Source organism: Vibrio sp. SCSIO 43153 (assembly GCF_023716625.1).
Taxonomy (GTDB): Bacteria; Pseudomonadota; Gammaproteobacteria; order Enterobacterales; family Vibrionaceae; genus Vibrio; species Vibrio rotiferianus.
The window spans coordinates 3,112,531-3,170,201 of record NZ_CP071855.1 but is presented as its reverse complement, the minus strand read 5'-3'; the positions used below and the strand labels follow the sequence as shown (position 1 = coordinate 3,170,201).

Here is a 57,671-nt window from a genome sequence, read left to right as displayed (position 1 = left end):
CAACGTTAATCGGGGCAGGGTAAGTCGACCCCTAAGGCGAGGCCGAAAGGCGTAGTCGATGGGAAACGGGTTAATATTCCCGTACTTCTTACAATTGCGATGGGGGGACGGAGAAGGCTAGGTGGGCCTGGCGACGGTTGTCCAGGTTCAAGTGCGTAGGCTGAAGAGTTAGGTAAATCCGGCTCTTCTTAAGGCTGAGACACGACGTCGAGCTACTACGGTAGTGAAGTCATTGATGCCATGCTTCCAGGAAAAGCCTCTAAGCTTCAGATTGTAAGGAATCGTACCCCAAACCGACACAGGTGGTCGGGTAGAGAATACCAAGGCGCTTGAGAGAACTCGGGTGAAGGAACTAGGCAAAATGGTACCGTAACTTCGGGAGAAGGTACGCTCTCGACGGTGAAGTCCCTTGCGGATGGAGCTATTGAGAGTCGCAGATACCAGGTGGCTGCAACTGTTTATTAAAAACACAGCACTGTGCAAAATCGTAAGATGACGTATACGGTGTGACGCCTGCCCGGTGCCGGAAGGTTAATTGATGGGGTTAGACTTCGGTCGAAGCTCTTGATCGAAGCCCCGGTAAACGGCGGCCGTAACTATAACGGTCCTAAGGTAGCGAAATTCCTTGTCGGGTAAGTTCCGACCTGCACGAATGGCGTAATGATGGCCACGCTGTCTCCACCCGAGACTCAGTGAAATTGAAATCGCTGTGAAGATGCAGTGTACCCGCGGCTAGACGGAAAGACCCCGTGAACCTTTACTACAGCTTGGCACTGAACATTGACCCTACATGTGTAGGATAGGTGGGAGGCTTTGAAACCAGCACGCCAGTGTTGGTGGAGCCGTCCTTGAAATACCACCCTTGTAGTGTTGATGTTCTAACGTCGACCCCTTATCGGGGTTACGGACAGTGCCTGGTGGGTAGTTTGACTGGGGCGGTCTCCTCCCAAAGCGTAACGGAGGAGCACGAAGGTGGGCTAATCACGGTTGGACATCGTGAGGTTAGTGCAATGGCATAAGCCCGCTTGACTGCGAGAATGACAATTCGAGCAGGTGCGAAAGCAGGTCATAGTGATCCGGTGGTTCTGAATGGAAGGGCCATCGCTCAACGGATAAAAGGTACTCCGGGGATAACAGGCTGATACCGCCCAAGAGTTCATATCGACGGCGGTGTTTGGCACCTCGATGTCGGCTCATCACATCCTGGGGCTGAAGTCGGTCCCAAGGGTATGGCTGTTCGCCATTTAAAGTGGTACGCGAGCTGGGTTTAGAACGTCGTGAGACAGTTCGGTCCCTATCTGCCGTGGGCGTTGGAAGATTGAAGGGGGCTGCTCCTAGTACGAGAGGACCGGAGTGGACGAACCTCTGGTGTTCGGGTTGTGTCGCCAGACGCATTGCCCGGTAGCTAAGTTCGGAATCGATAACCGCTGAAAGCATCTAAGCGGGAAGCGAGCCCTGAGATGAGTCTTCCCTGATACTTTAAGTATCCTAAAGGGTTGTTCGAGACTAGAACGTTGATAGGCAGGGTGTGTAAGCGTTGTGAGGCGTTGAGCTAACCTGTACTAATTGCCCGTGAGGCTTAACCATACAACACCCAAGGGGTTTTGATGGACTCAATGTAAGAACATTGAATGTGTTAAGAACTGAAAACAGCTTTCCGAATTAAAGAATTTGCTTGGCGACCATAGCGATTTGGACCCACCTGATTTCCATTCCGAACTCAGAAGTGAAACGAATTAGCGCCGATGGTAGTGTGGGGCTTCCCCATGTGAGAGTAGGACATCGCCAGGCTTTATTTCGCACTTGCTTATTTAATAAGCAAGTCACCATAAAGTTCTAAATTATTTTAGAGTTTTATGTTGACTTTCAAAGTGGGAAGCGTATTATACGCACCTCGCTGAGACACTAACGTGTTGAAAGCCAAGCTCTTTAACAATATAGACCTATCAATCTGTGTGGGCACTCGTTGATGATAATCCAATTAGAAACTTCGGTTTCAAATTAGGTTTCAATGATACGAAGTGACCATTGAATCGAAAGATTCAGCACAGTCAATTCAAACATTACTTATGTAATGTTCAGTATTCATTGAGCCGACAAAATCTTAAATTGAAGAGTTTGATCATGGCTCAGATTGAACGCTGGCGGCAGGCCTAACACATGCAAGTCGAGCGGAAACGAGTTATCTGAACCTTCGGGGACGATAACGGCGTCGAGCGGCGGACGGGTGAGTAATGCCTAGGAAATTGCCCTGATGTGGGGGATAACCATTGGAAACGATGGCTAATACCGCATAATGCCTACGGGCCAAAGAGGGGGACCTTCGGGCCTCTCGCGTCAGGATATGCCTAGGTGGGATTAGCTAGTTGGTGAGGTAATGGCTCACCAAGGCGACGATCCCTAGCTGGTCTGAGAGGATGATCAGCCACACTGGAACTGAGACACGGTCCAGACTCCTACGGGAGGCAGCAGTGGGGAATATTGCACAATGGGCGCAAGCCTGATGCAGCCATGCCGCGTGTGTGAAGAAGGCCTTCGGGTTGTAAAGCACTTTCAGTCGTGAGGAAGGTAGTGTAGTTAATAGCTGCATTATTTGACGTTAGCGACAGAAGAAGCACCGGCTAACTCCGTGCCAGCAGCCGCGGTAATACGGAGGGTGCGAGCGTTAATCGGAATTACTGGGCGTAAAGCGCATGCAGGTGGTTTGTTAAGTCAGATGTGAAAGCCCGGGGCTCAACCTCGGAATTGCATTTGAAACTGGCAGACTAGAGTACTGTAGAGGGGGGTAGAATTTCAGGTGTAGCGGTGAAATGCGTAGAGATCTGAAGGAATACCGGTGGCGAAGGCGGCCCCCTGGACAGATACTGACACTCAGATGCGAAAGCGTGGGGAGCAAACAGGATTAGATACCCTGGTAGTCCACGCCGTAAACGATGTCTACTTGGAGGTTGTGGCCTTGAGCCGTGGCTTTCGGAGCTAACGCGTTAAGTAGACCGCCTGGGGAGTACGGTCGCAAGATTAAAACTCAAATGAATTGACGGGGGCCCGCACAAGCGGTGGAGCATGTGGTTTAATTCGATGCAACGCGAAGAACCTTACCTACTCTTGACATCCAGAGAACTTTCCAGAGATGGATTGGTGCCTTCGGGAACTCTGAGACAGGTGCTGCATGGCTGTCGTCAGCTCGTGTTGTGAAATGTTGGGTTAAGTCCCGCAACGAGCGCAACCCTTATCCTTGTTTGCCAGCGAGTAATGTCGGGAACTCCAGGGAGACTGCCGGTGATAAACCGGAGGAAGGTGGGGACGACGTCAAGTCATCATGGCCCTTACGAGTAGGGCTACACACGTGCTACAATGGCGCATACAGAGGGCAGCCAACTTGCGAGAGTGAGCGAATCCCAAAAAGTGCGTCGTAGTCCGGATCGGAGTCTGCAACTCGACTCCGTGAAGTCGGAATCGCTAGTAATCGTGGATCAGAATGCCACGGTGAATACGTTCCCGGGCCTTGTACACACCGCCCGTCACACCATGGGAGTGGGCTGCAAAAGAAGTAGGTAGTTTAACCTTCGGGAGGACGCTTACCACTTTGTGGTTCATGACTGGGGTGAAGTCGTAACAAGGTAGCGCTAGGGGAACCTGGCGCTGGATCACCTCCTTATACGATGATTACTCACGATGAGTGTCCACACAGATTGATACGGTTTATAAAGTAAAAGAGACGATACTGGGTCTGTAGCTCAGGTGGTTAGAGCGTTCGCCTGATAAGCGAGAGGTCGGTGGTTCGAGTCCACTCAGACCCACCAATTTCCTTTGAAGTTGGTATGCAGTATCGACACCTTGATGGGGCTATAGCTCAGCTGGGAGAGCGCCTGCCTTGCACGCAGGAGGTCTGCGGTTCGATCCCGCATAGCTCCACCATCTTTAAGTGTTCTTGCAAAAGAATCTTTAAAAATGGTTTTCATTAGAAAATCTGCTCTTTAACAATTTGGAAAGCTGACAAATCAACAATTTATTGTTGATTGTAAAGTTCTCAATGTTTGTCTTTATGACAAACACCAATACAACACATTCAAGTGTTCTTGGAATTTGAGTCCGGCAAAATCGAGTCTGCATCATGTATAAAAATTGCAGACAACTTTGGTGACTTGTTCATCAACTCGAAACTCCTTCGGGTTGTATGGTTAAGTGACTAAGCGTACACGGTGGATGCCTTGGCAGTCAGAGGCGATGAAGGACGTATTAACTTGCGATAAGCCCAGATTAGGTAGTAAAAACCATTTGAGTCTGGGATTTCCGAATGGGGAAACCCACTTACATAAGTAAGTATCGCTGCGTGAATACATAGCGCAGCGAGGCGAACCGGGGGAACTGAAACATCTAAGTACCCCGAGGAAAAGAAATCAACCGAGATTCCGAAAGTAGCGGCGAGCGAAATTGGACTAGCCCTTAAGCTTTATATGCGTTAGACGAACGGTCTGGAAAGTCCGGCGATACAGGGTGATAGCCCCGTAGTTGACAACGCACATTCAGTGAAATCGAGTAGGGCGGGACACGTGATATCCTGTCTGAATATGGGGGGACCATCCTCCAAGGCTAAATACTACTGACTGACCGATAGTGAACCAGTACCGTGAGGGAAAGGCGAAAAGAACCCCTGTGAGGGGAGTGAAATAGAACCTGAAACCGTGTACGTACAAGCAGTAGGAGCACCTTCGTGGTGTGACTGCGTACCTTTTGTATAATGGGTCAGCGACTTATATTCAGTGGCAAGGTTAACCATCTAGGGGAGCCGTAGGGAAACCGAGTCTTAACTGGGCGTTCAGTCTCTGGATATAGACCCGAAACCAGGTGATCTAGCCATGGGCAGGTTGAAGGTTGAGTAACATCAACTGGAGGACCGAACCGACTAATGTTGAAAAATTAGCGGATGACTTGTGGCTAGGGGTGAAAGGCCAATCAAACCTGGAGATAGCTGGTTCTCCCCGAAAGCTATTTAGGTAGCGCCTCGGACGAATACTACTGGGGGTAGAGCACTGTTAAGGCTAGGGGGTCATCCCGACTTACCAACCCTTTGCAAACTCCGAATACCAGTAAGTACTATCCGGGAGACACACGGCGGGTGCTAACGTCCGTCGTGGAGAGGGAAACAACCCAGACCGCCAGCTAAGGTCCCAAATTATAGCTAAGTGGGAAACGATGTGGGAAGGCTTAGACAGCTAGGATGTTGGCTTAGAAGCAGCCATCATTTAAAGAAAGCGTAATAGCTCACTAGTCGAGTCGGCCTGCGCGGAAGATGTAACGGGGCTAAGCTATAAACCGAAGCTGCGGCAATGAAGTTTACTTCATTGGGTAGGGGAGCGTTCTGTAAGCCGTTGAAGGTGTGTTGTAAAGCATGCTGGAGGTATCAGAAGTGCGAATGCTGACATGAGTAACGATAAAGGGGGTGAAAAACCTCCTCGCCGGAAGACCAAGGGTTCCTGTCCAACGTTAATCGGGGCAGGGTAAGTCGACCCCTAAGGCGAGGCCGAAAGGCGTAGTCGATGGGAAACGGGTTAATATTCCCGTACTTCTTACAATTGCGATGGGGGGACGGAGAAGGCTAGGTGGGCCTGGCGACGGTTGTCCAGGTTCAAGTGCGTAGGCTGAAGAGTTAGGTAAATCCGGCTCTTCTTAAGGCTGAGACACGACGTCGAGCTACTACGGTAGTGAAGTCATTGATGCCATGCTTCCAGGAAAAGCCTCTAAGCTTCAGATTGTAAGGAATCGTACCCCAAACCGACACAGGTGGTCGGGTAGAGAATACCAAGGCGCTTGAGAGAACTCGGGTGAAGGAACTAGGCAAAATGGTACCGTAACTTCGGGAGAAGGTACGCTCTCGACGGTGAAGTCCCTTGCGGATGGAGCTATTGAGAGTCGCAGATACCAGGTGGCTGCAACTGTTTATTAAAAACACAGCACTGTGCAAAATCGTAAGATGACGTATACGGTGTGACGCCTGCCCGGTGCCGGAAGGTTAATTGATGGGGTTAGACTTCGGTCGAAGCTCTTGATCGAAGCCCCGGTAAACGGCGGCCGTAACTATAACGGTCCTAAGGTAGCGAAATTCCTTGTCGGGTAAGTTCCGACCTGCACGAATGGCGTAATGATGGCCACGCTGTCTCCACCCGAGACTCAGTGAAATTGAAATCGCTGTGAAGATGCAGTGTACCCGCGGCTAGACGGAAAGACCCCGTGAACCTTTACTACAGCTTGGCACTGAACATTGACCCTACATGTGTAGGATAGGTGGGAGGCTTTGAAACCAGCACGCCAGTGTTGGTGGAGCCGTCCTTGAAATACCACCCTTGTAGTGTTGATGTTCTAACGTCGACCCCTTATCGGGGTTACGGACAGTGCCTGGTGGGTAGTTTGACTGGGGCGGTCTCCTCCCAAAGCGTAACGGAGGAGCACGAAGGTGGGCTAATCACGGTTGGACATCGTGAGGTTAGTGCAATGGCATAAGCCCGCTTGACTGCGAGAATGACAATTCGAGCAGGTGCGAAAGCAGGTCATAGTGATCCGGTGGTTCTGAATGGAAGGGCCATCGCTCAACGGATAAAAGGTACTCCGGGGATAACAGGCTGATACCGCCCAAGAGTTCATATCGACGGCGGTGTTTGGCACCTCGATGTCGGCTCATCACATCCTGGGGCTGAAGTCGGTCCCAAGGGTATGGCTGTTCGCCATTTAAAGTGGTACGCGAGCTGGGTTTAGAACGTCGTGAGACAGTTCGGTCCCTATCTGCCGTGGGCGTTGGAAGATTGAAGGGGGCTGCTCCTAGTACGAGAGGACCGGAGTGGACGAACCTCTGGTGTTCGGGTTGTGTCGCCAGACGCATTGCCCGGTAGCTAAGTTCGGAATCGATAACCGCTGAAAGCATCTAAGCGGGAAGCGAGCCCTGAGATGAGTCTTCCCTGATACTTTAAGTATCCTAAAGGGTTGTTCGAGACTAGAACGTTGATAGGCAGGGTGTGTAAGCGTTGTGAGGCGTTGAGCTAACCTGTACTAATTGCCCGTGAGGCTTAACCATACAACACCCAAGGGGTTTTGATGGACTCAATGTAAGAACATTGAATGTGTTAAGAACTGAAAACAGCTTTCCGAATTAAAGAATTTGCTTGGCGACCATAGCGATTTGGACCCACCTGATTTCCATTCCGAACTCAGAAGTGAAACGAATTAGCGCCGATGGTAGTGTGGGGCTTCCCCATGTGAGAGTAGGACATCGCCAGGCTTTAAATTTGAAGAAGCCCACTCGAAAGAGTGGGCTTTTTTGCATTTGGCACAAAGTAAATTTCTCCAGCAACGAATAGCTTGTTAAAGTCGCACCTAATTCCCGTTCACCATTCTTTCTTTCCAGCTAAGAAATTAGCTACGATGCAGTGCTAACGCACTACCTCTTCGCGTAACCTACAGTTTGCCATTATTCGGCTACCTCAAAGCCTTTATTGTTTTACGCGTATAAAACGCGTTAGACAGCGACCTAGGTATGCATTGAGAGAAGCTAGAAATGGTGTTGATTAGTTTGAAGTAAGGCAGGGAGAGCTAAGAAACTTTTTGGATTCTTAAGTTAGTAGAGTGCTGTAACTTTACATCAGGGATGCTGCCGTGATAAAGAGTCACTTGATTGCGTCCAGAGTGCTTTGAGTAATACATGGCTTTATCTGCGTTAATCATAAGCTCTTTAGCGCTAGATACTTGCTCATCATATTCTGCAACACCAATACTAACTGTAGTACTGATCTCAATGCCATCGACTTTACATGGCGCATTTTGAATCGCGTCTCTCATCCTTTCTGCGACATCATAGGCTTGTATAGCACTGGTATTGGCTAAGATAACGGCAAACTCTTCTCCTCCTAGGCGACCGATAAAATCAGTGCCACGAATAGATCGTTGGCAGATCTTTGCTACGTGATGGATCACGTGATCTCCGGAGAAGTGACCTACTTGATCATTAATCTCTTTAAAATGGTCAATATCGATCATTATGCATGAAAAGGTCTGAGATAGCCCTGCATGCGAGCTCAGAGCCTTGTCTAGGTTGGTTAAGAATGCTCGACGATTCATTACACCAGTTAGCTCATCGGTCTCTGAGAGCGTTTTAAGGCGCTTTTCAAGCAGGTGTGTTTTAGTCACATCACGAACGGACCACATTACCCAATTTTCGTCACTATGAATGCTTTCAACAGGTTTGATGATCGCTTCAAACCAGGTTTCTTCTGGGTTCTCTAATGCCTCTAGCTCTTCTATCGGCATTAGTAGGTGGTCTTGTAAGGAGATGCTGTATTTGACGACTTTTGGTTGGTTAGTACGGACGACTTCATCAATATAGCCAACGAGCTCTGCAGCTTTGCTAGCAGACAAGACCTCACTTAGTGTGAGGTTGGTATAGCTTGAGGCATTGAAGGTTTTGGAATGATACGTGCCGCCAAAACTCTCGATATAGCGACCTTGTTCATTGAGGATAAAGACATGATCAGGGAGAGTATTTAGAATAGCATAAAGCCACTCTTCCCTTTCTTTATAAATCATGAAGTTAATTCCTTTATCCAACGTAAGCTCTTGATTATATCTGTTTAAATTGAGTTCACAATCAATACTGATCACACTTCAATGTATCAGCATTGGTTAAGACTGGTTCATAACGTGACTAAGAGCTGGTCGGATAGGTAATAAAAAAGGCTTAGCCATTGCTGACTAAGCCTTTTTTACAAAATTACTGTATGGACTAGTATTAGTTCATGCCGTATTTTTTAAGTTTCTTGCGAAGAGTACCGCGGTTGATACCCATCATAGTTGCTGCGCGAGTTTGGTTACCGCGAGTGTACTGCATGATGGTATCTAGTAGTGGCTGTTCAACTTCAGCTAGAACTAATTCGTATAGTTCTGTTACTTCCTGGCCGTTTAGTTGAGCTAGGTAGTTTTTAAGAGACGCTTTAACAGAGTCACGTAAAGGCTTTTGAGTAATCTGGTCTTGTGACGTTACTGTAGTTACTGTTAATGCTTCTGAAGTCAGATTTTGTTCGAACATATTCGGTCTAGCTCTTCTCTTAATTATGATGCAACGTTATCAAAATAACCTTCTAACGCTTCAAGTTGCAGCTCAGCTGCATCGATAGCGTTAAAGGTACGGCGAAACTCACTCGCTTGTTCATGCTCTTTTAGGTACCAACCAACGTGCTTACGCGCGATACGTGGGCCTAAGAACTCTCCATAGAAATCATGCAGAGCGTTCACATGACCAAGCATAATGGTTTTCACTTCCTCACTTGGAAGCTCATCCATCGTGGTGCCGTTTTCCAAATAGTGATGGATTTCCTGGAAAATCCAAGGACGACCTTGGGCAGGGCGTCCAATCATTAAAGCGTCAGCACCGGTGTACTCCAGTACAAACTTCGCTTTCTCCGGGCTATCGATATCACCGTTTGCGATAACCGGAATGGATATAGCTTGTTTAACTGCTTTAATGCTGTCGTATTCGGCCTCACCTTTGTACATACAGGCTTTCGTTCTGCCATGCAGAGCGAGAGCTTGGATGCCGCAGTCTTCGGCTAATTTAGCGATTTGGACACAGTTTTTGTTTTCTGTATCCCAGCCAGTGCGGGTTTTTAACGTTACAGGAACGTTTACCGCGTTCACTACCGCAGTCAAAATCTCTTTGATGATGTCTGGGTATTGTAGCAGTGCTGAACCCGCCAGCTTCTTATTCACTTTTTTTGCTGGGCAGCCCATGTTGATGTCGATGATTTGTGCACCATTTTCAACACTGAATTGAGCCGCATCGGCCATAAGCTGTGGATCGGAACCGGCAATCTGTACTGAGCGAATGCCCGATTCGCCTTCATGTACCATGCGCTGTTTCGACTTTGACGTTCCCCATAGTTTCGGGTTTGCAGACATCATTTCACTGACGGCCATTCCCGCACCATAGCGAAGACACAACTCGCGAAACGGTCTATCCGTTACACCAGCCATAGGGGCTACGATTAGATTGTTCTTAAGTTGATAGTTTCCGATTTTCAAAACGTCATCACAGTTCTGTACCAGCAAGGGCGCGCATTTTACGCATTTTTTCACTGCGTGAAAAGACTAATATTTGAGCATTTACAAATTGTTTTGTTAATTTGTATGAAATTCAGACAATTAGCCCTGAAAACCTTGTCTAGCCTTGCTTACGACCAGAGATACGACACCACTCACTTTGCTCTGCGATTGGGTCAATGTGAAGCTCGTCACGGTAATGGTTCGCTACATCTTCTGCTTGAGTATCTAAAACACCCGACATTGCAAGGTCGCCATTTGGCTTCACTAGGCTTTTAATGATTGGTGCTAGTTCACGAAGTGGACCTGCAAGAATGTTTGCAACCACAACGTCTGCAATTAGACCTTCAGGCTGGTTTTGAGGTAGGAACACTTCAAGTTGATCGGCTACGCCATTACGTTCAGCGTTGTCGCGAGATGCTTGCAGTGCTTGAGGATCAATGTCGATCCCGATAACTTTTTCTGCGCCTAGTTTGATCGCTGCGATCGCTAGGATGCCTGAACCACAGCCGAAGTCGATTACTGTCTTACCTGATAGATCGAGACCCTCTAGCCACTCAAGGCAAAGTGCTGTCGTTGGGTGAGTACCTGTACCGAATGCAAGGCCCGGATCGAGCATTACGTTTACTGCGTCTGGCTCTGGAATTTCACGCCAGCTTGGGCAAATCCATAGACGTTCGCCGAACTTCATTGGGTGGAAGTTTTCCATCCACTCGCGTTCCCAGTCTTTGTCTTCTAGCTGTTCTACTTTGTAAGCAAAATCGTCCGCTAGCATGTTGCTTGCTTTGATTTGAGTGATGATGAAGTTTGTATCAGCTTCTGCATCGTACAGTGCCAGAATGTCAGTATCGCCCCATAAGCGAGTCTCGCCAGGTAGAGGTTCGAATACAGGCGTATCCTGCGCGTCTAGGAATGTTACAGACAGCGCACCAGTCTCTTCCATTAGCATGTCGCCGATTTGCTCAGCGTTTTCATTGGTCGCATTGAGTTTGATTTGAATCCAAGGCATTTGTTTTTGCTCTTAAAGTGAATGAAGTGGCGCAGAGTTTACCAGAACTCTACGATTTGTTTGAGTATAGACTTTATACAAAACAAAAATGCCCACAGATGTGGGCATTTATTATGAGGTTAGCGAAGGCTTATTGTAGGCCTAGCTTCTTCTCTAGGTAGTGAATGTTTGCACCACCGTGCTGGAAGTTCTCATCATTCATGATTGACTCTTGTAGAGTAACGTTAGTCTTGATGCCTTCAATGATCATCTCGCCTAGTGCGTTCTTCATACGTGCAATCGCTACATCACGGTTCTCACCGTAAGTGATCAGTTTACCAATCATTGAATCGTAATGAGGTGGTACTGTGTAGCCTGTGTAAATGTGAGATTCCCAACGAACACCCATACCGCCTGGCGCGTGGAAGCGTTCAATCTTACCCGGTGAAGGTAGGAAACGCTCTGGGTCTTCTGCGTTGATACGACACTCAATCGCATGGCCGCGGATCTTGATGTCATCCTGAGTGAATGACAATGGCTGACCTGCTGCTACGCGTAGCTGTTCTTTAATTAGGTCAACGCCGGTAACCATTTCTGTTACTGGGTGCTCAACCTGAATACGAGTGTTCATTTCGATGAAGTAGAATTCACCGTTCTCGTATAGGAATTCGAACGTACCTGCGCCACGGTAACCGATTTCTAGACATGCACGAGTACAACGTTCACCGATGTACTTACGCATCTCTTCTGTGATACCTGGTGCTGGTGCTTCTTCAACAACCTTCTGGTGACGACGCTGCATAGAACAGTCACGTTCACCTAGGTGGATAGCACCGCCTTGGCCATCAGCAATCACTTGTACTTCAACGTGACGAGGGTTTTCTAGGAATTTCTCCATGTAAACCATGTCGTTGTTGAACGCCGATTTTGCTTCTGCACGCGTCATAGCGATAGCTTGAACAAGTTCCGCTTCAGAACGTACAACGCGCATACCACGACCACCGCCGCCACCAGAGGCTTTGATGATTACTGGGTAGCCGATACGCTTAGCGTGAGCTTTGTTTTTGTCTTCGTCGTTATCTAGTGGACCGTCAGAACCTGGTACACAAGGAACGCCTGCTTTTTTCATTGCGTTGATTGCTGACACTTTGTCACCCATCATGCGGATGGTGTCTGCTTTAGGACCAACGAAGATGAAACCGCTGCGCTCTACTTGCTCAGCAAAGTCTGCGTTCTCAGATAGGAAGCCGTAACCTGGGTGAATCGCAATAGCACCAGTCACTTCTGCCGCAGAAATGATGCGAGGGATGTTCAGGTAACTGTCGATACCACGAGCAGGACCGATACATACTGTTTCGTCTGCAAGTAGTACGTGCTTAAGATCGCGGTCAGCTGTTGAGTGAACTGCCACAGTCTTAATACCTAATTCTTTACAAGCGCGAAGGATACGAAGTGCGATTTCACCTCGGTTCGCGATGACTACTTTATCTAGCATAAGGCAAGCCCCGCTTATTCGATTACAACTAGTGGTTGGTCGAATTCAACTGGTTGGCCGTCTTCAACTAGGATTGCAGTTACAACACCTGATTTGTCCGCTTCGATTTGGTTCATCATTTTCATTGCTTCAACGATACATAGAGTTTCGCCAGCATTTACGCTCTGACCAACTTCAACGAATGATTTCGCGTCTGGACTTGGAGAACGGTAGAAAGTACCAACCATTGGAGAAAGAACTTGGTGACCTGCAGGAACTGCTGCTGGTGCTTCTGCGGCCATTGCTGGTGCGTCTGCTACTGGAGCCGCTGCCACTGGCGCAGGTGCTGCTACTGGAGCTGCTGCGTAATGAACTGGTGCTGGAGCCGCTGCAGGACCACTACGGCTGATGCGTACTGACTCTTCACCTTCAGAGATTTCTAGCTCAGCAATGCCAGATTCTTCAACTAACTCGATTAGCTTCTTGATTTTACGAATATCCATCTTTTCTTTCTCTTTTATCTTGTGATTAAGACAACCCAAAGGGCTGCAGAGTGTTTGGTTTACTTTGCCTGCAATTTCGCGATTGCTGCAGACAGAGCGAATTCATAACCTTGTGCACCTAAGCCACAAATCACCCCTTCTGCTTTATCAGACAGATAAGAATGATGGCGGAACGGCTCGCGAGCGTGAACGTTCGATAGGTGCACTTCGATAAATGGGATGGCTACGCCAAGTAATGCATCACGCAGCGCCACACTGGTATGAGTGAAAGCGGCTGGGTTAATGATGATGAAGTCCACGTTGCCATAAGCTGCATGGATAGCTTCAATCAGTTCGTACTCACGATTAGATTGCAGGTGTTCAAGTTCCACCCCAGAGTTGTGAGCTTGTTCAGTCAATGCGTCAACAATCTGTGCTAGGGTGTTGCTACCGTAATGCGTCGGTTCACGCAGACCTAATAGGTTAAGATTTGGTCCGTTTAGAACTAGAATCCGTGACTTTGCAGACATTATGTTGCTATCTTCCTTTATCGTGAGTGGAACGTTTATATTCCCAAATATACGATAATTCAGCACGATTTTTTTGTTAAAACCGAGCAAATTTTAAAAAATCGACCAAGATTATAGCTAATTCACAGCAATTAGCAGCAATTTACTGGTCTAATCTCCTAATGTCCCCTGTCGTTTCTGTAACCAAGTTAACAAAAACAACATAATTGCCATGTGGTTATTGTGGTTTATTTTGCGTCCACGCACAAAAAAGCCACCATATGCAATGGTGGCTTTTAGGGCTAGCGTTTAAAACAGAGGTGGGGTGTTATGCCAGTTCTGCTTTCTCTGCAATTAGCTTGTCTACAACACTTGGATCGGCCAATGTCGAAGTATCACCTAGGTTGCTGGTATCACCCGTTGCAATCTTACGTAGGATGCGGCGCATGATCTTACCGGAGCGAGTTTTTGGTAGAGAGTCTGTCCAGTGCAGTACGTCTGGCGTTGCGATTGGGCCAATCTCTTTACGTACCCAGTCTTTCACCTCTTTGTGCAGTTCGGCTGATGGGAATTCACCGTCATTAAGCGTGACGTATGCGTAAATTGCCTGACCTTTGATGTCATGAGGAATACCGACAATCGCTGCTTCTGCAATCTTATCGTGTGCAACCAGTGCTGATTCAATTTCTGCGGTACCCATACGGTGACCTGATACGTTCAATACGTCATCTACACGACCTGTGATCCAGTAATAGCCGTCTTCGTCACGACGAGCACCATCACTGGTGAAGTACATGCCTTTGAAGGTAGAGAAGTAGGTTTGCTCAAAGCGCTCGTGGTCACCGTAAACAGTACGCATCTGACCTGGCCATGAATCAAGGATCACTAAGTTACCTTCTGCTGCGGTCTCTTCAATGATGTTACCCATGTTGTCCACTAGCGCAGGTTGTACGCCGAAGAATGGGCGAGTTGCTGAGCCTGGTTTCAGGTCTGTTGCACCTGGTAGTGGCGCAATCAAGATACCGCCTGTCTCTGTTTGCCACCAAGTATCAACGATAGGTGAGTTTTCATTACCGATAGTCTTGTAGTACCACTCCCATGCTTCAGGGTTGATAGGTTCACCTACTGAGCCCATTACGCGCAAGCTTGAACGAGATGTTCCGGCTACCGCTTCGTTACCTTTTGCCATTAGTGCACGAATCGCTGTTGGTGCAGTGTAGAGAATGTTTACTTGATGCTTATCAACCACTTCACTCATGCGAGCCGTGCTTGGGTAGTTTGGTACACCTTCGAACAGAATGGTTTTCGCACCGTTCGCCAGTGGACCGTAAATTAAGTAAGTGTGACCTGTAATCCAACCCACATCTGCCGTACACCAGAACGTTTCACCTTCTTGGTAATCGAACACGTATTTGAAGGTCATGGTTGCGTACACTAGGTAACCACCTGTAGTGTGCAGCACGCCTTTTGGCTTACCTGTTGAGCCTGAAGTGTAAAGAATGAATAGAGGGTCTTCCGCTTTCATCTCTTCTGGTGGACATACGTCAGAAACAACAGCCGTTGCTTCGTGCCACCAAACGTCACGGTGCTCGTGCCAATCAATGTCGCCGCCCGTACGTTTTAGAACGACAACTTTGTCGATGGTTTTTACTTCTGGGTTTGTCAGTGCTTCATCAACGTTTTTCTTCAGTGGTACTGCGCGACCACCACGAACGCCTTCGTCAGCGGTGATAACGATTTTAGCATCTGAGTCGATGATACGACCGGACAGGGCTTCTGGCGAGAAGCCACCAAATACCACGGTATGAACCGCACCAATACGGGTACATGCCAGCATTGCGATAGCCGCTTCTGGCACCATTGGCATGTAAAGACAAACCACGTCGCCTTTGTGTACGCCTTGCTCTTTTAGTGCGTTAGAGAACTTACACACTTCTTTGTGCAGTTCATTGAATGTGAGGGTTTTGTCGTCGGCAGGATCATCGCCTTCCCAGATGATCGCGACTTCATCGCCACGCTCGGCAAGGTGACGGTCAATACAGTTTGCAGATACGTTCAGCGTACCGTCTTCGAACCAACGAATGTCGACGTGACCAGTATCGAAAGAGGTGTTTTTAACTTGAGTGAATGGCTTAATCCAATCGACAACTTTACCGTGTTCGCTCCAGAAGCCTTCAGGGTCGCTTACCGACTGCTGATACATGGCTAGGTAAGTGTCATTATCCGCATGCGTATGGTTTTTAATGTTTTCTTTTACCGGATAAACGTGGGCTTCGCTCATGGCTTCTCTCCTTGTGCCTTTAATTCTCGACCTTCGTCTTTTGTAGGGCTGTGTTCGCTCTTGGTTTATGTGTCATCAAGAACGTTGCTGTGCATATAACTGTCAGTCACAGCGCGTATTTCCACAATTAGACTTTAGGATGAGAGTGAGTAATGCGCTGCGATATTGCTGAAATAAAAGCGATTGTGGGAGGTGGATCGAAAGCTGAGTCTTAAACCTATTGGGTATACGGTACGCTCAGGTTAGGTAAATCGCCTTTGGTCAGGCGTACATACACTAAAGCGGCGGATTTTGCGTCTTGCAGGGCATCGTGTTTGTCTTGAATCGGCAGTTCAAGGTGCTTACAAATTGCATCAAGACTTAAGTCGAAGTAGGCGTTAGGCAAATGACGTTCGAGCTTATCGTGATAAATCTGGCTAACCTCGATTAATGGGTTGGGCAGTGGAAAACCTAAATGCCTCAGACAGGCGAGGTCGAGGATCTTTTTGTCATAGCGAATGTGGTAGCCGACTAAAGGACGATTGCCGATAAAGTCGAGCAGCTTGATGAGTGCTTCTTTTTCGCTGATGCCATCCACCAAATCTTGGTGGCGGATATGGTGAATTTTCACTGAACCTGAATCGAGTGATTGCGGGGCGCGTAGTCGAACTTCGAACGGTTTACTGGTGATGATGCGATTATCGATGATTTTGGTCGCAGCGATGGTGACCAGCTCGGCACGATTTGGATCCAAGCTGGTGGTTTCGCAATCGAGAGAGACAAATTCGCCTTTTTGCGGCGAACAGAACAGTGGCTGATAAGGTGAGTCTTTCAGCTTGTAATGCCAGTATTTCCTTTGTAGCCAATTCATCCCTGTTACCTCTCGTCTTATTTGCCTAAAAGACTCTAATCACGGATTTGATAATGGAAGCCTAAGAACTGCTTAAACTTCTTCACTACGTGTAAGCTGTGGCGCAGCAGGTCTCGTTCTGTCCTGTCTAACTGTTTGATATCGATATTGTTCAGTGCTTCCTGCTTACTCAATTGCTGGTTCAAACGGATCTTGAAGAACAGCTTCAGCGCTTCGTTGAGGTTGTCTGCGGTTTCTGGTTCTAAGATGCGTTTGTTTCTCAGTGCTTCGATACGCTCGAAGGTGTTCTTCTCTTCAATCGCGTATTCCAATGCCAGAGTGCGAATGCCATGCACGATTGGAAAGATGCCGCCGCGCTTTATATCCAGCCCATCTTTAGCACTTTTTACGTTACCAAACAGAGTAAGAGGCACGGAAAATTGCAGAGCAGGGCGAGTGAAATCGGACAGAATCAACATGCGATCTTCCATGCTGTCTCTGAGGTGCTCGGCGATAGGCGTGAGCAGCTCTCGATTGCCTGCGACCGCATGAGCGTCGCTGAAGATGGCTAAGTCCATGATTTGTTCAGGCTGCGCTTTAGCAATCCAACCATCGATAGTTTTGACCCACTCTTGCTGTGTTCGAACCCACTTCGGATTGTTAACCATGACTTTGCCAGGGCAGAGTGGGTAGCCCAGTTGCTGCAAGGTGTGGGTGAGGGTTTGCATCACTTCGGAGCAATGTTCCCATTCCAACCCATCTTGGATGATCAGCGCATTGTCTTGATCGGTTTTGAGGATTTGTTCTCCACGACCTTCCGAGCCAAGCACAATCAAACAGCAGTGATCGTGCAGTGCTGGTGGCACCACAAGCTCAAACGCTTTTTCGATGATTTGTTCGTTTACGGCGGATATCAGCTCCATGATGAAGCGAGTGCGGATGCCATTGGTCAGCAAGCTATCCACCAACTGACGCTGTCGATTGGAAGCAAGGGCTAACTCTTCCACGCTACTGGCTCGTGCAATACTGAGTGTCAGTACGTGTGAGTGAGTGGAAAACGCACTGAGGATCTGCGTCATATCCAACATACCGACCGCTTGATTGCCTTCGCACACCATGAGACGTTTCATGCGATTTCGTGTCATGGTGATCATGGCGTTAAACAAGAAGTCACCATCATCTACGTGATAAACAGGGAAGGTCGCAATCTCACTCACTGGCGTATCGAGTGGGTGGCCGTCAAGCATCACGGCATGAAGCATATTGGTTCGAGTCACTATCGCGTAGGGATGCGCCGATGGATATTGCTCTAAGCGCGGGTCCTCTTGGCTAAGCTGAACCAAAGCAGCATCGATGCCATTGTCCTTGAGTGTTTTGGTGACCTGATTAATTGGCATATCAGGTGCCAATAGCATTGGTGGATGATAGATGCTGCTATCGACTTTAGTCAGAATGAACTCCGCAAGGTTTTGCTGCTGCTGAGCCGCTTCAATGAGGGCTTGGCGTTTGGATAAGTTGTTATCGAAGTAGGCGGCGAACTGTCCGTTCTCGTTATACAGCTCAAGAAACACGTCTTTGGGCAGCAAGTACGAGAGGGTATCTTCTAGTGCTACATACTGATGGCGGACGCTTCCTTCGAACAACGAACGCACATCAAACATGTCGTCGTTAGCGTAGTGAGCAAACACTTCGTCTTGATCTTTTGAGCGCTCTTCTACCGCGCCTTTAATCAGTACGTGCAGATGAGGGTTGTCTTGCCCACAAGCTAAGATGACATCTCTCGTTCGGTAATACGCCACATCTAGAGATGAGCGCAGTCGATTTTGCTGTGCGTCGGTCAGGCGATCGAACGGTGGAGATTGCATATTAAATTTGTCAGGCATGAGAGCACCTAAATTTGGTGGGAACACATTCTAAGTCTGACAAATTTCCCTGCCGAAGCCAGACGACTTTGGTCTAAATCGTCACAATCTAATTTTGCATTTCGAGAGCCTGTACCATAGAGGAAACGGTAAGTTGCCGATTCTTCCCTTTTTCTATTACGCATTGCGATCCATAATTCCGCGTCCCAAACGTTTACGTGGTGGAAGTCTTTAGTTTTGTCGTTTTTAGGATATCTGTGATGTTGAAACCCTCTCCGTATGGCTGGATTTCCCAGTACTTTCTCGGATTCTTTTTTGCGTATGGCGTGTATCTGCCATTTTGGTCATTGTGGTTTAAAGAGCAGGGCGTTTCTCCGACAGACATCGGTCTATTAGTCGGGTTGGGCTTAGCGACACGTTGTGTGGCGAATATGGTCATTACGCCACGTTTACATAAGGTTGAACACATCATGCCAGCGCTACGCTGGTTAAGTTTTGCTGCCCTTATTTTTGTTGGCTTCCACTTTTTCACCGGCGGCAACTTCTGGTTAATGGCACTCGCCACTGTCTTGTTTAACTTGTGTTGTGGTCCTGTGGTGCCTTTATCTGATGCCATGGCAAACTACTATGCGCGTTTGAAGATGCTCGATTACGGTCGTACCCGCTTGTGGGGCTCTATTGCTTTTATTGCTGGCTCAACGGTGGTTGGGTATTTAGTGGCAGAATTTGGCTCTGATATGATTCTCTATACGGCAATGGCCGGGGTATTCATCTCGCTATTGTTTGTTATGCGTAATACCAACCCAATGCCTGTGACCCGCGGTGACCAGCATGCTGAACGTCCGAAGCTATCAGCACTACTTACTGATAAACCTGTGGTCAAGTTTCTTGTGCTGGTGGCGTTAATACAAGGTAGTCATGCGGCGTACTATGGTTTTAGTGCCATTCACTGGAAAGCTGCAGGTCATTCTGAAGATGTGATTGGTTACTTGTGGAGCTTAGGTGTGGCAGCTGAAGTTGCCGTGTTTGCTCTGAGTAAGCGTCTATTCGCTGGCTGGTCTTTGCGCACTCTGTTTGTGATTGCTGCCGGTGGTGTGATGCTGCGTTGGGGCATGACAGCCACGACGACTTCTATATTCGCATTAGTGGTCGTGCAAATGCTTCACGGCGTGACGTTTGCGATGGCACACATTGCCGCAATTCAATACATCCAGAACTCAGCAGAGAACAAGATGGTGGCATTGCAGGCGTTGTACAATGCGATTCCACTTGGTGCGTTTATCGCACTAATGACGGTGAGCAGTGGTTGGGGTTACGAGCACTGGGGGGCGAGTATCTTCTGGTTGATGGCTGCGATGGGTTTTGTTGCGTTGTTCATCAAAGTTGAGCCTCAAAATGATGAAAGTAATGTGGTAGACCTATCAGCCAATGCACCTGAAGCACAGAATTAAGCTTCTGTGACAGAGATTAAAAACTAACCTTTGTCTCTGTTGTGAAAGCAGTGTTAAATGAAACCTCTCCCTTATGGAGAGGTTTTTTTATTCTCTTGCTTTAAAAACGGCAAGAAAGGCAAGAAAGGATATCGAATGCAAGGATGGCTAGTGATTCCCGTTTCTTTGGCGTATTTGGGAATCCTGTTTTTAATCGCTTGGTATGGTGACAAACAAAAGAGATGGTTAGCGCGTTGGCGACCATGGATCTACAGTTTGTCGATTGCGGTCTACTGTACGTCGTGGACCTTCTACGGCACGGTTGGACAGGCGAGCAATAATCCTTGGTCCTTCTTACCCATCTACATTGCGCCGATAATCGTGTTTACCATCGGCTGGCGCGTTCTCGCTCGGCTTATACTGATTGCCAAGCGTGAGCACATCACCTCAATTGCTGACTTCATTGCTGCCCGCTATGGTAAATCGCAAGGTTTGGCGGTGGCTGTTACCTTAATTGCCGTGGCGGGTATTCTGCCGTATATCGCTTTGCAGCTGCGTGGCATCACCATGGGATTAGAAATCATTGCGCCAGATTTGGCTTCTGATCTCAGTTATCAAAACTACAGTGTGTCTTGGTTTGTGGTGGGGGCGATGGCGATCTTCACCATGCTGTTTGGTACGCGCCATATCGATAACACCGAACACCACCGCGGCATGATGATGGCGATTGCGTTTGAATCTGTGCTCAAGCTGGTGGCGTTCTTGGTGGTGGGCGTGTTTATTGTTTGGCTCGCGATGGATACCGAGAGCTTCCATCTCGCTGATATCGCATCTGAAACCTATGAGTCGCCAAATATTCCGACTTTGTTGATTCATACCATTCTGACCATGTTGGCGATTGTCTGTTTGCCACGTCAGTTTCATACCATGGTGGTTGAGAATGAACGCGCGCAAGACCTACATGTTGCCCGTTGGCTATTCCCACTGTATCTGATTCTGATGGGCATCTTTGTTTTGCCGATCGCGTGGGTAGGACAAAGCCTGTTGAGTGGCAGTCCTGCTGATACCTACGTGATAAGTGTGCCGATGGCGGTGGGTGCAAATGACATTGCGTTGCTGGCTTTCTTGGGTGGTACTTCGGCGGCAAGTGGTATGGTTATCGTCTCGACCATTGCCTTAGCAATCATGGTATCGAACGATTTGGTGATGCCGCTGATTCTGCGCCGGATGAAGTTATCAAAACGCAATCATCACCACTTTTCTACGTTGCTGTTACGTATACGTCGTGGGCTTATTCTGCTTCTTTTGATTGGCGCATGGGGCTTTTATCAGGCTTTAGATAGTATTCACTCACTCTCCGCAATAGGGTTTCTCTCGTTTGCAGCGATTACCCAGTTTGCTCCATCTTTGATTGGCGGCATGTACTGGCGTCAGGGCAACAAAAAGGGCGTGTATGTTGGTTTGCTGGTGGGTTTCACAATTTGGTTGATTACTTTAATGAGCCAAACCGACATGCTAGCGGGCGATGCAACCAATAACTTACTAATTTGGCTTATCACACCACCTGATTTATTGGCAGGCTTTGGCATTGCCGTTTCTGATTGGGGCATGATCCTCAGCGTGGTGGCGAATACCGCATGTTTTGTCGCCGTATCGCTAGCCACGCGGCCAAGCATAAGTGAACGCTTACAATCGGCATCATTCGTTGGCACACCTTTGCCTGAGAGTGAAAATATCAGCTTGTACCAAAGCCGCGTCACGGTTAGTGAGCTAGAGATGCTAGCCTCTCGATTTGTCGGACGCACGCGAGTGAAATCTGCCTTCCAAACCTATTGGAGTCAGCAACGAGAAGAGCTACTTCCTAACCAACAAGCCCCCTCTACCTTGATTCGACATACTGAGCGCGTACTTGCCGGTGTGTTTGGTGCCTCTTCTGCTAAGTTAGTACTTACTTCTGCGTTGCAGGGCAGAAACATGCAACTTGAGGAGGTGGCGACTATTGTTGATGAAGCCTCTGAGCTGTACGATTTTAGCCGTGGTTTGCTGCAAGGGGCGATTGAACATATTGGACAAGGTATCGCGGTTGTCGACAAACAATTGAGGTTGGTGGCGTGGAACCAGCGTTACCTTGAGTTGTTTGTCTTCCCGCCGGGGTTGATTCAGGTCGGGCGTCCGATTGCTGAAGTCATTCGTCATAATGCTGAGCAGGGTCTGTGTGGTCCGGGTGACCCCGAAGATCACGTTCGTCGCCGTGTTTATCACCTTGAACAAGGCACGCGACATACCTCTTCCCGTGTGCGTCCAGATGGTCGTGTAATTGAAGTGCAAGGTAACCCAATGCCCGGTGGCGGTTTCGTTATGAGCTTTACCGATATCACCGTTTTCCGCGATGCGGAGCAAGCTCTGAAAGACGCTAATGAGACACTAGAAGAGCGCGTTCGTGCTCGTACTCGTGAGTTGGAACAATTGAACAAACAGCTGGTGGCAGCGACGCAACGTTCTGAGCATGAGTCACAGTCTAAGTCGCGCTTCTTAGCGGCGGTGAGCCATGACTTGATGCAGCCGCTGAACGCCGCACGTCTGTTTGCTTCTTCGTTGTCGGAAGTTGCCAAAGACAGTGAAACCCAAAAGCTGTCGACCCACATTGAGAGTGCATTAGGTGCAGCAGAAGATTTGATTGGTGATTTGCTGGATATTTCGCGTTTGGAATCGGGCAAGCTAGACGTCAATGTGCATGGCTTTGCGGTTAATGATGTATTGGCAAACTTGAATGCGGAATTCAGTGCGCTGGCGAAACAACAAGGTATTGAGTTCACCATGATCCCATCGTCTTTGATGGTGAAATCCGACCCGAAATTGCTGCGCCGTGTTGTGCAGAACTTCCTTACCAATGCGTTCCGTTATAGCCCGAATGGCAAAGTGGCGCTCGGTGTACGCCGCGTACAAGGGCGAATGCGTATCGATGTATGGGATAACGGTATGGGGATCGAAGAGGAGAAGCAACAAGAGATCTTCGAAGAGTTTAATCGCGGTACTCAAGTTCGTTCTGATCAAGGTTTGGGGCTAGGCTTAGCCATCTCGAAAGGTATTGCTCAAGTGCTGGGGCATGAAATCTCGATGCGTTCTTGGTTTGGTAAAGGCAGTGTGTTCTCGATTACCTTAGATAAAGCAGAGAAGTTACATATTCCGGCGGTTAAAGCGGTGAAGAGTGCACAATCCGATTTAAGCCATATTCGTGTCCTATGTGTTGATAACGAGCCGGATATTCTGGTCGGAATGGAAAATTTACTCTCACGCTGGGGGTGTGATATTCGCATTGCGACTGACATCGTTGAGAGTCTGAAAGCTATCGAAGACGATTGGCTGCCAGATGTAATTTTCTCCGATTATCGTTTAGACAATGGTCGAACAGGATTAGAAGTGTTGCAGCAATGCCGCTTGCGTCTGGGTAACCGTTTTGAAGGGGTGATCATCAGTGCCGATCGAACCGATGACATGATGGAAGGCATTAAAGCCAATGGGTTTAGTTTTATCGCCAAACCTGTAAAACCTTTGAAACTACGTTCGGTGCTCAATCGAGTCGCCTAGAAAAAAAGACCTCCGATTGGAGGTCTTTTGCTTTAAGGGGGTGATCGGTCGGTGGCTTATTCTGCAACGCCGCCTTGAGTCAGTTTGGCTGGATCGAGCAATCTTTCTAATGTGGTACGATCTAAGTCCGTTTCTTCTTCCGCGACATCAATGATAGCGCGACCTTGTTTGTAGGCTTTCTTCGCTACTTCGGCTGCTTTTAGGTAGCCAATCACAGGGTTAAGTGCGGTGACCAGAATCGGGTTCTTCGCCAGTGCCACATCAAGGTTGTCTTGGCGCACTTCAAACGTCGCGATGGCTTTGTCTGCCAAAGCTACGGCGCTGTTCGACAGCAGTTCAATGCTTTCTAGTACATTGTGAGCAATCACTGGCAGCATCACGTTTAGCTGGAAGTTACCCGATTGACCGGCAACGGTAATGGTCGCGTCGTTACCAATCACTTGGGCAGACGCCATAGCAGCTGCTTCTGGAATCACTGGGTTCACTTTGCCTGGCATGATGGAAGAGCCCGGTTGCAAACCTTGCAGTTCGATTTCACCTAGGCCTGCGAGTGGACCTGAGTTCATCCAGCGAAGATCGTTTGAGATCTTCATGATCGCAACTGCTGCTGTTTTGAGCTGTCCCGATAGGGCAACGATCGCATCCTGACTGCTGAGATTGAAAAAGAAGTTTTTGCTTGAAGCAAACTCGATGCGCGTTGATTGCGCTAAGTTATCAGCAAAAAGATCGGCGAAGCGCGGATCGGCGTTGATCCCTGTGCCCACCGCTGTTCCACCTTGGGCTAACGCTTTCACTGCTGGCAGTGTTTGCTCAATGGCTTGCTTAGCATGCTCAATTTGGAACTGCCAGCCGCCAAGCTCTTGGGCGAAGGTAATTGGCATCGCATCCATGAGGTGCGTGCGACCTGTTTTCACCACATCTTTTAGTGCTTGCTGCTTAGTCTCTAGTGTTTCACTTAAGTGAGACAATGCAGGCAGTAGCTGTTTTTCAATCGCAATTGCAGAGCTGACTTGAATCGCTGTAGGCACTACGTCGTTACTGCTTTGACCCATGTTGACGTGATCATTTGGATTGACCGTTCCGCCTAGGTGCTCAGACGCTAATGTTGCAATCACTTCGTTGGCATTCATGTTTGAGCTGGTGCCCGAGCCGGTTTGGAATACATCGATAGGGAATTGGTCGAGGTGTTTACCATCAATGATTGCTTGCGCAGCATCGGCGATGGCATTGGCAATATCACCTTCTAGCAAGCCAAGTTGAGCATTGGTGAGCGCAGCGGTTTGTTTGATGTGCGCTAGTGCTTGGATAAAGCCAGTCGGCATAGTGTGCTTGCTAAAAGCAAAGTTATCGACAGCGCGTTGAGTTTGGGCTTGATACAAAGCGTTGGCTGGGACTTTGACTTCGCCCATGCTGTCTGCTTCGATACGGAATTCCGTGGTCATGGTAGGTTCCTTTTGTTTAATCGAGTGGCGTCTGTATCAGACGTAATTGTTGTTGTAATGAGAGAAATTTCACATCGCCATCCTCAAATTGGTAGTAGTAACGTTTGAGACAAAGTAGCGGAGTGTGAATGGAATCGAGGCAAACTCGGCGGAAGATGCGGCTACGAGCAGGGTTTTGAATGGCATCAAGTAGATGGAAGTAAACCTGACGCAAATACAGTTCGCACAGCAACAGGTTTTCGTGCTCTGCATCGTGATCGTAGATGGACGACAGCACCATGCCCCAATGGATGTAATCATGAATCACATCAGGTTCGAAGCCGCTTGGCGCATACACATGAAGGAATCGGTCTTGCGCTTTAAAAAAGGCGTTGTAGATGGCTTGGCTGCTGTCCATAGTTACCTCGATACTTAAGATAATGATAATTATTATCAATTAATTGTCGATTAGCAACCACAGCTTTTTTAAGGAAATAACACAACAAAAAAAGCCGATACTCGGACTCAGTATCGGCTGAAGTGGGAGAGCTCAATCCCTACAATTAAGCTCGGTATTCTTTCGCGAGATAAGGTCGGCTCAAATGCGTCTTCAAGCCTTATGGAGCAGGTAAGTTATTTGTCCGTAAACAAAGTCTCGTATTTCACAAATGCTGTTTGCGTTTCACCGTAGTAGAGTGTGCCTTCAGATTGAATCGCAACACGTAACCAACTCTCGGCTGATGCAGGCTTAGGCAAAGTGATGGTCCAGTTTTGTCCGGCTTGATCCGCTGGTGTCATGTCAATTGGCTGTGCGTTTTGCTCTTGGCTATCCACGACTGAAAGCTTCACCCCTTCCAGTGGATAAGCCGCATGTAAAGACAACTCTAGGCTATCTTGCGTCAGCTTTTCTGAGCGAAACTTCACTTTAAAGTCACCATTCTCCATATCACACAAGCCACTGGTATAACGGCAATTCGACTTACTGGCCAGTTTGTAGCTTTCCCCTTCTTTAGCGGCATGAGGCTTTTCACTCAGAGCCATGTCTGTACCGAAATAAGCGATCAAAGAAAGAATTGGGGCGATCAACAGAGCGATAATAAAGTGCTTGTTTTTGAACATGTTGGCTTCCTTGCTACAACTTCATAAGGTTAAATTAACCTAATCTAGCGAATAAAAAAGCCCCAAGCGGGGCTTTTGTGGTTTGCGTTATATTTTAGTGGTCTACCGCACCGCCAGCGCCTGCTGGTACACGTACGTGCTCGACTAGGTCTTTTACTTCTTGTGGTGTTTCTGCCGTTACTTTCGATACAGCGAATGCCACGATGAAGTTGAACACAGCGCCAATTGCACCAAATGCGTTTGGTTCGATGCCTAGGAACCAGTTCTGACCCCAGCTTTGTAGGTAAGTCCAGTCAGCAACAAATAGGATGCCTTTGTGCTGGAATACGTAGAATAGCGTGATACTGATACCTGCAATCATACCTGCGATTGCGCCTTCTTTGTTGATGCTCTTACTGAAGATACCCATCATCAACGCAGGGAAGATGGAGGATGCCGCCAGACCGAAGGCGAGCGCTACCGTACCGGCTGCAAACCCTGGCGGATTCAAGCCTAAGTAACCGGCGACTGCGATGGCGACTGCCATGGAGATTCGGCTCGCGAGCAGCTCTTTCTTCTCGGATATGTTCGGATTTATCACACCTTTGATTAAGTCATGAGATATTGCGGATGAAATCGCCAGTAGTAGACCTGCAGCCGTCGATAGTGCTGCCGCCAGACCACCTGCTGCGACAAGTGCGATAACCCAGTTAGGTAGCTTAGCAATCTCTGGGTTTGCTAGTACCATGATGTCACGGTCAACTTTCAGCTCATTGGTTGCTGGGTTTGATGTGTACTCAATCAGACCGTCGCCGTTCTTATCATCAAAGCCTAGTAGACCTGTTTTCTCCCAGTTCTTGAACCAGCCAGGACGCTCATCATAAGCAAGGTGCTGACCCGGAGCTGGGTTAACGGTATCCATTAGGTTTAGACGCGCCATAGCAGATACTGCAGGTGCTGTTGTGTAAAGGATAGCGATGAAAACTAGCGCCCAACCTGCTGATGTACGTGCATCACGAACCTTAGGAACGGTAAAGAAACGGATGATTACGTGTGGCAGACCCGCAGTACCGATCATCAATGACATGGTGTACACGAACATGTTTAGCGTGTCGCCACGAACTTGGGTGGTGTATTCACTGAAGCCGAGCTCGGTGACTACTTGGTCGAGCCTATCGAGTAGATAGACATCGGTGCCTTGGATGGTACTACCTAAGCCGATCTGTGGTAGTGGGTTACCTGTTAGTTGCAGAGAGATAAAGATTGCAGGAATAGTGTAAGCAAGAATGAGTACGCAATATTGAGCAATCTGCGTGTAGGTAATGCCTTTCATGCCACCCATAACGGCGTACATGAATACGATACACATACCGATCAGTAGACCTGTTGAGTAATCCACTTCTAGGAAACGACCAAACGCCACGCCCACGCCTTTCATCTGACCGATAACGTAAGTCACCGATGCGATGATAAGACACACAACCGCTACGATACGTGCTGCGTTAGAGTAGAAGCGCTCGCCCACGAACTCCGGCACGGTAAACTTACCGAACTTACGTAGGTAAGGAGCAAGCAGAAGTGCAAGCAGTACGTAACCGCCTGTCCAGCCCATCAGGAATACAGAGCCGCCGTAACCCATGAAGGCAATCAAGCCTGCCATTGAGATGAACGATGCCGCTGACATCCAGTCTGCAGCGGTTGCCATGCCGTTAGCGATAGGGTTTACACCGCCGCCTGCTACATAGAATTCTTTGGTTGAGCCCGCACGCGCCCAAATCGCAATACCGATGTAGAGGACGAACGTTGCGCCAACCACTAGATAGGTAATAGTTTTCAAATCCATCTGAGTTACTCCTTACTCATCTACGCCGAATTCACGGTCGATTTGGCGCATTTTCCACGCGTAGTAGAAAATAATACCCAGGAAGGCATAGATGGAGCCTTGTTGAGCAAACCAGAACCCGAGTTTGTATCCACCTAATTGAAATTGATTAAGTACGTCGACAAATAAAATGCCGCAGCCGAAAGACACTACGAACCAGATGACCATCAGGGTAATCATTAGCTTCACGTTCTTGTCCCAGTAGGCTTTGGCTCTTTCTTCGCTTTCAAATGCCATTGCCGTCTCCTTACGATTGGTATTGTTGTTAAAAAAATGTTTCAACATGTACATTAGCAAGGCACTGGCAAGAACTCTTTTCAACTTTAGTCGGGACGCTAAAAAGCAAAAACGCCCGTTTTTAGGGCGTTTGAGAGGTGGTGGGAATAAAAATGTGATGTTAATTTGATGTTAAATTAGCCAAAGGTCTAAGAGTTTTATCAATTAACATAGAAATCTTTTATACCAAGCAGCAAATTATTCAGTGCAACAGCAGCAAGGATAAGCCCCATTACGCGGCTGATGATGGCTGCGCCTACGTTACCAATCACTTTTTGAATCGTGTTTGCACCCAGTAACAAGAATAGGGTAACCAGAAGTACCGCAATCATGACGCCTGCGGTCATTGCTTGGTCGATGAAAGAGTAGCGGTTGTTATCGGTGAGCATCACGATGGCCATCATGGCACCCGGCGACGCAATCGAAGGGATCGCAAGAGGGTAAACGGCTAGGTCAGCGAGATCGGAGTGGCTGACTTCTTCGCCCAGTTTTTGTTCTTGTTCTGGCTTGCTCTCACCAAAAATCATCGACAATGCAAACAGCAATAACACTAAGCCACCAGCGGCTTGGAACGCGGGTAATGGGATTTGCATTGCTTCCAGCAACAACTGACCGGCAATAAGAAAGAACAGCAACACACCCATTGAAATGGCAATGGCTTTCAACGCGACAAGACGACGCTGTTTTGCCGTGAGGTGCTGAGTTTGCGATAGATAAACGGGTACTGAACCAATCGGGTCGATGACGGCCCAGAGTACGACGAATTGAGTGACGAGAATACTTAGCAAAGTATGACCTCCCAGAGTTAGCGGTTTAACAGAGGGATGAAAAGGCTGCGTGACAGCCTGTTTATTTTAACGTCTGTTGTTCTTTTTGCGTCATATAAATGTGAATTAGATATATTTACTAACACATTACTGCTCGGGTTCCATTTGCTGCAGTAGGATGACGGCTTGAGTGCGGTTCTTCACGCCCAGCTTGCGGAAAATTGCCGTCATGTGCGCTTTGATGGTGGCCTCTGAGACATTGAGCTCGTAAGCGATTTGTTTGTTGAGTAAGCCATCGGAAAGCATGCCCAACACTTTGTATTGCTGAGGGGTAAGAGCGGCAATTTTTTCTGCCAAGTCATTACAAGCTGCGTTATTGGTGATCAAGCCTTCCGGGAAGTATGGGTCACCATTGAGAACCTGGTTGAGGGCGTTGACCAGCTCACGCATGTCGCTGGATTTCGGAATAAAGCCGAATGCACCATGGCTTTTCACTTGCGTGACCACGCTTGGCTCTTCACTTGCAGAAACGACCACCACCGGAATATCTGGGTACTCGGCTCGAAGGTGAATCAACCCCGACATGCCATTCGCGCCTGGCATCTTTAGGTCCAATAACACCAAATCTGGCTCTTCTTCTTTTTCCAGCAACGCGAGTAGAGCATCTAGCGTATCCGCTTCAAGAAGGTTGGCCCCACTCACGGCCATGTGTACCGATTGGAACAAGGCATTGCGGAATAGGGGGTGATCATCTGCGATGATTATGGTGTAGGTCGAATCCATGACGTTAAACACTTTTGACTATTTCGTTAATGGAATTATTGTCCACCTTTAAGAATGTGGACAATGTTTATCCGCTAAAAGTCTGAACCAAATCGACTTTTATTAGAAAAATTGCATATAAACGCAAGTTTCTCGAATTTATTAAGACAATAAAAAACGCCAGTGAAAAATCACTGGCGTTTGAAAGATTCATCATCAGAATCGGTTGATATGCTCTAAGAAAGGCTTGGCTTGCATAAAGCCGGTTAAACGAGCGTTTGAAACATGCTCGCCATTGGCATTCCAGAACTCAATCGTTGGTAAACCAAGTACATTCATATGTTTAAGCAGTTCGATGTCTTGCACTTGGTTCTTGGTCACATCTGCTTGTAGTAGTACGAAGTCTTGCAGCTTAGCTTCGACACTTGGGTCATGGAAGGTGTATTTCTCAAACTCTTTACATGCCACACACCAGTCTGCGTAGAAGTCGAGCATCACTGGTTTGCCTGCTTGTTTAGCTTGAGCAAGTGCTGCCTCAAGCTCTGCCACGTTAGTAATGCGAGTAAAGTTCACCGTTGCTTGTTGAGTTTGTGTCGTGGTGTTGCCTCCAAACCAGTAATTCAGCACAGGCTGAGCAGAAGCAAACAGACCTAGTACTGCGATGATGCCCACTGCACTTTGCTTCCAGCCGCCAAACTCTAAGCTGTTTTTGATGTGGTATAGCCAACCAAAAGCCGCAATGCCCAGAGCTGACCACAGCGCAGTTGCCCACACTTCTGGCATGATGCGCTCAAGTAGGAAGATAGGAGCTGCCAGCAGAACAAAGCCGAATAGGGTCTTAACGCGATCCATCCAACCACCTGCTTTCGGTAGCAGTTTATTGCCGAATACAGCAACAAGAATCAGTGGAATGCCCATACCCATCGCCAGTGCGTAAAGTGCGATACCACCGGTGAGTAAGTCACCACTTTGTGCCACGTAAAGTAGTGCGCCGGACAGAGGTGCCGTGGTACATGGTGAACACACCAAACCTGAAATCGCGCCCATGGCGAACACGCCTGCGCTGCTACCACCTTGTTGTTTGTTGCTGAGGTTGTTTAACCATGTCTGCACACTGCTTGGCAACTGCAGGTTATATACACCAAACATAGATAGTGCCAGCGCCACGAATAACACACTCAAACCAATCAACACATAAGGGTGTTGCATCGCTGCTTGGAACTGCATGCCCGCAGACGCCACCACAAGACCGAGTAGGGTGTAAGTCAGCGCCATGCCTTGCACATAAACAAACGACAAGCCTAGTGCGCGGCGTTGGCTCAGTTTGCCACTACCAAGCACGATACTGGTCAGGATTGGGTACATCGGCAGTATACATGGCGTAAATGCTAAGCCCACACCAAGTGCTAAGAACAATAGTGGCGTCCACCAGTTATCTGCTAGGTTGGCTGCAAGGCTATCTTGCTGTGTTATTGGTGCCGATGATGGAGTATCTGCCGTGGATGATTTCGCCGCTGGTGGCGTTACTATTGCTGCTTGTTCTGCTTTTGGTGCTGTCGTCGACGTGGTTGAACCTGAGCTCGATGAAGTAAACGCACTGATAGGAATCACGCGAGTTTCTGGTGGGTAACAGAAGCCTGCTTTGGCACAGCCTTGGTATTGCACCACGACGCGAGCGCCGTCTTGCCAGTTATGCATTGGCACGTTAACAAACAGTGGTTGAGTGTAGATATGCACGTCACCAAAGAACTCATCTTTATGCGGTGTGCCTTCCTCCATTTGTAAGTCGCCTAACGCGACGTTTTCGCCCGCAACTGACAAGCGTTCTTGATACAGGTAGTAGCCATCACGTACCTGCCAATCGAGCATCAGTTTGCCGTCTTGTTGGTAGTAGTTGAACGGGAAAGCCTGATCGATAGGCACAAAAGAATCGTTGCTGCTGCCAAAAGTGTTGTTTTGGTCGTTACCAAACTGGTCGTTACCAAATAAGGCCATGGATGGCGCAGAAAAAGTAATAAGCCCTAAGAGTAAGACGGAGAGTAATGCACGCATAAAAGGTTCAATTCATCTTAGATAATTGCCGTTAGTGTAACTCAATCAGACCTGCTGGCTAGCCAATAAGTTTCATGGAAGTGAAGATTTGTTAAGCAAAAACGTGAGTCTCAGGCAATAAAAAAGGGAGCCGAAGCTCCCCGAGTAAGACTCTGTTTCTACTAGATCAGTAGACCACCGAATGCGAAGCCAAGTGCTACCGCTGAAGCGATAGTTGCTACACCTGGTACGAAGAACGGGTGGTTGAATACGTACTTACCGATGCGAGTCGAGCCCGTGTCGTCCATCTCAACCGCAGCAAGTAGCGTTGGGTAAGTTGGTAGTACGAATAGCGCACTTACTGCTGCGAAAGACGCAACCGCGGTAAGTGGTGCTACACCGATTGCTAGTGCTGCTGGCATCAGCGCAACAGTCGTTGCACCTTGCGAGTAAAGCAGCATTGAAGCGAAGAATAGAACAAGTGCTAGCATCCATGGGTAGTCAGACAGTAGTGCACCTGCGACTTCCTTGATGCCATCAACGTGCGCGTTAACGAATGTAGAACCTAGCCATGCCACACCAAGAACACACACACACGCTGTCATACCAGAGCGGAATGTTGCCGCTGCTGGGATTTTACTAGCGTCGATTTTACAGCTCATTACGATAGCAGCTGCGGCCGCTAGCATTACTGTCATGATTGCTTCGTTACGACCAAGCGCTGGGTTCTCGATAAGACCGACAGAGCCAGAAATTGCCGCTGCGTAACACACTACGAATGCGATCGCGCCAAGGAAGATGAACGTTGCTTTCTTCGCTGTTGGTAGGATCTCACGTTTAGATTCTGTGCTTAGCTTGATTAGGCCGTTCTCTAGACGATGTTGGTATTCAGGATCGTCTTTTAGTTCACAGCCCATGAAGTTCGCAACAAATGCACCGATCATACAAGCGATGAAGGTTGTTGGGATACATACCGCTAGTAGCGTTAGGTAGTCTACGCCGAACGGGTGAAGCATTGCCGCGAAAGCTACCACTGCCGCTGAGATTGGCGATGCTGTGATAGCGATTTGCGATGCCACTACCGCGATAGACAGTGGACGAGAAGGACGAACGCCTTGACCTTTCGCTACTTCTGCAATTACAGGTAGGGTAGAGAATGCCGTATGACCAGTACCCGCCATCAGTGTCATTAGGAATGTCACGATAGGCGCGTAGAAAGTGATACGTTCGGGATGCTTACGTAAAAAGTCTTCTGCAACCTGTACCATCCAGTCCAAACCACCTGCGACTTGCATTGCTGCGATAGCGGTGATTACAGACATGATGATCAGGATTACGTCGACAGGTATGTAAGCTTGGCTTGTTGGAACGCCCAGGATGAGAGACAACGCAATTACCCCGGCACCACCAGCAAAACCAATGCCGATACCACCAATTCTTGCCCCCAAATAAATGAAGAGCAGAACCACGAATAGTTCGACCATTACCATATTGATACCTCTTTTAGTTTTTTATTGATTCTGATTTTTTGAACACTCAGGAACAGGAGTAAATGTTCAGAGAATCAGAACCTGTTCGGCTTACGGTAATAAAAAGCTTAATAAAAGTGTGGTTAACCGTATAAAAGCCTAAAAAAGGGCCCCGTTTGGGACCCCTTAAACATGCGATTACTCGTAGCGTTTCGCTTTATAAGTCGGATGCATGAAGTTTTCAACTGATAAGATGTCATCTAGCTCTTCAGCAGTTAATAAACCGCGTTCTAGAACCACATCACGTACACTCTTACCTGTTTCTGCACAGATCTTACCAACAATATCGCCCTCGTGGTGACCGATGTATGGGTTTAGGTAAGTTACGATACCGATAGAGTTGTAAACGTAGTTTTCACAAACTTCTTTGTTCACAGTAATGCCATCGATACATTTATCACGTAGGTTCACACACGCGTTGTGTAGTAGAGAGATAGACTCAAACACGCTTTGCGCGATAACCGGTTCCATTACGTTAAGTTGTAGCTGACCGCCTTCTGCTGCGAAAGAAACCGTGTTGTCGTTACCTAGAACTTTGAAGCAAACTTGGTTCACTACTTCTGGGATAACTGGGTTTACTTTAGCTGGCATAATTGAAGAGCCTGCTTGCATTTCTGGTAGGTTCAGCTCGTTTAGACCTGCACGTGGACCAGAAGAAAGTAGACGAAGGTCGTTACAGATCTTCGATAGCTTCACTGCTAGGCGTTTTAGCGCACCGTGCGTCATTACGTAAGCACCACAGTCAGAGGTTGCTTCGATTAGGTCTTCTGCGGCAACCACTTCAACACCTGTTACTTCTGCTAGGTGTTTTACTGCTAGCGCTTGGTAACCAGTTGGCGCGTTTAGGCCAGTACCGATTGCAGTAGCACCTAGGTTGATTTCTAGTAGTAGCTTAGATGTGTAGTCTAGGGCACGAATCTCTTCGTTTAACGTAACCGCCCAAGCGTGGAACTCTTGACCCACAGTCATAGGAACCGCGTCTTGAAGCTGAGTACGGCCCATCTTCAACACGTCTTTGAATTCTTGTGCTTTAAGCTCGAATGCACCTTTTAGGTATTCGATCGCTTCCATCAACTGATGAACACTGTTGTAAACCGCGATACGGAAACCCGTTGGGTATGCACAGTTCGTTGATTGGCTCTTGTTTACGTGATCGTTCGGGTTGATGAACTCATATTGGCCTTTTTCCTTGCCCATCAGTTCAAGTGCAACGTTCGCGATAACTTCGTTGGTGTTCATGTTCACTGAGGTGCCCGCACCGCCTTGGAATACGTCTGAAGGGAACTGATCCATGCACTTACCTGTTTCAAGGATCAAATCACACGCTTCTAGGATGTAGTTAGCAACGTCTTTTGGAATCGCACCTAGCTCTTTGTTTGCTAATGCAGCAGCTTTCTTCGTCATTACCATACCGCGTACAAACTCCGGTACGTCAGAGATGGTAGTGCTTGAAATATTGAAGTTTTCGATAGCGCGAAGAGTGTGGATGCCGTAGTAAGCATCAGCTGGAACATGACGTTGACCTAATAGATCTTCTTCGATACGAGTGGCTTGGTTTGCTGTTTTTGGAGCATCAGATAGAGTAGCCATAACAGGATCCTTAGATGATAATTCTGATAATAAAGTTATTTATTAGCCATTTCTGCAATCTAGAATCCATTCATCAGAATTTTTGGCTGGAAAATCCGTCCTGACTTATGTGGCACATAATACTGTACCTAGCGCATAAAAATAGTAACTAGATCACCTTTTTCGCTTTTGATGCGTCAATATTTTGCAAAGTATGAACGAGTTATTAATAACCCTTAATGGGTAGTCTAATTTGCTGGACAAAGTTGGATTTTAAGAGTTCGAAATTAGCCCTTTTCAGATGCACTTTTTTGTATATGGCACCTTATTGTTCGAGGAGGTGACACCGTGCATTCTCTTTAGTATTAACACGCTTTTTTACAACGATTCGTTTGAGCTTAGCAGCATTTTCCCTTTACACTGCAAATAACAAAGGAGGGCATGTGTTTCCTATCTTATTATTGGCGTTTATTTTCGTCCCGATCATTGAAATCGGCCTATTTATTCAGGTGGGAGGCTTTTTAGGTCTCTGGCCTACGATTGCTTTGGTATTGATCACGGCATTTGTCGGCGCGTCTTTGGTGCGTAGCCAAGGCATCCAGACGTTGATGTCAGTGCAAGGTCGCTTAGAGCAAGGTGAGCTGCCAGCTCAGCAGATTTTTGAAGGTGTGATGCTGGCCGTCGCTGGTGTGCTGCTATTAACACCGGGCTTCATGACAGATGCATTAGGTATGTTAGTGTTGTTGCCAGCACCACGAGCAGCGATTGCAAAATACTTAATGAGTAAGATGGTGGTAAAGACCATGAACGGTGGCGGCTTCCACGCCAATTACTCAAACCAAGGTCCATTCGAGCAAGACCCGTACCGTCGTGACCCATATGATTCTCAATCGGATAACGGCAACACCTTCGAAGGTGAGTACGAGCGTAAAGACGACGATGATCGTAACAAGCTCAACTGATTCACTCAGTAAGAAAAACAAAAGGGCGCATGCAGCGCCCTTTTTAGTATCTGTAGTTTGGTGCGTTTACATTGCGCCTTCAAAACCCATTTGACGCCATGCCTCAAACGCAATGATAGCAACGGCGTTAGATAGGTTTAGGCTGCGTGCGTCCGGCATCATTGGAATGCGGATACGCTGCTCCATTGGCAAACTTTCAATCACTTCTGCTGGTAAGCCACGCGTTTCTGGGCCAAACATCAGCACGTCACCTTCTTGGTACTTCGCATCCACGTGATGACCAGTGGTTTTTGTCGTGCATGCAAACAGGCGGTAGTTGCCTTGTTTCTCTTTCTCTAAGTACGCCAAGAATGCTTGATAATCTTTATGACGCGTCACGCGAGCCAAATCATGGTAATCCAAACCTGCGCGGCGGACTTTCTTCTCTTCAAGATCAAAACCTAGTGGCTCAATCAGGTGGAGATTCGCACCACAGTTAGCACACAGGCGAATGATGTTGCCGGTGTTCGGCGCGATTTCTGGTTCGTATAGAGCGATATCAAACATGGTATTGAATTAGATTGGTAAAAACAGGCGAGCAGTATATACCCAAGTCACCATGAGAAGCGAGATTCAGCACAATGACAGGGTATAGAAGAGGGCATTTCGGTGAACCTTGTCGCCCGCTCGTGAAATAGAGTTAACCTAATGCGTGAGCATAGTTCTCTTCTACCGCGCGCCAGTTCACTACATTCCACCATGCGTCGATGTATTCAGGGCGACGGTTTTGGTAGCTGATGTAGTAAGCGTGCTCCCATACATCCAGTGCTAGGATAGGCTCTCCTTGTTGTGCGGCAACGTCCATCAATGGGTTGTCTTGGTTGCTGGTGGAGGTAATGTGAATCTCCCCATCCTTTACGATTAGCCAAGCGAAGCCAGAGCCAAAAGTATTGATAGCTGCTTGTGCGAACTCGTCTTTGAATGTCTCGAAGTTGCCAAACTTGTCGTTGATGGCTTGTGCTAGGTCACCTTGAGGTTCACCGCCACCATCTGGTGACATGCAGTTCCAGTAAATGATGTGGTTGTAATAGCCGCCACCGTTGTTGCGAATTGCTGGGCTGTGTTGAGAAATGCAAGCGAAGATGTCATCGAGGCTTTGGGTCTCGAGAGCGCTACCCTTTGTGGCAGCCATGAATTTATCGTAATAAGTTTTATGATGTTTGCTGTAGTGAACTTCCATGGTTTTCGCATCGATGTACGGCTCTAACGCATCGTATTCGTACGGAAGCTCTGGGAAAATGTGCGACATTGTAAATCCTCCTTTATGGAGGATTTACTTTAATGTTAATGAAAATCATTATCAACTTTGATCTTTGTGGGGTTATTTGCCCGCACTGATCAATGGCAGGGTAATGGTGACACGTAAACCACCGAGCGGACTACGACTCGCGACAATCACGCCACTGTGCTGGCGGATAGCACTTTCGGTAATGGTTAAGCCTAAGCCAGTGCCTCCCGAATGGCGATCGCGCGCGGTCGATACCCGATAGAACGGGCGGAAAATTGCTTCCAGTTCTTCGTCTGGTACGCCTTCACCATTGTCATCGACCACAATGCTGAGAGTGTCGAATGAATCCTGAATGTCTATCTTCACTTCGTCTTTACCGTAGTAAATCGCATTGCGGATGATGTTCTCTACTGCGCTCATCAACAATTTAGGGTTCCCCGAGATACTGCGATCAGGCAAGGCAGAGTAGCTGAGGCTTTTACCCATCTGTTCGGCTTCGAACTGCGCGTCTTTGATGATCTCTTCCCATAAGCTGGCAATTGGCTGAGTCTCACGCGTCATGTGACTGTTCACTTGCATACGTGATAGCTCAAGCAGTTCGGCAATCATCTGTTCTAAGCGCTGGGCTTCGGTATCAATACGAGTCAGCTCTGGGCTTTCACCTTGTTTACGCGTCGCCAACGCACTTGCCATACGCAGGCGAGTGAGTGGAGAGCGCAGCTCGTGAGAAATATCCGAGAGCAAACGCTGCTGACCAGAAATCATTTGATTCACCGCCTCAACCATTTGGTTAAAGCTGGTACCTGCTTGGCGAAACTCGGTGGTGCCTTTTTCCAGATTTGGGTCGATGACAAATTCACCTTTAGCAACGCGTTGTGCCGCGGTTTCCAATCGTCGAGCTGGTTGGCTCAATGCCCACGCTAACCATAGCAATAACGGTGTACTCGCCAACATGACGGCGAGGAGTAATTGCAATGGGTGATCGAACAGGCGCAGCATGATTGGTGGTGGCTCGTTCCACTTAAAACCGACGTACATCAGTAGGTCAGAATTGGCGATTTTGATCGGCACAGGGCCCGCAATCATGTAACGGCCGTAGAGTTTTTGTTTCGGTTGTGATTGATCTTCAATGCTGGTGACAAAGTTTTGCAGTGCGCGCAGCTTAAAGTCTTTGTGACTCGAGGTGCTTAGTACATTGCCCTCGTGATCTGAAAAGAAGATGCGCGGACGCGGATCGTGTTTGCTTCTTCGTTGTCCGTCAACGCTAAAGAGAATCTTGCCAAGGTTATCTTGATTGCGATACTTCTTCTCAATGCCGTCACGTATTTCTAGCATACGTTGATAATGCTCTTTTGGAATGTCGCGTGCTTTCCGTGGATCAAGGTGGGGTAATGACAGCACAGCCATCAGAACCAAAAACATAGTGAACCAAAAGATGGCAAAGATGCGTCCATACAAGCTGTTTATCTTCGGCAGTTTGAAGCGTGGTGCTCGCATTAATCCTCCTCAATCAACATGTAGCCGCGCCCACGTAGGGTTTTAATGCGTGGCTTACCGTTGCTTTGATCTGGCAGTTTTTTACGTAGATTGGACACGTGCATATCGATCGCGCGGTCAAAGGCCGCGAGGCGCTTGCCAAGTACGTCAAGACTCAATGTTTCTTTAGTGAGTACTTGTCCTGGGTTCTGTACAAAGTGAGTCAGCAAGGCAAATTCTGTGGTGGTTAAATCCAGCAGAACCTCTTCACAATAGGCTTCTTGTTTACCTGGGTAGAGTTTGATTTCTTGGTACTCAATGCAGTCGCCGTTTTTGCCGCTTTTCTGAGTGCTGCTGGTACGACGCAAGATGGCACGAATACGCGCTAGTAGTTCGCGGTCACTAAATGGCTTAGGCAGATAGTCGTCCGCCCCTAGCTCCAAACCGATCACACGATCTATCTCTTCACCTTTGGCTGTCAGCATTAGCACGGGTGTTTCCCAGTTTTCACGCAGGCGCTTTAAGGTTTCCATTCCATTGAGTTTTGGCATCATGACATCGAGTAAGATGAGGTCGATCCCATCATGAACAGCGGCGAGTCCTGCTTCTCCATCGTTGGCTTCGCTGACATTAAAACCTTCGAAGCTCAGCACTTCCTTAAGTAGGCTGGTTAGCTCGGTATCGTCATCAATCAAAAGAATGTTTGCCATTTGAGTACCTATTTATCATTCGTGGTCGCTTTAATATTACATGGTAATGAAGAGCAACAATGAGTGTAAAAATCACTCTTTACGATTCTTTACGGTCTCTATACGTCGCTTTACCTAGCAGGTCGTATTCTACACTCAAGCGCTGTGAGAACAGCTCAGAAGAATCACTAACCTGTGTAAGGAATCGTATTATGAAAACTGCAAAGAAATTAGTACTAGCGGCTGTTGTTCTACCTCTAACTCTAGGTACAGCGAGTGCATTCGCATTTGGCGGTAAAGACCACAAAGGTCATCGCGGTGAGTGCGGCATGGGTATGGACCGTGGCATCATGCGTCAACTAGACCTGACGGATGCACAAAAAGACCAATTAAAAGAAATGCGTGAAGCAAACAAAGCAGAAATGAAAGCAAAATTTGCTGACGGTCACGAAGCTCGCATGGCAGAGCGTCAAGCTCACCACGACAAAGTACAAGCACTACTATTGGCTGATAACTTCGATGAAGCTGCGGCAAACGATCTAGCAAAAGAGATGGTTGAGAAGCAGACTGAGCGTCGCGTTAAGATGCTAGAGAAGAAACATCAAATGCTAAGTGTGCTAACGCCGGAGCAAAAAGAAAAATTTGTTGAGCTACAGAAAGTGCGCCAACAAGAGTGTGGTGAGAAGATGCAAAAACGCATGAAAAAGCATCACGAAAGCTAATTGCTGATAGATAAAATTAAAGAGGTAGCCAGAGTGCTGCCTCTTTTTGATCTTGGCGATTTCATACTCATTACATGATTCTCAAGGTATACTCAAAATACGGTATGAGTTAACTCTTTGATTATGAAACAGCAATATGCACGCTTAGTCACGATGGCTGCCTGGACGGCTACCATCGTTGCGACACTTCTTTTGATTGTTAAAGTCATCACTTGGTGGGTGACAGGATCGGTCAGTTTACTTGCCTCTTTAATTGACTCGATGTTGGATATCGCCGCTTCGGTGGTAAATCTTATTGTGGTGCGCTATTCCCTGCAACCGGCTGACAGAGAACACACTTTTGGTCACGGTAAAGCCGAGTCGTTGGCCGCTTTGGCGCAAGCCATGTTTATCTCTGGTTCTGCGGTATTCCTGATCCTAAATGGTATCGAACGTTTCTTCCGCCCGCATGAACTCAATGCCCCAGAGCTCGGTGTTTACGTCTCTCTTTTCGCCATGGTGGTGACCTTTGGACTTGTGATGTTCCAAAAGCATGTTGTACGCATGACAGGCAGTCAGGCGATCGCAGCAGACTCTCTGCACTACCAAACTGACTTGTATATGAATGGTGCCATTATGGTGGCATTAGGCTTGAGTTATTTTGGTGTCACCCAAGCTGATGCGGTATTTGCGATTGGTATTGGTATCTTCATTTTATACAGCGCTTTCAAGATGGTTAGCGAGGCGATTCAGACCTTACTGGATAGAAAACTGCCTGATGAAGAGTTGGAGCAAATTCGTCAAGAATGCTTGAAAGTGGAAGGCGTATTGGGAGTGCATCAACTGCGCACTCGTATGTCAGGCCCAACACGATTTATCCAGCTGCATTTGGAGCTAGATGATAATTTACGCTTGATTGAAGCTCATCATATTGCGGATAAAGTTGAAGATAATTTGCTTGAACTGTTTCCTGAAGCAGATGTATTGATCCACCAAGATCCGTTGTCGGTGGTGTTTGGGCCAGAGAAAGAACAAAAAGCGCAAGATTGGTAACGGTCGAAAAATCGGGCTAAGTCTGACGACAAACAAGCGCTTATTGACTATCTTTCCATCACTACTTATTAAGAATCGTGATCCTGATGTGAATCAACGAAGTTGCAAAGAGAAACTGTAATACTCTTACATAAGTAGAAAAGTTACATAAAAAAGTGTGTTTTCATTGGTATTCCTGTAGAGGAAATGTAACATAACGCACAGTTCTGGATTATGCAGGTTGCTTGGTAACAAGGGGCCTAGAAGAAAATTAAATAAATTGATTGCCAAAGATCGAGGGTGAGCATGATTAAGAAGATCGGTGTTTTAACAAGTGGCGGTGACGCACCTGGTATGAACGCTGCAGTACGCGGCGTAGTTCGTACAGCACTATCTGAGGGATTGGAAGTTTACGGTGTTTACGATGGCTACCTAGGTCTATACGAAGACCGCATTGAAAAGCTAGATCGTTCTAGCGTTTCTGATGTGATCAACAAGGGTGGTACATTCTTAGGCTCTGCACGTTTCCCTGAATTCAAGGAAGTAGCAGTACGTGAACAAGCGATTGAGAACCTTAAAAAGCACGGCATCGATGCACTAGTTGTTATCGGTGGTGACGGCTCTTACATGGGTGCTAAGAAACTGACTGAAATGGGCTACCCATGTATCGGTCTACCAGGCACAATCGATAACGATATCGCAGGTACAGATTACACAATCGGTTACCTAACAGCGCTAAACACAGTTATCGATGCTATCGACCGTCTACGTGACACGTCTTCTTCTCACCAGCGTATTTCTATCGTAGAAATCATGGGTCGTCACTGTGGTGACCTAACTCTGATGTCTGCAATCGCAGGTGGCTGTGAGTACATCATTACTCCAGAAACTGGCCTAGATAAAGAGAAGCTGATTGGTAACATCCAAGACGGTATCTCGAAAGGTAAGAAGCACGCAATCATCGCACTAACTGAGCTGATGATGGATGCGAACGAGCTAGCGAAAGAGATTGAAGCGGCAACTGGTCGTGAGACTCGCGCAACGGTTCTTGGTCACATCCAGCGTGGTGGTCGTCCAACAGCATTCGACCGTGTTCTAGCATCTCGCATGGGTAACTACGCAGTTCACCTACTAATGGAAGGCCACGGCGGCCGTTGTGTTGGTATCGTGAAAGAGCAACTGGTTCACCACGACATCATCGATGCAATCGAGAACATGAAGCGTCCAGTACGCAACGACCTATACCAAGTTGCTGAAGAGCTATTCTAAGCCAGCTTGATAAAGTCAAAATCAAAAAAACCGCGGTTATCCGCGGTTTTTTATTATCTGAAATTTGTCTGAGCTGAAGTTTGTTTGATGCAGGCTCTGTGCCGAGTTAAGAACTCATGTGCTCTGCTAACGTCAGGCGACGCTCGCGCAAGGCAAAGAGATAGCCTAACAACCCGCCTAGTGTGTTACCCAGAGCAATGCCAATAAACAAACCTTCGATGCTATAAAGCTGACTGCCTATCCATGCCGCTGGTAACGTAAAGACGAACAAACGCATAAAGCTCCATTGGAAGGCGCGTAGCGGTTTGTGCATCGCGTTATAGCCACTCACTAACATCATCACAATCCCTTGGAAGCCATAGCTAAATGGCACGACTAATAGGTAATGCCACAGCAAGTCTTTTACCGCTGCTTCTTGAGAGAAAAGCGCAGCAAGAGGAATGCTGAGAGGCACCATCATCAAAAAGATAAAGCCTTGGAAGACCACCGCAAAGCGCATGCTCAGGAACCAGCCAGAGAACGCTCGAGCAGGGTTATTGGCCCCAAAGTTTTGCGCCATAAACGGGGTGAGTGCAGAGGTCAGCGACATCAGCACCAAAATCAAAATCGATTCAATACGCTGCGCTGCGCCATAAGCTGCAACCGCTGCGGTGCCGTGATTGGAAAGTATCATCATCAGAATCGCGCCAGAGAGTGGCGTCATCGCATTCGAGAGAGCGGCGGGTGTGCCTATCTTGAGCGTTTGTTGCCAATCTTGTTTGATGAGTGACCATTGCGGCGCGGCAAGCAGCTTTTCGCGTTTGATCAATACATAGAAAGAACCGCACAACGCACCAAACCAACTGAATGCACTGGCAATAGCAGCGCCTTGAATACCGAGCTCAGGGAAAGGGCCATAGCCAAAGATCAGTAAAGGGTCGAGAATGCCGTTAATAAGCCCCGCGAGCATCATGATCTTGGCAGGAGTTTTGGTGTCACCAGTGGCTCGAATGGCACTGTTGCCCGCCATTGGAATCACTAACAGAGGAATGGTCAAATACCAAACCTGCATATACTGCTCAATCAGTGGGATGGAGTCTTCTTTTGCGCCTAGGAAGCTAAACAAAGGTTCGATAGTAAAGAAGCCCAATGTCGAAGCGATAGTGACCAGAGCAACGGCAAGCAGTAAGCCATGACTGGTAAAACGAGCGGCTTGGGAAGACTGCCCTTGGCCAAGTAAGCGGCCGATATTAGTCGACAGCCCCATACCAATGCCCATAGTGATGCAGTTCACCGCAAAGGTTACTGGGAAGGTATAACTGATTGCGGCGAGCGCTTCGGTACCCAATAGCGAGATAAAAAAGGTATCGACCAAGTTAAACATCAAAATCGCAATCATGCCCATGGTCATGGGGATGGTCATTTTGCGTAATGTGTCGGGAATGGGCGCGGTCAGCAAACCATGTTTGTCTTGGGCCTGATTGTCCGGCTTGTTCTTTTCCAGCATTTTTGACGTCTATCTGGTGAGGGAAGTGCAAGGATACAAGAAAGCCGTTGCCTCGGCGAGTGAGCATTTCGCACGCAAACCGTTGCCTGGCTGCTGGTTATTTTAACTAAGTCACAAAAAAATCACGTCTACCCCTTGGGATCGTTGGGTTTGCCCCTTATATAGTGATCACGTGCCCTACGCGGGCAATTATCAAATAAACATGGAAACTTTCAGGAGAGACGACCGATGAACATTCGTCCATTACATGACCGAGTTATCGTAGAACGTAAAGAAGTTGAATCAAAGTCAGCGGGTGGCATCGTTCTAACTGGTTCTGCTGCGGAAAAATCGACACGTGGTGTTGTTCTAGCTGTAGGCAAAGGCCGCATCCTAGAAAACGGCACAGTGCTGCCATTGGACGTTAAAGTTGGTGATACCGTTATCTTCGCTGAAGGCTACGGCACTAAGACTGAAAAGATCGACGGTAAAGAAGTGCTAGTAATGTCTGAAAACGACATCATGGCGATCGTTGAGTAATAGCAATCATTGAGTAATTTTTTGCTCAGATTCAAATACTAATCAAAATTTAAGAATTTAGAAAAGGAAACTAAAGATGGCTGCTAAAGACGTTAAATTTGGTAATGACGCACGAGTTAAAATGCTAGAAGGCGTAAACGTTCTAGCTGACGCAGTAAAAGTAACACTGGGTCCTAAAGGTCGTAACGTAGTTCTAGACAAATCTTTTGGTGCACCGACAATCACTAAAGATGGTGTATCAGTAGCGCGTGAAATTGAACTGGAAGACAAATTCCAGAACATGGGCGCACAAATGGTTAAAGAAGTTGCGTCTAAAGCAAACGACGCAGCGGGTGACGGTACAACAACAGCAACCGTACTAGCGCAAGCAATCGTAAACGAAGGTCTAAAAGCAGTTGCAGCGGGTATGAACCCAATGGACCTTAAGCGCGGTATCGACAAAGCAGTTATCGCAGCGGTTGAGCAACTAAAAGAGCTTTCTGTTGAGTGTAACGACACGAAAGCAATCGCACAGGTTGGTACTATCTCAGCGAACTCTGACTCAAGCGTAGGTAACATCATTGCTGAAGCAATGGAAAAAGTTGGCCGCGACGGTGTTATCACTGTTGAAGAAGGTCAAGCACTACAAGATGAGCTAGACGTAGTAGAAGGTATGCAGTTCGACCGCGGTTACCTATCTCCTTACTTCATCAACAACCAAGAAGCAGGTTCTGTTGATCTAGAAAACCCATTCATCCTTCTGATCGATAAGAAAGTATCGAACATCCGTGAACTTCTTCCAGCACTAGAAGCAGTAGCAAAAGCATCTCGCCCACTACTGATCATCGCTGAAGACGTAGAAGGTGAAGCACTAGCAACACTAGTTGTGAACAACATGCGTGGCATCGTTAAAGTAGCAGCAGTGAAAGCGCCTGGTTTTGGTGACCGTCGTAAAGCAATGCTACAAGACATCGCTATCCTAACGGGCGGTATCGTGATTTCTGAAGAAGTTGGTCTAGAGCTAGAAAAAGTAGCACTAGAAGACCTAGGTCAAGCGAAGCGCGTTGCAATCACAAAAGAAAACACAACCATCATCGATGGCGTGGGTGAAGAAGCAATGATCCAAGGTCGTGTTGCTCAAATCCGTCAGCAAATCGAAGATGCAACTTCAGACTACGACAAAGAGAAACTACAAGAGCGCGTTGCTAAGCTAGCAGGCGGTGTTGCAGTGATCAAAGTTGGTGCAGCAACTGAAGTTGAAATGAAAGAGAAGAAAGACCGCGTAGAAGATGCACTACACGCGACTCGTGCAGCGGTTGAAGAAGGCGTTGTTGCTGGTGGTGGTGTAGCGCTAATCCGTGCAGCATCTAAGATTGTTGACCTAGAAGGCGACAACGAAGAGCAAAACGTTGGTATCCGCGTTGCACTACGTGCAATGGAAGCGCCAATCCGTCAAATCACGAAGAACGCAGGTGACGAAGAGTCAGTAGTAGCGAACAACGTGAAAGCGGGTGAAGGTTCTTACGGCTACAACGCAGCAACAGGCGAATACGGCGACATGCTAGAGATGGGTATCCTAGATCCAACTAAAGTAACTCGTAGCGCACTACAATTCGCAGCATCAGTAGCTGGTCTAATGATCACAACTGAAGCTATGGTTACTGACCTACCACAAAAAGAAGGCGCTGGTATGCCTGACATGGGTGGTATGGGCGGTATGGGTGGTATGGGCGGCATGATGTAATTTGCTGCTCGTCTTGTCGCTTTAACCCCTTATAGCGGCATCGAAAGTGCTCATTTACGTGCGTAAACTCCGCGCTTTCTCTTTGCTCTAAGGCGTTATAGCTTAAAGACAACCGACCAAGCCAAACTATTAAGCCGAGGTGGATGCCTCGGCTTTTTTGTATCTGCTGTTTTTGGCGCGAGAAAAAGCAGGCGTTTGAGAAGGTTAATCTTCGTTTTTACCTCCAATGTGGCATTGAGTACCTTAACTTATTCTGAGCAGTAGAATAGGGTAAGTTGATATAAAAACACGCAATTGTGCGGGTATTGTGCGTAAATCGTCAGGGAAAATGCAGATAAATAATCATGATGAATTAATTGCTTTGTTTGTCAGGGAGTTAAATATGACTTTCAGCTAACATTTATTGGATTGAAATGGCGCAAAATTTGTACATTACACTATGTTGTAAAATAACTATTCCCCCATGGAGATGAAAATGAAAAAGCTTATGACGTCATTGGCTGTTGCAGCCGCTATTGCTTCACCTGTTGCTCTTGCTGACAGCACGCCAGTTATGTTCTCGACTATCGATAACACTAACGCACCTTCTAACTCTTCTGTTGGTGGTGTTCGTCTTGCGGTTCTTCACGGTCAAGTGAACGAAGTGAAAGGTGTCGACTTCTCTCTACTTGGTATGTCTGAAACAGACCGCACAACGGGTGTTAACTTCGGCCTTTTCTTTGGCGCGTCTAAAGTAAACCAAGAAATGAAAGGTGTTTCTCTAGGTCTATTCAACTGGAACCAAGGCCAAACAACCGGTCTTAACCTAGGCGCGGTAAACGTGACTAACAACGTTGAAGGTTTGAACTGGAGTGCTGTGAACTACTCTGAAGGTTACACAATGGCAGATATCGGTCTGGCAAGTATCTCTAAAAAATCTAACTTCCAGCTAGGTTTCTTCAACATGACTGACCAAATCGACGGTGTTCAAATTGGTCTTCTAAACTGTGCAGACAACGGTTTCTTCAAGTGTTTCCCAATCGTAAACTTCGCGAAATAAATTAAGCGATCTCTTACGATAAATACCAGATACAAAAAGACCCCGGCATGATGTCGGGGTCTTTTTTATAGTGTTGTTTATTTGATTAAACGCGTAGGCGTTTTTCGTTGCTGCATTTTCTGGTGTACGCCACGACGTAGCGCTTTAACACGGTTTTCTGCTCTATCTACACCAAGTAATACGGTCAGCGCCAACACGGTAATGATGATCGATTGCGATAAGTAGCCCAAGCCAATCATCAACCCTAGCCCCGCCAAGACCCAAATCACTGCCGCGGAAGTCACGCCGTGGATTTTGCCGTCTTGCGTCATCATCACCCCTGCACCTAAGAAGCCAACGCCAGTGATGATCTGGCCAAGTACGCGAGCTTGATCGAGAGTGTTTGGTGAAAGTGAAACCGCCATCGACATAAACAGGTAAGTACCAGAGATAACGAGAATTGCGGTTCGAATACCAACAGGCTTACCACGAGTTTGGCGCTCTATACCGATCATTAAGCCGTTGATGGCGCAACAGGCTAACGCAGGCCAGCTGAATGGGCCAAGATCGAATAATTGTTCAAAAGTTGCTTGCATCTTAACCTCCAAGATTGTCGGAGTATGCATAGATAAGACCGTCCGATCGAACAAAAGCTTTTATTTGTTACGATAAAATCCTATACGAGCAACACGCTACTCCAAGTGCAAATCCAGTGGCGTTTTGCTTGGGCGGCCGCCGATTTCTCGGGCTAGCTTAGGTACCAAGTAACCAGAAACACGTGTAATGACACCGCGCATGATTTCTTTAGCTTTGTCATCAGAAACAAAGAAGTGCGCAGCGCCTTGTACTTTATCCAAGACGTGCAGGTAATACGGCAAAATGCCACTGTCAAACAAAGCCTCATTGAGGGCAACTTGTGCATCTACGTTGTCATTGACACCTTTCAGCAATACACCTTGGTTCAGCAAAGTCACACCAACTTGCTTTAACTTGGCCATTTGAGCAGAAAATTCAGCGTTGATTTCGTTGGCGTGATTGATGTGAGTCACCAAGACGATCTGTAGGCGAGAAGCACGAAGTAGCTGGCATAATTCGTCAGTAATACGAGCAGGGATCACGACAGGCAAACGACTGTGAATACGCAGGCGTTTGATATGTGGGATTTGTGCGATGTGCTCCAGTAACCAGTGAATCTCATCGTCTTTGGCCATTAGCGGATCGCCGCCGGAGAAGATCACTTCGTTTAACTCAGGTCTTTGCGCCATGTATTCTAGGCATTTGCTCCAAGCTTGTTTACCACTTTTATTCTCTTGATAAGGGAAGTGGCGACGGAAGCAATATCGGCAGTTTACGGCGCAACCACCTTTCACGATCATCAAAGCGCGATTGTGGTATTTATGCAGTAGTCCGGGGATGTCGTTATCTTGCTCGTCCAATGGGTCATTGGAATAACCGTCATGTACCTCAAACTCAGCACTCAAAGGTAAGACTTGGCGTAAAAGTGGATCGTAAGGATTGCCTTTTTCCATCCTATCGACAAAACTTTGCGGTACACGCTGTGCAAACAGCTTGCGCGCAGCAAACCCGTCTTGCCATGGCGATGGATCAATTTCCAACATTTCTAGCAGTTTTGCAGGATCAGAGATCCCATTCGCTAACTGTTTGAGCCAGTTTTGCTCAACAGATTCGACTTTTCGGGTTATTATGTGCGGCATTGAATTTAGCTCTAAGAATGTAAGAGGACAAAATGGCTACAGTTAGCACCAATGAATTTAAAGGCGGCCTTAAGTTAATGCTTGATAACGAGCCTTGTGTAATCCTGGAAAACGAATACGTTAAACCAGGTAAAGGCCAAGCGTTCAACCGCGTTAAAATTCGTAAACTTCTTTCTGGTAAAGTGCTAGAGAAAACATTCAAGTCTGGTGACACTTGTGAAGTGGCAGACGTAATGGATATCGATCTAGATTATCTATATTCAGACGGCGAATTCTACCACTTTATGAACAACGAAACTTTCGAGCAGATCGCTGCAGACGCGAAAGCGGTTGGTGAAAACGCTAAATGGTTGGTAGAAAACAACACTTGCATGATCACACTTTGGAACGGTAACCCAATTACGGTTACGCCACCAAACTTCGTTGAGCTAGAAGTTACAGATACAGATCCAGGTCTGAAAGGTGATACTCAAGGTACTGGTGGTAAACCAGCTACACTAGCAACTGGCGCTGTTGTTCGTGTTCCACTATTCATCGCAATTGGCGAAGTGATCAAAGTTGACACTCGTACAGGTGAATACGTAGGTCGTGTGAAGTAATTTCACCCAAACGTATCATATGGAAAAGGTCGCTTTGGCGGCCTTTTTTATTGCCCGTCATTTTCCTCTCTTTGATGCCTCTGTGCAAAACATCGATATCTTCCGCAAATTTCTGATGATTTTGTATTATTCGTAAAAAACTTATTTATTTCATGAATCTTTCGATTATTTCTTAATGTCACAATTTGATACATTAGTCCTCGTTGTCGGCGAGTTGCATATCAATTTGATTTTTATCGATTTAACTCAATGACAATCCAAAAAGGAGAACAAAATGGAAAGCAGAGGCTTAGGACGAGGTTTAAAGGTGGAAGAGAGACGTCAGTTACTACATAAAGGATTGAAAGCAGCCGTATTTGGTATTCCGTTGCTGGCAATAGGCTTAACGATTAACAGCTCAGTGCTGATGACCGATGCGGGTTACAGCTATGTTCATCAGAACAACATCACTGGTGAATTGGACGTATTCACAGAACCGGGCATTCACTTTCGCATGCCGTTTCTGTCCAAGATCACCAAGTATGACCAAGTGATCACCGTGTCATTTGGTAACAGCAAGGGCGAAGATTTTTATCAACGCCTTGATGCGATTCAGGTTCGCTTTGCCGATACCTACATTGGTCAGATCCCAGTGACATTCCGCTTCAAGCTCAGCAATGACCCAGAAGCGGTTAAGAAGATGCATAAAGAGTTCCGCAACAACAGCAACCTAATCGATGCATTGTTAGTAAAGAACGCACGTAACGTGACGGTGATTACCGCGACTCAATACACGGGAGAAGAGTTTTTCCAAGGCGGCTTGAACCAGTTCAAATCCAAATTAGGAGACCAACTGCGTGAAGGCATTTATCTGACTGAGCGTCGTCAGGTAGAAGTGGAAGAGTTAGATCTTGCTCCAGTTGGTGCGAATCAGTCGAATGCGAACCAACTGCAACGCACTAACCAACTGGTTTGGAAGACGGTTCCAGTCGTGGACAACACTGGCCAACCAATCCGTCAGGATAACCCGCTACAGCAATACGGCATTCAAGTGACACAGGTGACTATTGGTGACCCGCAACCAGAGAAGCAGCTTGATCAATTGCTCGCAGATAAAAAGCGCTTAGTAGCAGATCGTATCCGTGCGATTCAGGAGCAAGAGACCTCCAAAGCACAAGCAGAGACTGAGCAGTTACGTAAAGAGATTCAACGTACCCGTGAAGTACAAGATGCTCAACGTAGTAAAGAGCTCGCGATCATCGCTCAGCAAAAAGAAGTCGAAGTTGCACGTCAAATTGCGGAGCGTGAAATCGTTGAGGTTGAGAAAACCAAGCGACTGGCTGAGGTGGAAAAAGAGAAAGAGTTAGCGATTGCAGAAGCGAACCTAGCGATTCAAAAAGCCAATGCTTTATCAGCAGAATTCGAAGCAAAAGCGATTTTGGAAAAAGGCCGCGCAGAAGCGGAAGTCTTGAAAGCTAAGTACGCAGCACTAGGTGCAAACCGAGAAGTGTACTTGGCAGAGTTGAACCGAGATGTGGCGAACTCGCTGTACAACAACCTGCAAAACTTCCAAGTGCAGATGCCACAAAACTACATCGGTGGTGGGGAAGCGACAGGTCTGAAAACTAACCTCGATGTGATTACTGGCTTTGGTGCATTGGGCTTAATGGACCAAACCAAGAAGGTCACACAGCAATAAGATCATGGGTGACCAAAAGCTCTGGTAGCTGTACAAATCAGAGTAATGCAGAGGCTGATACGTGTTATCAGCCTCTCTTTTTTGTTGGTGAAATACGGCTGAATATTTGCGCTTTATCTCAATATCACATTGATTTTATGAAGATAAAAAGGCGAGGGCGAAATTAGTAGCTATAGTGAATCAACACCCAACAAGCGCAAGGAAGCACTATGTCGACTCAAGAACAACATCATCCACTCATCGATTTTGTGGAATATCCTCCGCAAGAAATGGCGGCAAGAGCTGTACATAATCTTGAGCAACTTCAACGTCGTCATTCGATTCGTAGCTTCTCCGACCGCCCAGTGGCGAAAGAAGTGATTGAGCACTGTATTCGAGCGGCAGGTACAGCTCCGAGTGGGGCAAACCATCAGCCTTGGCATTTTGTTGCGATTAATAGGGCGGAAGTGAAAGGCCAGATCCGCCAAGCTGCTGAAGAATTAGAACGTTCTTTCTATGAAGGGAGAGCAGGGCAAGAATGGTTAGATGCACTGAAACCTCTAGGTACCAATGCCAGCAAACCTTATCTAGAAAAAGCACCGTGGTTGATCGCGGTGTTTTCGCAGAAGAAGGGCGGCATGAGTAACGATGGGGAGCAAACCAATTATTACGTGCACGAGTCAGTAGGGATTGCCACAGGCTTTTTGCTTCAAGCACTGCACAATGCAGGGCTGGGGACACTGACTCACACGCCAAAGCCGATGAGTTTCTTGAGCAAGATTTGTGGGCGAGACAACGATGTCGACCGTCCATATATGTTGATTGTGACGGGCTATCCGGAAGAAGATGCGACCATTCCAGAACATGCGATGCACAAAAAGTCACTGGATGAAATCGCGACCTTTATTGAGTAGCGCTTGGCATTCAAACACGAGTTACAGGCAATAAAAAAGCTGGCGAGGTGCCAGCTTTTTTCATTTTCTTCAGATTCTTAGATCATGAAGATAAAGATAACTGCGAGTGCAGAGATAAGGCCTGCAAACGCGTAACATGCGATTTTACCTACCACGCCAGTGTGGAATTTTAGGTCGTGCATGCCGTGGTGTACACGGTGCATTGCATGCCACATTGGTAGTGCTAGTGTACCGATGATGAACAGTGCACCAATGATGCTAGTCGCGAACTCAGATACGCGCTCGTAGCTCATTGCTTCTGCATCAATGATGCCTAGTGGAACTAGGATACCCAGTACTAATACCGTGATTGGCGTGATCATCGCAAACCAAGTACCACCGGCGCCAAATAGACCCCACCAAATTGGCTCATCAGAACGCTTTGGTGCTGTGTTAACACTATAATTCGGTTTCATTACTAAAGCTCCTTACACCACGATGAGAACGATCAGTGAGATGAACGCGACCGCTGCCCACTGAGTCAGAACGATGATTTTCTTATCCACTGGTTTGCCTTTCAGACGAATTGGCATTACCTGTGGCATCATGCTGAAGAAGGTTTGTGCGTGGAATAGGCTACCTAGCAGTGCAACGATGTTGATCGCTACCACGATAGGGTTTGCCATGAACTCCAACCAACCTTGCCAAGCTTCTGGGCCTTTCACTAATGAACCTAGACCGAAAGTCAGGAAGATAGTGAATAGGATCAGAGGAAGCACCGTTGCTTCACGTACCATGTAGAAGCGGTAGAAAGGATGGTTCTTCCACCATGTGCGTTTTATTTCACGAACGTAAGGTTTACGGTTGCTCATCCTTATGCCTCCACTTTCTTTGGTGAACCATCAGGTTTCAACATCGCAATCACGAAGTCCATAGAAGACTCCACTTTGCCTTGGTTTACTGCCGCTGCTGGGTCAACGTTCTTCGGACAAACTTCAGAACAGTAACCTACGAATGTACAACCCCAAGCGCCGTTTTCACCATTGATCAGCTTCATACGCTCATCTTTACCGTTGTCACGGCTGTCTAGGTTGTAACGGTGTGCCAGAGTCAGTGCTGCAGGGCCGATGAACTCAGGGTTCAAACCGAACTGAGGACATGCTGCGTAGCAAAGACCACAGTTGATACAGCCAGCAAACTGCTTGTATTTCGCCATTTGCTCTGGTGTTTGTAGGTTTGTACCGTCTTCTGGTTTGCGGTCGTTACCAATGATGTAAGGTTTGATTGCTTCTAAGCGCTCGATGAACGGCGTCATATCCACGATCAAGTCTTTCTCGATAGGGAAGTTTGCTAGTGGCTCGATAGTTACGCCATTCGGGTAATCACGTAGGAAGCTCTTACAAGCTAGCTTAGGCACGTTGTTTACCATGATGCCGCAAGAACCACAGATCGCCATACGACAAGACCAGCGGTAAGACAGATCTTTATCTAGGTGATCTTTGATGTAGCCAAGCGCATCAAGCACAGACATGGTTTCATCAAATGGAACTTCGAATGTTTGCGTGTATGGTTCCGCGTCCTTCTCAGGGTCGTAACGCAGAATGTCTACTTTTTGAATGCGGTTTGCTGACATTATGCTTGCTCCTCTGCCTTCTTCGCTTCTGCTTCAGCGGCTTTTTCAGCTGCTGCTGCTTTCTCTGCTGCTTCACCGTATAGACGGGCTTTAGGCTGAGATTTAGTGATCTTCACGTTGCTGTAGTCGATGCTTGGTGCTGCATCTTCTTGGAAGAATGCGAGTGAGTGTTTTAGGAAGTTCTCGTCATCACGTTCAGTGCAACCGTCGTCTAGACGTTGGTGCGCACCACGAGATTCTTTACGCAGGATTGCAGAGTGAACCATCGCTTCTGCGACTTCTAGACCGTAGCCCACTTCAATAGCGTATAGAAGGTCAGTGTTGAACACTTTGCCTTTGTCTTTGATGCTGATTTTCTTGTAACGCTCTTTCAGCTCAGTGATTTTCTCGATGGTTGCTTGCATCAAGTCTTCTTGGCGGTAGATACCACAACCTGCTTCCATGGTGTGACCCATTTCAGTACGGATATCTGCCCAGTTTTCTTCACCTTCTTGGTTCATTAGAGCGGCAATGCGGTCTTCAACTGCTTTCACCTGAGTCGCGATAGACTCTTCGTTCCAGCCTTTGAATTCTGCCGCGCGTTTCACCGCTTGTTCACCCGCAACGCGACCAAATACCACGAACTCAGCCAGCGAGTTAGAACCTAGACGGTTTGCACCGTGAAGACCAACTGACGCACATTCGCCAACCGCGAATAGACCTTTAATGCGAGTTTCACATTCGCCGTTAGTCTCAATACCACCCATGGTGTAGTGAACCGTTGGACGAATTGGAATTGGCTCTTTTGCTGGGTCAACGTTCACGTAAGCTTTCGCTAGCTCACAAATGAACGGTAGACGCTCTTGCAGGTACTCTTCACCCAGGTGGCGAAGGTCTAGATGCACCACATCACCAAGAGGGTGTTTGATGGTGTTGCCTTTCTGTTGTTCGTGCCAGAAAGCTTGAGAAACTTTGTCACGAGGACCCAGTTCCATGTATTTGTTCTTAGGTTGACCCACTGGAGTCTCAGGACCCATACCGTAGTCTTGTAGGTAACGGTAGCCGTCTTTGTTGACGATGATACCGCCTTCACCACGACAACCTTCAGTCATCAGGATACCTGTGCCAGGAAGACCTGTTGGGTGGTACTGAACGAATTCCATATCACGTAGAGGAACGCCGTGACGGTAAGCCATCGCCATGCCGTCGCCCGTTACGATACCGCCGTTGGTGTTACAGTGGTAAACGCGACCTGCGCCACCTGTTGCTAGTACAACAGACTTCGCTTTAATCGTAACCAACTCACCTTCAGACATGTGGATTGCAATCAGACCTTGTACTTCACCTTCATCAACAAGCAAGTCAACAACAAAGTACTCATCAAAGCGCTTGATGTTGTCGTACTTCATCGACGTCTGGAATAGCGTGTGAAGCATGTGGAAGCCAGTTTTATCTGCAGCGAACCAAGTACGTTCAACCTTCATACCACCAAAGCGGCGTACGTTGACTTCACCGTTCTCTTTACGACTCCATGGGCAACCCCATTGCTCCATTTGGATCATTTCGCGAGTCGCGTTCTCTACAAAGTATTCAACAACGTCCTGTTCACATAGCCAGTCACCACCGCCAACAGTGTCGTTGAAGTGGTTGTCTAAGCTATCTTCATCCTTGATAACTGCTGCTGAGCCACCTTCTGCAGCAACCGTATGGGAGCGCATTGGGTAAACTTTAGAAATAAGTGCTACTTCTAAGTCCGGGTTTGCTTCAGCCGCTGCAATAGCAGTACGAAGACCAGCGCCGCCTGCGCCGATGACTGCGATATCTGTGGTGATAATTTGCACAGTTATCCTCCAGTGTGTGATTGCGGAAATCCGCTTGTTATTGTGAGTGTGAGGGAAGGGTTTTAGGGCAATCCCTCAAAAGTAGTAGGGTTAGTGTAGGGGAGCCTTATGGCAGAAAAATTGATGTATTTGGGTTTTTTCTCCGGTAATGCACATAAGAGCATAGAAATTCTAGGTTATGTGACTGCTATCACGGCACGAAACGCATGACATACAAACGTAATTTCTATCAATGTTGCACTTCTGTTGCGCGACATTAGTATCATTGATAATAGGCTTAGTTGTGAATGTTTTTTGTACTGTAGAACGTGGAATGCTTGCTTCAATTTTAATCGATTGTTATTCGTATTTACTCAATCACATTTGAGCAATTTCCCCCCTCGATGAACTAGGCAAAGCATGCCAAAATTGCTATTTTCCCCGCTCATTCATGTACTGAGAGTTTTGTTATGCAAACCAACTGGCAGCCTACTGCGTCTATGGAACAACTTCGTCAACGTGCCGCGTTGATCACCGACATTCGTCAATTCTTTGCCGAGCGACAGGTGATGGAAGTGGACACGCCAGCCATGAGTCACGCGACAGTGACAGACATCCATTTGCATACCTTTCAGACTGAGTTTGTCGGCCCTGGTTATGCGGATGGCAGCAAGCTGTTTTTCATGACCAGCCCAGAGTTCCACATGAAGCGTTTGCTCGCTGCGGGCAGTGGTTGTATCTATCAAATCAACAAAGCATTCCGTAATGAGGAGAACGGTCGCCACCACAACCCTGAATTCACTATGTTGGAGTGGTACCGTATTGGTTTTGATCACCACAAGCTGATGGATGAGATGGACGACCTGCTGCAACTAGTATTGAAGTGTGGCGCAGCGGAGCGTATGACTTACCAGCAAGCCTTTATTGATGTGCTCGGCGTGTGCCCACTAGAAGGCTCAATGCAAGAGCTAAAAGCGGTGGCGGCTAAACTAGGGCTGAGTGATATTGCCGAGCCTGAAGAAGACCGTGATACTTTGCTGCAATTGTTGTTCAGCATTGGTGTCGAAGCCAAGATTGGTCAGCAAGTTCCGGCATTTGTTTATGACTTCCCTGCATCGCAAGCGGCGCTGGCAAAGATCAATCCGCAAGACAACCGAGTAGCGGATCGCTTCGAGGTGTACTTCAAAGGCATTGAGCTGGCGAACGGTTTCCATGAGTTGGACAACCCGAAAGAGCAATTGGCGCGCTTTGAACAAGATAACGCTAAGCGTCTGGAAATGGGCTTGAAACCACAGCCGATCGATTACCATTTGATTGGTGCATTAGAAGCTGGCTTGCCAGATTGCGCTGGTGTAGCCCTGGGGGTTGACCGCTTGATCATGCTGGCATTGGGTTGTGATCATATTGACCAAGTGACGGCTTTCCCATTCCCAATCGCTTAGTGTTATTGCTCATAGCAGGCCGAAAATAGAAGCGCTGTTGGCGTATAACTGGTCTGCTATGTTGCTGTATTTTTGCCCTCTATCGACCTACCAAAGTGAAGTCGCTATACTCGAAAGGTTAATGAAGAGGGAATACGATAACCATGAAAACGCGCGACAAAATTGTCTATGCCGCACTGGAGTTGTTTAATCAACATGGTGAGCGCAATATTACGACGAATCACATTGCTGACCATATTGAAATTAGTCCAGGCAATCTCTACTACCATTTCCGTAATAAACAAGAAATCGTACGCGAGATCTTTGCACTTTATTCTGCAGAGCTACTAGAACGATTTACTCCAATCCAAGGTTCTCAAGAAAGTCTGACTATGCTGAAAAGCTACCTCGACTCGATCTTCACTTTGATGTGGAAGTACCGTTTTTTCTACGCAAACTTACCAGAAATTCTGTCTCGAGATGAGCAGTTACATGATGAATACATGGATGTTCAAGAGAAGCTGCAAGCAAACCTGATTGCGATCATGCAAGAGTTTGTGGTGTTAAAGCTGCTGAATGTTGACCAAGAGCAGTTGAAGTCACTGGTATGCACGCTGCACCTTATTGCGTGTAGTTGGTTAGCTTACCAATCGGCAATGTCTCCAAAGACCGAAATCACCGAGCAAATGGTAAAACAGGGCATGCTGCAAATGCTTAATGTGGTTAAGCCTGTGGCGACCGAGCAGGGTATGGAACAACTACTGCTGCTTGAAGAAGCGGTGAGCCGACTGCACAGTTAATACTATTTTCCCTCCTTATTAAATCTAGAAAATGAGAGTATGGTTCTACGCTTAAAGTTTAGAGCGCAGCTCTCATTTTCAGCTCCCTCCTCGAGTTGACTTGCTGTGCTCATTTCGCACAATAGGATTCATGCACGCCCAAACCATCCGT

Annotated in this window: 45 protein-coding genes, 2 tRNA genes and 5 rRNA genes (1 of these 52 running past the window's edge); 21 read left to right on the top strand and 31 right to left on the bottom strand. The window is 47.4% G+C overall.

The genetic code is table 11. The features are described from left to right. From J4N37_RS15120 to rrf (J4N37_RS15090), 7 genes are all read left to right on the top strand, one after another. Window positions 1-1,587 (top strand): 23S ribosomal RNA (locus J4N37_RS15120); it begins 1,302 nt to the left of the window's first position. Window positions 1,588-1,674: 87 nt separating this feature from the next. Next, window positions 1,675-1,791: ribosomal RNA gene (gene rrf / locus J4N37_RS15115) — 5S ribosomal RNA — on the top strand. Window positions 1,792-2,106: 315 nt separating this feature from the next. Then, window positions 2,107-3,658, top strand: a 16S ribosomal RNA gene (locus tag J4N37_RS15110). Between the two features lie 68 nt (window positions 3,659-3,726). Next, window positions 3,727-3,803 (top strand) — tRNA-Ile (locus tag J4N37_RS15105). A gap of 39 nt (window positions 3,804-3,842) precedes the next feature. Beyond that, window positions 3,843-3,918: transfer RNA gene (locus tag J4N37_RS15100), tRNA-Ala, on the top strand. A 261-nt stretch (window positions 3,919-4,179) separates the two neighbouring features. Continuing rightward, window positions 4,180-7,069, top strand: a 23S ribosomal RNA gene (locus tag J4N37_RS15095). Between the two features lie 87 nt (window positions 7,070-7,156). Next, a 5S ribosomal RNA gene (gene rrf / locus J4N37_RS15090) occupies window positions 7,157-7,273 on the top strand. Together the 16S, 23S and 5S rRNA genes with 2 tRNA genes alongside form the textbook arrangement of a ribosomal RNA operon. A 311-nt stretch (window positions 7,274-7,584) precedes the next feature. Here rrf (J4N37_RS15090) and J4N37_RS15085 read toward each other — a convergent pair. From J4N37_RS15085 to J4N37_RS15040, 10 genes are all read right to left on the bottom strand, one after another. Beyond that, the gene (locus J4N37_RS15085; RefSeq protein WP_252041307.1) at window positions 7,585-8,574 is read right to left on the bottom strand and encodes a sensor domain-containing diguanylate cyclase; all 990 of its coding nucleotides are present in this window, start codon (window positions 8,572-8,574) and stop codon (window positions 7,585-7,587) included. A gap of 202 nt (window positions 8,575-8,776) precedes the next feature. Further along, the gene (gene fis, locus J4N37_RS15080) at window positions 8,777-9,073 is read right to left on the bottom strand and encodes a DNA-binding transcriptional regulator Fis (RefSeq protein WP_000462885.1); all 297 of its coding nucleotides are present in this window, start codon (window positions 9,071-9,073) and stop codon (window positions 8,777-8,779) included. A 23-nt stretch (window positions 9,074-9,096) separates the two neighbouring features. Next, window positions 9,097-10,065, bottom strand: a complete 969-nt coding sequence (gene dusB / locus J4N37_RS15075) for a tRNA dihydrouridine synthase DusB (protein ID WP_038884139.1) — start codon at window positions 10,063-10,065, stop codon at window positions 9,097-9,099. Between the two features lie 139 nt (window positions 10,066-10,204). Next, window positions 10,205-11,092 (bottom strand): 50S ribosomal protein L11 methyltransferase, encoded by an 888-nt coding sequence (prmA, locus tag J4N37_RS15070; protein ID WP_005428804.1) that lies wholly within the window; start codon window positions 11,090-11,092, stop codon window positions 10,205-10,207. 130 nt (window positions 11,093-11,222) lie between these two features. Further along, on the bottom strand, window positions 11,223-12,566 hold the full coding sequence (gene accC, locus J4N37_RS15065) for an acetyl-CoA carboxylase biotin carboxylase subunit (RefSeq protein WP_252041305.1): 1,344 nt from the start codon (window positions 12,564-12,566) through the stop codon (window positions 11,223-11,225). Between the two features lie 14 nt (window positions 12,567-12,580). After that, entirely contained in the window at window positions 12,581-13,048 is a 468-nt protein-coding gene (gene accB, locus J4N37_RS15060; protein WP_038892505.1) for an acetyl-CoA carboxylase biotin carboxyl carrier protein, read from the bottom strand. A 59-nt stretch (window positions 13,049-13,107) separates the two neighbouring features. Beyond that, complete coding sequence (gene aroQ / locus J4N37_RS15055) at window positions 13,108-13,557, bottom strand: type II 3-dehydroquinate dehydratase (protein ID WP_045389864.1); 450 nt, start codon at window positions 13,555-13,557, stop codon at window positions 13,108-13,110. A gap of 307 nt (window positions 13,558-13,864) precedes the next feature. Then, on the bottom strand, window positions 13,865-15,817 hold the full coding sequence (gene acs / locus J4N37_RS15050; protein WP_005428764.1) for an acetate--CoA ligase: 1,953 nt from the start codon (window positions 15,815-15,817) through the stop codon (window positions 13,865-13,867). Window positions 15,818-16,034: 217 nt separating this feature from the next. Next, on the bottom strand, window positions 16,035-16,667 hold the full coding sequence (locus J4N37_RS15045) for a 3'-5' exonuclease (RefSeq protein ID WP_252041303.1): 633 nt from the start codon (window positions 16,665-16,667) through the stop codon (window positions 16,035-16,037). Between the two features lie 35 nt (window positions 16,668-16,702). Further along, on the bottom strand, window positions 16,703-18,529 hold the full coding sequence (locus J4N37_RS15040) for a DUF294 nucleotidyltransferase-like domain-containing protein (RefSeq protein ID WP_171306926.1): 1,827 nt from the start codon (window positions 18,527-18,529) through the stop codon (window positions 16,703-16,705). A gap of 239 nt (window positions 18,530-18,768) precedes the next feature. On the opposite strand from J4N37_RS15040, the gene J4N37_RS15035 reads away from it, so the two are divergent. Then, the gene (locus tag J4N37_RS15035) at window positions 18,769-19,959 is read left to right on the top strand and encodes a 3-phenylpropionate MFS transporter (RefSeq protein ID WP_252041301.1); all 1,191 of its coding nucleotides are present in this window, start codon (window positions 18,769-18,771) and stop codon (window positions 19,957-19,959) included. A gap of 135 nt (window positions 19,960-20,094) precedes the next feature. Continuing rightward, complete coding sequence (locus J4N37_RS15030; protein WP_252041299.1) at window positions 20,095-23,526, top strand: hybrid sensor histidine kinase/response regulator; 3,432 nt, start codon at window positions 20,095-20,097, stop codon at window positions 23,524-23,526. Window positions 23,527-23,582: 56 nt separating this feature from the next. Here J4N37_RS15030 and J4N37_RS15025 read toward each other — a convergent pair whose 3' ends face one another. The 10 genes from J4N37_RS15025 to aspA form a co-directional block, all read right to left on the bottom strand. After that, window positions 23,583-24,968 (bottom strand): class II fumarate hydratase, encoded by a 1,386-nt coding sequence (locus tag J4N37_RS15025; protein WP_252041297.1) that lies wholly within the window; start codon window positions 24,966-24,968, stop codon window positions 23,583-23,585. Window positions 24,969-24,984: 16 nt separating this feature from the next. Further along, entirely contained in the window at window positions 24,985-25,365 is a 381-nt protein-coding gene (locus tag J4N37_RS15020; protein WP_252041295.1) for a hypothetical protein, read from the bottom strand. 215 nt (window positions 25,366-25,580) lie between these two features. Further along, window positions 25,581-26,066 carry a hypothetical protein gene (locus tag J4N37_RS15015; protein WP_038896825.1) on the bottom strand — a complete coding sequence of 162 codons (486 nt, stop codon included), beginning with the start codon at window positions 26,064-26,066 and terminating at the stop codon, window positions 25,581-25,583. 94 nt (window positions 26,067-26,160) lie between these two features. Next, the gene (locus J4N37_RS15010; protein ID WP_252041293.1) at window positions 26,161-27,888 is read right to left on the bottom strand and encodes a sodium:solute symporter family protein; all 1,728 of its coding nucleotides are present in this window, start codon (window positions 27,886-27,888) and stop codon (window positions 26,161-26,163) included. 12 nt (window positions 27,889-27,900) lie between these two features. Next, window positions 27,901-28,164 carry a DUF4212 domain-containing protein gene (locus tag J4N37_RS15005; protein ID WP_005448273.1) on the bottom strand — a complete coding sequence of 88 codons (264 nt, stop codon included), beginning with the start codon at window positions 28,162-28,164 and terminating at the stop codon, window positions 27,901-27,903. A 200-nt stretch (window positions 28,165-28,364) separates the two neighbouring features. Further along, complete coding sequence (locus tag J4N37_RS15000; RefSeq protein WP_005440423.1) at window positions 28,365-28,991, bottom strand: MarC family protein; 627 nt, start codon at window positions 28,989-28,991, stop codon at window positions 28,365-28,367. A gap of 126 nt (window positions 28,992-29,117) precedes the next feature. Further along, window positions 29,118-29,753 carry a response regulator gene (locus J4N37_RS14995; RefSeq protein WP_010444135.1) on the bottom strand — a complete coding sequence of 212 codons (636 nt, stop codon included), beginning with the start codon at window positions 29,751-29,753 and terminating at the stop codon, window positions 29,118-29,120. 195 nt (window positions 29,754-29,948) lie between these two features. Then, window positions 29,949-31,784 (bottom strand): protein-disulfide reductase DsbD, encoded by a 1,836-nt coding sequence (locus J4N37_RS14990; protein ID WP_252041291.1) that lies wholly within the window; start codon window positions 31,782-31,784, stop codon window positions 29,949-29,951. 161 nt (window positions 31,785-31,945) lie between these two features. Continuing rightward, entirely contained in the window at window positions 31,946-33,253 is a 1,308-nt protein-coding gene (locus J4N37_RS14985; RefSeq protein WP_038884119.1) for an anaerobic C4-dicarboxylate transporter, read from the bottom strand. A gap of 177 nt (window positions 33,254-33,430) precedes the next feature. Next, window positions 33,431-34,882 carry an aspartate ammonia-lyase gene (aspA, locus tag J4N37_RS14980; protein ID WP_005428778.1) on the bottom strand — a complete coding sequence of 484 codons (1,452 nt, stop codon included), beginning with the start codon at window positions 34,880-34,882 and terminating at the stop codon, window positions 33,431-33,433. Between the two features lie 422 nt (window positions 34,883-35,304). Between aspA and J4N37_RS14975 the strand changes: the two genes are divergently transcribed. Further along, window positions 35,305-35,823, top strand: coding sequence for an FxsA family protein (locus J4N37_RS14975; protein WP_010444126.1), 519 nt, complete (start codon window positions 35,305-35,307; stop codon window positions 35,821-35,823). Between the two features lie 66 nt (window positions 35,824-35,889). Here J4N37_RS14975 and trmL read toward each other — a convergent pair whose 3' ends face one another. The 4 genes from trmL to J4N37_RS14955 form a co-directional block, all read right to left on the bottom strand. Continuing rightward, window positions 35,890-36,369 (bottom strand): tRNA (uridine(34)/cytosine(34)/5-carboxymethylaminomethyluridine(34)-2'-O)-methyltransferase TrmL, encoded by a 480-nt coding sequence (gene trmL / locus J4N37_RS14970; RefSeq protein ID WP_050910905.1) that lies wholly within the window; start codon window positions 36,367-36,369, stop codon window positions 35,890-35,892. A 133-nt stretch (window positions 36,370-36,502) separates the two neighbouring features. Further along, complete coding sequence (locus tag J4N37_RS14965) at window positions 36,503-37,111, bottom strand: superoxide dismutase (RefSeq protein ID WP_045391470.1); 609 nt, start codon at window positions 37,109-37,111, stop codon at window positions 36,503-36,505. 72 nt (window positions 37,112-37,183) lie between these two features. After that, a complete protein-coding gene (cpxA, locus tag J4N37_RS14960; protein WP_252041289.1) occupies window positions 37,184-38,587 on the bottom strand; it encodes an envelope stress sensor histidine kinase CpxA in 1,404 nt (467 codons plus the stop codon). Further along, entirely contained in the window at window positions 38,587-39,276 is a 690-nt protein-coding gene (locus tag J4N37_RS14955) for a response regulator (protein ID WP_010444116.1), read from the bottom strand. Before J4N37_RS14955 ends, cpxA begins: the two co-directional genes overlap by 1 nt. A 191-nt stretch (window positions 39,277-39,467) precedes the next feature. Here J4N37_RS14955 and J4N37_RS14950 point away from each other — a divergent pair, with 191 nt between their 5' ends. The 3 genes from J4N37_RS14950 to pfkA all read left to right on the top strand — a co-directional run bounded on the left by J4N37_RS14950 (window position 39,468) and on the right by pfkA (window position 42,257). Beyond that, window positions 39,468-39,977, top strand: a complete 510-nt coding sequence (locus J4N37_RS14950) for a CpxP family protein (RefSeq protein WP_252041287.1) — start codon at window positions 39,468-39,470, stop codon at window positions 39,975-39,977. A 123-nt stretch (window positions 39,978-40,100) separates the two neighbouring features. After that, complete coding sequence (fieF, locus tag J4N37_RS14945; RefSeq protein WP_038884112.1) at window positions 40,101-41,009, top strand: CDF family cation-efflux transporter FieF; 909 nt, start codon at window positions 40,101-40,103, stop codon at window positions 41,007-41,009. A 285-nt stretch (window positions 41,010-41,294) separates the two neighbouring features. Then, window positions 41,295-42,257 carry a 6-phosphofructokinase gene (gene pfkA, locus J4N37_RS14940; RefSeq protein WP_010444110.1) on the top strand — a complete coding sequence of 321 codons (963 nt, stop codon included), beginning with the start codon at window positions 41,295-41,297 and terminating at the stop codon, window positions 42,255-42,257. Window positions 42,258-42,363: 106 nt separating this feature from the next. On the opposite strand, the gene J4N37_RS14935 is transcribed toward pfkA, so the two are convergent. Next, window positions 42,364-43,743 carry an MATE family efflux transporter gene (locus tag J4N37_RS14935; RefSeq protein ID WP_252041281.1) on the bottom strand — a complete coding sequence of 460 codons (1,380 nt, stop codon included), beginning with the start codon at window positions 43,741-43,743 and terminating at the stop codon, window positions 42,364-42,366. A gap of 228 nt (window positions 43,744-43,971) precedes the next feature. On the opposite strand from J4N37_RS14935, the gene J4N37_RS14930 reads away from it, so the two are divergent. From J4N37_RS14930 to J4N37_RS14920, 3 genes are all read left to right on the top strand, one after another. Further along, on the top strand, window positions 43,972-44,262 hold the full coding sequence (locus J4N37_RS14930; RefSeq protein ID WP_005381516.1) for a co-chaperone GroES: 291 nt from the start codon (window positions 43,972-43,974) through the stop codon (window positions 44,260-44,262). 76 nt (window positions 44,263-44,338) lie between these two features. Next, window positions 44,339-45,985, top strand: coding sequence for a chaperonin GroEL (groL, locus tag J4N37_RS14925; RefSeq protein WP_009698895.1), 1,647 nt, complete (start codon window positions 44,339-44,341; stop codon window positions 45,983-45,985). Between the two features lie 475 nt (window positions 45,986-46,460). Then, window positions 46,461-47,024 carry a VC2662 family protein gene (locus J4N37_RS14920; protein WP_005425048.1) on the top strand — a complete coding sequence of 188 codons (564 nt, stop codon included), beginning with the start codon at window positions 46,461-46,463 and terminating at the stop codon, window positions 47,022-47,024. Window positions 47,025-47,101: 77 nt separating this feature from the next. Here the strand turns inward: J4N37_RS14920 and J4N37_RS14915 are convergent, their stop codons facing one another. Together J4N37_RS14915 and epmB are read right to left on the bottom strand one after the other, a co-directional pair. Continuing rightward, the gene (locus J4N37_RS14915; protein ID WP_038884106.1) at window positions 47,102-47,599 is read right to left on the bottom strand and encodes an MgtC/SapB family protein; all 498 of its coding nucleotides are present in this window, start codon (window positions 47,597-47,599) and stop codon (window positions 47,102-47,104) included. 96 nt (window positions 47,600-47,695) lie between these two features. Continuing rightward, window positions 47,696-48,718: an EF-P beta-lysylation protein EpmB gene (gene epmB, locus J4N37_RS14910; protein WP_252041279.1), complete on the bottom strand. Its 1,023-nt coding sequence runs from the start codon at window positions 48,716-48,718 to the stop codon at window positions 47,696-47,698. A 32-nt stretch (window positions 48,719-48,750) separates the two neighbouring features. Between epmB and efp the strand changes: the two genes are divergently transcribed. From efp to J4N37_RS14895, 3 genes are all read left to right on the top strand, one after another. Then, on the top strand, window positions 48,751-49,317 hold the full coding sequence (gene efp / locus J4N37_RS14905; protein ID WP_005456976.1) for an elongation factor P: 567 nt from the start codon (window positions 48,751-48,753) through the stop codon (window positions 49,315-49,317). A 274-nt stretch (window positions 49,318-49,591) separates the two neighbouring features. After that, window positions 49,592-50,995 carry an SPFH domain-containing protein gene (locus J4N37_RS14900; RefSeq protein ID WP_005440474.1) on the top strand — a complete coding sequence of 468 codons (1,404 nt, stop codon included), beginning with the start codon at window positions 49,592-49,594 and terminating at the stop codon, window positions 50,993-50,995. 209 nt (window positions 50,996-51,204) lie between these two features. Continuing rightward, window positions 51,205-51,888, top strand: a complete 684-nt coding sequence (locus J4N37_RS14895; protein ID WP_252041278.1) for a nitroreductase family protein — start codon at window positions 51,205-51,207, stop codon at window positions 51,886-51,888. A 77-nt stretch (window positions 51,889-51,965) separates the two neighbouring features. Here J4N37_RS14895 and frdD read toward each other — a convergent pair whose 3' ends face one another. Genes frdD through frdA form a run of 4 tightly spaced genes read right to left on the bottom strand, consistent with a single transcriptional unit; the run spans window position 51,966 to window position 55,320 of the window. After that, window positions 51,966-52,343, bottom strand: coding sequence for a fumarate reductase subunit FrdD (gene frdD, locus J4N37_RS14890; protein ID WP_009707853.1), 378 nt, complete (start codon window positions 52,341-52,343; stop codon window positions 51,966-51,968). A gap of 12 nt (window positions 52,344-52,355) precedes the next feature. Continuing rightward, entirely contained in the window at window positions 52,356-52,739 is a 384-nt protein-coding gene (gene frdC, locus J4N37_RS14885) for a fumarate reductase subunit FrdC (RefSeq protein ID WP_038871007.1), read from the bottom strand. A gap of 2 nt (window positions 52,740-52,741) precedes the next feature. Continuing rightward, window positions 52,742-53,500, bottom strand: coding sequence for a succinate dehydrogenase/fumarate reductase iron-sulfur subunit (locus J4N37_RS14880; protein WP_005440483.1), 759 nt, complete (start codon window positions 53,498-53,500; stop codon window positions 52,742-52,744). Then, window positions 53,500-55,320 carry a fumarate reductase (quinol) flavoprotein subunit gene (gene frdA / locus J4N37_RS14875; protein WP_045377187.1) on the bottom strand — a complete coding sequence of 607 codons (1,821 nt, stop codon included), beginning with the start codon at window positions 55,318-55,320 and terminating at the stop codon, window positions 53,500-53,502. Before frdA ends, J4N37_RS14880 begins: the two co-directional genes overlap by 1 nt. Window positions 55,321-55,769: 449 nt before the next feature. On the opposite strand from frdA, the gene epmA reads away from it, so the two are divergent. Together epmA and J4N37_RS14865 are read left to right on the top strand one after the other, a co-directional pair. Then, window positions 55,770-56,741, top strand: a complete 972-nt coding sequence (gene epmA, locus J4N37_RS14870; RefSeq protein WP_088880272.1) for an elongation factor P--(R)-beta-lysine ligase — start codon at window positions 55,770-55,772, stop codon at window positions 56,739-56,741. 143 nt (window positions 56,742-56,884) lie between these two features. Beyond that, a complete protein-coding gene (locus J4N37_RS14865) occupies window positions 56,885-57,520 on the top strand; it encodes a TetR/AcrR family transcriptional regulator (protein ID WP_045391435.1) in 636 nt (211 codons plus the stop codon). The last annotated feature ends 151 nt before the right edge of the window (window positions 57,521-57,671 follow it).

Bases quoted from the DNA above. Each gene is read 5' to 3' on its own strand.
- frdD (WP_009707853.1), bottom strand. From the start codon at position 52,343: ATGAAACCGAATTATAGTGTTAACACAGCACCAAAGCGTTCTGATGAG.
- J4N37_RS14950 (WP_252041287.1), top strand. From the start codon at position 39,468: ATGAAAACTGCAAAGAAATTAGTACTAGCGGCTGTTGTTCTACCTCTA.
- fieF (WP_038884112.1), top strand. From the start codon at position 40,101: ATGAAACAGCAATATGCACGCTTAGTCACGATGGCTGCCTGGACGGCT.
- J4N37_RS14930 (WP_005381516.1), top strand. From the start codon at position 43,972: ATGAACATTCGTCCATTACATGACCGAGTTATCGTAGAACGTAAAGAA.
- cpxA (WP_252041289.1), bottom strand. From the start codon at position 38,587: ATGCGAGCACCACGCTTCAAACTGCCGAAGATAAACAGCTTGTATGGA.
- J4N37_RS15020 (WP_252041295.1), bottom strand. From the start codon at position 25,365: ATGGACAGCAGCCAAGCCATCTACAACGCCTTTTTTAAAGCGCAAGAC.
- prmA (WP_005428804.1), bottom strand. From the start codon at position 11,092: ATGCCTTGGATTCAAATCAAACTCAATGCGACCAATGAAAACGCTGAG.
- groL (WP_009698895.1), top strand. From the start codon at position 44,339: ATGGCTGCTAAAGACGTTAAATTTGGTAATGACGCACGAGTTAAAATG.
- J4N37_RS15045 (WP_252041303.1), bottom strand. From the start codon at position 16,667: ATGAATTGGCTACAAAGGAAATACTGGCATTACAAGCTGAAAGACTCA.
- J4N37_RS14935 (WP_252041281.1), bottom strand. From the start codon at position 43,743: ATGCTGGAAAAGAACAAGCCGGACAATCAGGCCCAAGACAAACATGGT.
- epmA (WP_088880272.1), top strand. From the start codon at position 55,770: ATGCAAACCAACTGGCAGCCTACTGCGTCTATGGAACAACTTCGTCAA.
- J4N37_RS15030 (WP_252041299.1), top strand. From the start codon at position 20,095: ATGCAAGGATGGCTAGTGATTCCCGTTTCTTTGGCGTATTTGGGAATC.
- fis (WP_000462885.1), bottom strand. From the start codon at position 9,073: ATGTTCGAACAAAATCTGACTTCAGAAGCATTAACAGTAACTACAGTA.
- J4N37_RS14995 (WP_010444135.1), bottom strand. From the start codon at position 29,753: ATGGATTCGACCTACACCATAATCATCGCAGATGATCACCCCCTATTC.
- J4N37_RS14915 (WP_038884106.1), bottom strand. From the start codon at position 47,599: ATGCAAGCAACTTTTGAACAATTATTCGATCTTGGCCCATTCAGCTGG.
- J4N37_RS14985 (WP_038884119.1), bottom strand. From the start codon at position 33,253: ATGGTAATGGTCGAACTATTCGTGGTTCTGCTCTTCATTTATTTGGGG.
- epmB (WP_252041279.1), bottom strand. From the start codon at position 48,718: ATGCCGCACATAATAACCCGAAAAGTCGAATCTGTTGAGCAAAACTGG.
- efp (WP_005456976.1), top strand. From the start codon at position 48,751: ATGGCTACAGTTAGCACCAATGAATTTAAAGGCGGCCTTAAGTTAATG.
- aspA (WP_005428778.1), bottom strand. From the start codon at position 34,882: ATGGCTACTCTATCTGATGCTCCAAAAACAGCAAACCAAGCCACTCGT.
- acs (WP_005428764.1), bottom strand. From the start codon at position 15,817: ATGAGCGAAGCCCACGTTTATCCGGTAAAAGAAAACATTAAAAACCAT.
- accB (WP_038892505.1), bottom strand. From the start codon at position 13,048: ATGGATATTCGTAAAATCAAGAAGCTAATCGAGTTAGTTGAAGAATCT.
- J4N37_RS15015 (WP_038896825.1), bottom strand. From the start codon at position 26,066: ATGTTCAAAAACAAGCACTTTATTATCGCTCTGTTGATCGCCCCAATT.
- J4N37_RS14880 (WP_005440483.1), bottom strand. From the start codon at position 53,500: ATGTCAGCAAACCGCATTCAAAAAGTAGACATTCTGCGTTACGACCCT.
- J4N37_RS14865 (WP_045391435.1), top strand. From the start codon at position 56,885: ATGAAAACGCGCGACAAAATTGTCTATGCCGCACTGGAGTTGTTTAAT.
- J4N37_RS14900 (WP_005440474.1), top strand. From the start codon at position 49,592: ATGGAAAGCAGAGGCTTAGGACGAGGTTTAAAGGTGGAAGAGAGACGT.
- J4N37_RS14920 (WP_005425048.1), top strand. From the start codon at position 46,461: ATGAAAAAGCTTATGACGTCATTGGCTGTTGCAGCCGCTATTGCTTCA.
- J4N37_RS15040 (WP_171306926.1), bottom strand. From the start codon at position 18,529: ATGCCTGACAAATTTAATATGCAATCTCCACCGTTCGATCGCCTGACC.
- trmL (WP_050910905.1), bottom strand. From the start codon at position 36,369: ATGTTTGATATCGCTCTATACGAACCAGAAATCGCGCCGAACACCGGC.
- aroQ (WP_045389864.1), bottom strand. From the start codon at position 13,557: ATGTCTGCAAAGTCACGGATTCTAGTTCTAAACGGACCAAATCTTAAC.
- J4N37_RS15005 (WP_005448273.1), bottom strand. From the start codon at position 28,164: ATGGCATTTGAAAGCGAAGAAAGAGCCAAAGCCTACTGGGACAAGAAC.
- J4N37_RS15035 (WP_252041301.1), top strand. From the start codon at position 18,769: ATGTTGAAACCCTCTCCGTATGGCTGGATTTCCCAGTACTTTCTCGGA.
- pfkA (WP_010444110.1), top strand. From the start codon at position 41,295: ATGATTAAGAAGATCGGTGTTTTAACAAGTGGCGGTGACGCACCTGGT.
- J4N37_RS14895 (WP_252041278.1), top strand. From the start codon at position 51,205: ATGTCGACTCAAGAACAACATCATCCACTCATCGATTTTGTGGAATAT.
- J4N37_RS15010 (WP_252041293.1), bottom strand. From the start codon at position 27,888: ATGGATTTGAAAACTATTACCTATCTAGTGGTTGGCGCAACGTTCGTC.
- J4N37_RS14955 (WP_010444116.1), bottom strand. From the start codon at position 39,276: ATGGCAAACATTCTTTTGATTGATGACGATACCGAGCTAACCAGCCTA.
- J4N37_RS14965 (WP_045391470.1), bottom strand. From the start codon at position 37,111: ATGTCGCACATTTTCCCAGAGCTTCCGTACGAATACGATGCGTTAGAG.
- J4N37_RS15085 (WP_252041307.1), bottom strand. From the start codon at position 8,574: ATGATTTATAAAGAAAGGGAAGAGTGGCTTTATGCTATTCTAAATACT.
- J4N37_RS14990 (WP_252041291.1), bottom strand. From the start codon at position 31,784: ATGCGTGCATTACTCTCCGTCTTACTCTTAGGGCTTATTACTTTTTCT.
- J4N37_RS15025 (WP_252041297.1), bottom strand. From the start codon at position 24,968: ATGACCACGGAATTCCGTATCGAAGCAGACAGCATGGGCGAAGTCAAA.
- accC (WP_252041305.1), bottom strand. From the start codon at position 12,566: ATGCTAGATAAAGTAGTCATCGCGAACCGAGGTGAAATCGCACTTCGT.
- frdC (WP_038871007.1), bottom strand. From the start codon at position 52,739: ATGAGCAACCGTAAACCTTACGTTCGTGAAATAAAACGCACATGGTGG.